The 57,671-nt window shown below is 44.0% G+C and carries 53 protein-coding genes and 2 pseudogenes (2 of these 55 only partly in view); 16 read left to right on the forward strand and 39 right to left on the reverse strand.

Annotated features, from left to right (window positions below; all coding sequences use genetic code 11):
- A protein-coding gene (locus tag HW560_RS01230; RefSeq protein ID WP_179261618.1) for a leucine-rich repeat domain-containing protein crosses the window boundary here: on the forward strand, positions 1–1,268 show its 3' portion. Its footprint begins 598 nt before the window's first position; only the last 1,268 of its 1,866 coding nucleotides appear in the window; its start codon lies beyond the left edge, outside the window; its stop codon occupies positions 1,266–1,268.
- Positions 1,269–1,437: 169 nt separating this feature from the next.
- Here the strand turns inward: HW560_RS01230 and HW560_RS01235 are convergent, their stop codons facing one another.
- On the reverse strand, positions 1,438–2,019 hold the full coding sequence (locus HW560_RS01235) for a TetR/AcrR family transcriptional regulator (RefSeq protein WP_179261620.1): 582 nt from the start codon (positions 2,017–2,019) through the stop codon (positions 1,438–1,440).
- Between the two features lie 122 nt (positions 2,020–2,141).
- Here HW560_RS01235 and HW560_RS01240 point away from each other — a divergent pair, with 122 nt between their 5' ends.
- Together HW560_RS01240 and HW560_RS01245 are read left to right on the forward strand one after the other, a co-directional pair.
- Entirely contained in the window at positions 2,142–3,071 is a 930-nt protein-coding gene (locus HW560_RS01240; protein WP_179261622.1) for a ketopantoate reductase family protein, read from the forward strand.
- 250 nt (positions 3,072–3,321) lie between these two features.
- Positions 3,322–3,432 (forward strand): annotated as a pseudogene (locus HW560_RS01245) (IS3 family transposase); the annotation flags it as partial.
- A 395-nt stretch (positions 3,433–3,827) separates the two neighbouring features.
- Here HW560_RS01245 and HW560_RS01250 read toward each other — a convergent pair.
- The 14 genes from HW560_RS01250 to HW560_RS01315 all read right to left on the reverse strand — a co-directional run bounded on the left by HW560_RS01250 (position 3,828) and on the right by HW560_RS01315 (position 17,894).
- The gene (locus tag HW560_RS01250) at positions 3,828–4,874 is read right to left on the reverse strand and encodes a hypothetical protein (RefSeq protein WP_179261624.1); all 1,047 of its coding nucleotides are present in this window, start codon (positions 4,872–4,874) and stop codon (positions 3,828–3,830) included.
- Between the two features lie 46 nt (positions 4,875–4,920).
- Positions 4,921–5,874: a class I SAM-dependent methyltransferase gene (locus HW560_RS01255; RefSeq protein ID WP_179261626.1), complete on the reverse strand. Its 954-nt coding sequence runs from the start codon at positions 5,872–5,874 to the stop codon at positions 4,921–4,923.
- A 2-nt stretch (positions 5,875–5,876) separates the two neighbouring features.
- Entirely contained in the window at positions 5,877–6,728 is an 852-nt protein-coding gene (locus HW560_RS01260; RefSeq protein ID WP_179261628.1) for an FkbM family methyltransferase, read from the reverse strand.
- 38 nt (positions 6,729–6,766) lie between these two features.
- Positions 6,767–7,579: an ABC transporter permease gene (locus tag HW560_RS01265; protein ID WP_179261630.1), complete on the reverse strand. Its 813-nt coding sequence runs from the start codon at positions 7,577–7,579 to the stop codon at positions 6,767–6,769.
- A gap of 4 nt (positions 7,580–7,583) precedes the next feature.
- Positions 7,584–8,393, reverse strand: a complete 810-nt coding sequence (locus HW560_RS01270) for an ABC transporter permease (RefSeq protein ID WP_179261632.1) — start codon at positions 8,391–8,393, stop codon at positions 7,584–7,586.
- Positions 8,390–9,361 (reverse strand): ABC transporter ATP-binding protein, encoded by a 972-nt coding sequence (locus HW560_RS01275; protein WP_373564989.1) that lies wholly within the window; start codon positions 9,359–9,361, stop codon positions 8,390–8,392. The genes HW560_RS01270 and HW560_RS01275 overlap by 4 nt, the downstream gene beginning before the upstream one ends.
- A 47-nt stretch (positions 9,362–9,408) precedes the next feature.
- Entirely contained in the window at positions 9,409–10,587 is a 1,179-nt protein-coding gene (locus HW560_RS01280; protein WP_179261636.1) for a radical SAM/SPASM domain-containing protein, read from the reverse strand.
- Between the two features lie 42 nt (positions 10,588–10,629).
- Positions 10,630–11,718, reverse strand: coding sequence for a radical SAM/SPASM domain-containing protein (locus tag HW560_RS01285; protein ID WP_179261638.1), 1,089 nt, complete (start codon positions 11,716–11,718; stop codon positions 10,630–10,632).
- 27 nt (positions 11,719–11,745) lie between these two features.
- Complete coding sequence (locus tag HW560_RS01290; protein ID WP_179261640.1) at positions 11,746–12,861, reverse strand: glycosyltransferase family protein; 1,116 nt, start codon at positions 12,859–12,861, stop codon at positions 11,746–11,748.
- A 44-nt stretch (positions 12,862–12,905) separates the two neighbouring features.
- Positions 12,906–14,264: an ATP-grasp domain-containing protein gene (locus tag HW560_RS01295; RefSeq protein WP_179261642.1), complete on the reverse strand. Its 1,359-nt coding sequence runs from the start codon at positions 14,262–14,264 to the stop codon at positions 12,906–12,908.
- Entirely contained in the window at positions 14,261–14,683 is a 423-nt protein-coding gene (locus tag HW560_RS33615; protein ID WP_257031586.1) for an acyl carrier protein, read from the reverse strand. Before HW560_RS33615 ends, HW560_RS01295 begins: the two co-directional genes overlap by 4 nt.
- A gap of 375 nt (positions 14,684–15,058) precedes the next feature.
- Positions 15,059–16,114: a hypothetical protein gene (locus HW560_RS01305; RefSeq protein WP_179261644.1), complete on the reverse strand. Its 1,056-nt coding sequence runs from the start codon at positions 16,112–16,114 to the stop codon at positions 15,059–15,061.
- Positions 16,115–16,164: 50 nt separating this feature from the next.
- Positions 16,165–17,658, reverse strand: coding sequence for a class I adenylate-forming enzyme family protein (locus HW560_RS01310; protein WP_179261646.1), 1,494 nt, complete (start codon positions 17,656–17,658; stop codon positions 16,165–16,167).
- On the reverse strand, positions 17,655–17,894 hold the full coding sequence (locus tag HW560_RS01315; RefSeq protein WP_179261648.1) for a phosphopantetheine-binding protein: 240 nt from the start codon (positions 17,892–17,894) through the stop codon (positions 17,655–17,657). The genes HW560_RS01310 and HW560_RS01315 overlap by 4 nt, the downstream gene beginning before the upstream one ends.
- A gap of 216 nt (positions 17,895–18,110) precedes the next feature.
- Here HW560_RS01315 and HW560_RS33620 point away from each other — a divergent pair.
- Together HW560_RS33620 and HW560_RS01320 are read left to right on the forward strand one after the other, a co-directional pair.
- Positions 18,111–18,264: pseudogene (locus HW560_RS33620) on the forward strand (IS256 family transposase); the annotation flags it as partial.
- Between the two features lie 315 nt (positions 18,265–18,579).
- Entirely contained in the window at positions 18,580–18,795 is a 216-nt protein-coding gene (locus tag HW560_RS01320; protein WP_179261650.1) for a hypothetical protein, read from the forward strand.
- Positions 18,796–19,358: 563 nt separating this feature from the next.
- Here the strand turns inward: HW560_RS01320 and HW560_RS33625 are convergent.
- Positions 19,359–19,814: a hypothetical protein gene (locus HW560_RS33625; RefSeq protein WP_257031589.1), complete on the reverse strand. Its 456-nt coding sequence runs from the start codon at positions 19,812–19,814 to the stop codon at positions 19,359–19,361.
- Positions 19,815–20,330: 516 nt separating this feature from the next.
- Here HW560_RS33625 and HW560_RS01330 point away from each other — a divergent pair.
- The 3 genes from HW560_RS01330 (at position 20,331) to HW560_RS34350 (ending at position 22,479) form a co-directional block, all read left to right on the forward strand.
- Positions 20,331–21,668 carry an MFS transporter gene (locus HW560_RS01330; protein WP_257031964.1) on the forward strand — a complete coding sequence of 446 codons (1,338 nt, stop codon included), beginning with the start codon at positions 20,331–20,333 and terminating at the stop codon, positions 21,666–21,668.
- A gap of 309 nt (positions 21,669–21,977) precedes the next feature.
- A complete protein-coding gene (locus HW560_RS01335; protein ID WP_179261361.1) occupies positions 21,978–22,340 on the forward strand; it encodes a hypothetical protein in 363 nt (120 codons plus the stop codon).
- The gene (locus tag HW560_RS34350) at positions 22,309–22,479 is read left to right on the forward strand and encodes a hypothetical protein (protein ID WP_221443869.1); all 171 of its coding nucleotides are present in this window, start codon (positions 22,309–22,311) and stop codon (positions 22,477–22,479) included. Before HW560_RS01335 ends, HW560_RS34350 begins: the two co-directional genes overlap by 32 nt.
- Positions 22,480–22,814: 335 nt before the next feature.
- On the opposite strand, the gene HW560_RS01345 is transcribed toward HW560_RS34350, so the two are convergent.
- The 11 genes from HW560_RS01345 to HW560_RS01390 all read right to left on the reverse strand — a co-directional run bounded on the left by HW560_RS01345 (position 22,815) and on the right by HW560_RS01390 (position 38,776).
- The gene (locus tag HW560_RS01345; RefSeq protein WP_179261656.1) at positions 22,815–23,597 is read right to left on the reverse strand and encodes a protein NO VEIN domain-containing protein; all 783 of its coding nucleotides are present in this window, start codon (positions 23,595–23,597) and stop codon (positions 22,815–22,817) included.
- Between the two features lie 141 nt (positions 23,598–23,738).
- Entirely contained in the window at positions 23,739–25,625 is a 1,887-nt protein-coding gene (gene drmB, locus HW560_RS01350) for a DUF1998 domain-containing protein (protein ID WP_179261658.1), read from the reverse strand.
- 1 nt (position 25,626) lies between these two features.
- Positions 25,627–29,124 carry a helicase-related protein gene (locus HW560_RS01355; RefSeq protein ID WP_179261661.1) on the reverse strand — a complete coding sequence of 1,166 codons (3,498 nt, stop codon included), beginning with the start codon at positions 29,122–29,124 and terminating at the stop codon, positions 25,627–25,629.
- Complete coding sequence (locus HW560_RS01360; RefSeq protein ID WP_179261663.1) at positions 29,118–30,644, reverse strand: DISARM anti-phage system protein DrmE domain-containing protein; 1,527 nt, start codon at positions 30,642–30,644, stop codon at positions 29,118–29,120. Before HW560_RS01360 ends, HW560_RS01355 begins: the two co-directional genes overlap by 7 nt.
- Positions 30,641–31,630, reverse strand: a complete 990-nt coding sequence (locus HW560_RS01365) for a hypothetical protein (RefSeq protein WP_179261665.1) — start codon at positions 31,628–31,630, stop codon at positions 30,641–30,643. The genes HW560_RS01360 and HW560_RS01365 overlap by 4 nt, the downstream gene beginning before the upstream one ends.
- A 108-nt stretch (positions 31,631–31,738) precedes the next feature.
- Positions 31,739–31,918 (reverse strand): DUF2188 domain-containing protein, encoded by a 180-nt coding sequence (locus HW560_RS34355; protein ID WP_373564973.1) that lies wholly within the window; start codon positions 31,916–31,918, stop codon positions 31,739–31,741.
- 98 nt (positions 31,919–32,016) lie between these two features.
- Positions 32,017–32,355 (reverse strand): hypothetical protein, encoded by a 339-nt coding sequence (locus HW560_RS01370; RefSeq protein ID WP_179261667.1) that lies wholly within the window; start codon positions 32,353–32,355, stop codon positions 32,017–32,019.
- Between the two features lie 316 nt (positions 32,356–32,671).
- Positions 32,672–33,394: a hypothetical protein gene (locus HW560_RS01375; RefSeq protein WP_179261669.1), complete on the reverse strand. Its 723-nt coding sequence runs from the start codon at positions 33,392–33,394 to the stop codon at positions 32,672–32,674.
- Entirely contained in the window at positions 33,391–35,127 is a 1,737-nt protein-coding gene (locus tag HW560_RS01380) for a DEAD/DEAH box helicase family protein (protein ID WP_179261671.1), read from the reverse strand. Before HW560_RS01380 ends, HW560_RS01375 begins: the two co-directional genes overlap by 4 nt.
- A complete protein-coding gene (locus tag HW560_RS01385) occupies positions 35,124–37,661 on the reverse strand; it encodes an ATP-binding protein (protein WP_179261673.1) in 2,538 nt (845 codons plus the stop codon). Before HW560_RS01385 ends, HW560_RS01380 begins: the two co-directional genes overlap by 4 nt.
- On the reverse strand, positions 37,658–38,776 hold the full coding sequence (locus HW560_RS01390; protein ID WP_179261675.1) for a DNA cytosine methyltransferase: 1,119 nt from the start codon (positions 38,774–38,776) through the stop codon (positions 37,658–37,660). The genes HW560_RS01385 and HW560_RS01390 overlap by 4 nt, the downstream gene beginning before the upstream one ends.
- A gap of 222 nt (positions 38,777–38,998) precedes the next feature.
- Here HW560_RS01390 and HW560_RS01395 point away from each other — a divergent pair, with 222 nt between their 5' ends.
- The 4 genes from HW560_RS01395 (at position 38,999) to HW560_RS01410 (ending at position 41,662) form a co-directional block, all read left to right on the forward strand.
- A complete protein-coding gene (locus tag HW560_RS01395; protein WP_179261676.1) occupies positions 38,999–39,409 on the forward strand; it encodes a DNA cytosine methyltransferase in 411 nt (136 codons plus the stop codon).
- A gap of 8 nt (positions 39,410–39,417) precedes the next feature.
- Positions 39,418–40,137 carry a DNA cytosine methyltransferase gene (locus HW560_RS01400; protein ID WP_257031965.1) on the forward strand — a complete coding sequence of 240 codons (720 nt, stop codon included), beginning with the start codon at positions 39,418–39,420 and terminating at the stop codon, positions 40,135–40,137.
- Between the two features lie 275 nt (positions 40,138–40,412).
- Positions 40,413–40,772 (forward strand): helix-turn-helix domain-containing protein, encoded by a 360-nt coding sequence (locus HW560_RS01405; protein WP_179261678.1) that lies wholly within the window; start codon positions 40,413–40,415, stop codon positions 40,770–40,772.
- On the forward strand, positions 40,772–41,662 hold the full coding sequence (locus HW560_RS01410; RefSeq protein ID WP_179261680.1) for a Cfr10I/Bse634I family restriction endonuclease: 891 nt from the start codon (positions 40,772–40,774) through the stop codon (positions 41,660–41,662). Before HW560_RS01405 ends, HW560_RS01410 begins: the two co-directional genes overlap by 1 nt.
- A 773-nt stretch (positions 41,663–42,435) precedes the next feature.
- On the opposite strand, the gene rlmD is transcribed toward HW560_RS01410, so the two are convergent.
- Both rlmD and HW560_RS01420 read right to left on the reverse strand, forming a co-directional pair.
- The gene (gene rlmD / locus HW560_RS01415) at positions 42,436–44,184 is read right to left on the reverse strand and encodes a 23S rRNA (uracil(1939)-C(5))-methyltransferase RlmD (protein ID WP_179265717.1); all 1,749 of its coding nucleotides are present in this window, start codon (positions 44,182–44,184) and stop codon (positions 42,436–42,438) included.
- Positions 44,185–44,292: 108 nt separating this feature from the next.
- Positions 44,293–45,174: a diacylglycerol kinase gene (locus HW560_RS01420; RefSeq protein ID WP_063568189.1), complete on the reverse strand. Its 882-nt coding sequence runs from the start codon at positions 45,172–45,174 to the stop codon at positions 44,293–44,295.
- A 616-nt stretch (positions 45,175–45,790) separates the two neighbouring features.
- Here HW560_RS01420 and HW560_RS01425 point away from each other — a divergent pair.
- On the forward strand, positions 45,791–46,507 hold the full coding sequence (locus HW560_RS01425) for an NPP1 family protein (protein ID WP_179261682.1): 717 nt from the start codon (positions 45,791–45,793) through the stop codon (positions 46,505–46,507).
- 66 nt (positions 46,508–46,573) lie between these two features.
- Here HW560_RS01425 and HW560_RS01430 read toward each other — a convergent pair whose 3' ends face one another.
- Positions 46,574–46,990, reverse strand: a complete 417-nt coding sequence (locus tag HW560_RS01430; RefSeq protein WP_179261684.1) for a DUF4395 domain-containing protein — start codon at positions 46,988–46,990, stop codon at positions 46,574–46,576.
- A gap of 89 nt (positions 46,991–47,079) precedes the next feature.
- Positions 47,080–48,003, reverse strand: coding sequence for a ketopantoate reductase family protein (locus HW560_RS01435; protein ID WP_179261686.1), 924 nt, complete (start codon positions 48,001–48,003; stop codon positions 47,080–47,082).
- A 168-nt stretch (positions 48,004–48,171) separates the two neighbouring features.
- Here HW560_RS01435 and HW560_RS01440 point away from each other — a divergent pair, with 168 nt between their 5' ends.
- Complete coding sequence (locus HW560_RS01440; protein ID WP_179261688.1) at positions 48,172–48,738, forward strand: TetR/AcrR family transcriptional regulator; 567 nt, start codon at positions 48,172–48,174, stop codon at positions 48,736–48,738.
- Here the strand turns inward: HW560_RS01440 and bioC are convergent.
- The 8 genes from bioC to HW560_RS01480 all read right to left on the reverse strand — a co-directional run bounded on the left by bioC (position 48,735) and on the right by HW560_RS01480 (position 56,060).
- Positions 48,735–49,598, reverse strand: coding sequence for a malonyl-ACP O-methyltransferase BioC (gene bioC, locus HW560_RS01445; protein ID WP_179261690.1), 864 nt, complete (start codon positions 49,596–49,598; stop codon positions 48,735–48,737). The two genes, HW560_RS01440 and bioC, sit on opposite strands and share 4 nt — an antisense overlap.
- On the reverse strand, positions 49,585–50,376 hold the full coding sequence (locus HW560_RS01450) for an alpha/beta hydrolase (protein WP_257031590.1): 792 nt from the start codon (positions 50,374–50,376) through the stop codon (positions 49,585–49,587). Before HW560_RS01450 ends, bioC begins: the two co-directional genes overlap by 14 nt.
- Positions 50,373–51,551 carry an 8-amino-7-oxononanoate synthase gene (gene bioF, locus HW560_RS01455; protein ID WP_179261692.1) on the reverse strand — a complete coding sequence of 393 codons (1,179 nt, stop codon included), beginning with the start codon at positions 51,549–51,551 and terminating at the stop codon, positions 50,373–50,375. Before bioF ends, HW560_RS01450 begins: the two co-directional genes overlap by 4 nt.
- A gap of 13 nt (positions 51,552–51,564) precedes the next feature.
- Entirely contained in the window at positions 51,565–52,563 is a 999-nt protein-coding gene (gene bioB / locus HW560_RS01460; RefSeq protein WP_257031591.1) for a biotin synthase BioB, read from the reverse strand.
- Between the two features lie 2 nt (positions 52,564–52,565).
- On the reverse strand, positions 52,566–53,300 hold the full coding sequence (bioD, locus tag HW560_RS01465; RefSeq protein ID WP_179261696.1) for a dethiobiotin synthase: 735 nt from the start codon (positions 53,298–53,300) through the stop codon (positions 52,566–52,568).
- Positions 53,297–54,655: an adenosylmethionine--8-amino-7-oxononanoate transaminase gene (gene bioA / locus HW560_RS01470; protein ID WP_179261698.1), complete on the reverse strand. Its 1,359-nt coding sequence runs from the start codon at positions 54,653–54,655 to the stop codon at positions 53,297–53,299. The genes bioD and bioA overlap by 4 nt, the downstream gene beginning before the upstream one ends.
- 332 nt (positions 54,656–54,987) lie before the next feature.
- A complete protein-coding gene (locus tag HW560_RS01475; RefSeq protein WP_179261700.1) occupies positions 54,988–55,767 on the reverse strand; it encodes a sirohydrochlorin chelatase in 780 nt (259 codons plus the stop codon).
- Between the two features lie 2 nt (positions 55,768–55,769).
- Positions 55,770–56,060 (reverse strand): YerC/YecD family TrpR-related protein, encoded by a 291-nt coding sequence (locus HW560_RS01480; protein WP_017690665.1) that lies wholly within the window; start codon positions 56,058–56,060, stop codon positions 55,770–55,772.
- 448 nt (positions 56,061–56,508) lie between these two features.
- On the opposite strand from HW560_RS01480, the gene HW560_RS01485 reads away from it, so the two are divergent.
- Both HW560_RS01485 and HW560_RS01490 read left to right on the forward strand, forming a co-directional pair.
- Positions 56,509–57,135, forward strand: a complete 627-nt coding sequence (locus HW560_RS01485) for a hypothetical protein (RefSeq protein WP_090904868.1) — start codon at positions 56,509–56,511, stop codon at positions 57,133–57,135.
- Between the two features lie 182 nt (positions 57,136–57,317).
- Positions 57,318–57,671, forward strand: the start of a protein-coding gene (locus HW560_RS01490; RefSeq protein WP_179261702.1) for a DNA alkylation repair protein. Its footprint extends 738 nt past the window's final position; 354 of the gene's 1,092 nt are visible here — the first part of the coding sequence; the start codon lies at positions 57,318–57,320; the stop codon falls past the right edge of the window.

The following is a 57,671-nucleotide window of genomic DNA, read 5'->3' on the forward strand; positions in this document are numbered from 1 at the left end:
AGACGGACCAAACCACTTTGGCCCATATGTCCGGATTAAAAAGTTATGGAGGCGCTTTTAACGAATCCTTTAGCAAATTTTCGGGCTACTTTGGCGACAAGACTAAGATTACGGAGCTTTCCACTCAGCTTCGCAGCAATCAGGAATTGGCCATGCTGCTGGAATTTCCTAATCTGAGCTCGTTATCCATTACCTATGTGGATGAATCCGTAACGGATTTCTTTCTATTGAACAAGCTGCCGCTCAAGTCCCTGTCGCTCACCTTTGTCGATGAACTCGGATGGTTGTCGTCCATGACCGGGCTGACCTCCCTGTCCATCAATTACAGTGAAGCCACAGACCTACAGCCGCTATACGCCTTGACCCAGCTTCAGGAGCTTCGGCTGTCCTTCTTAACGAATGTAAAGTCCATCGACTTTGTACAAAATATGCCTGCTCTACAAACGCTTGATCTCGAAAACGTAAACTTCTCAAGCCTGGAGCCCTTGGCCGGCAAAAACTCCATTACTACCTTACGTCTGGCTTCTCTAAGTCAACTTGGCTCGGTAAAGGCCATAAACAGTCTGCCCTCTCTGCGGGAATTAACGTTGTCCGGTTACTACGAGAATGCAGAAGCGCTGACATTACCTAATGTGGGGCGAGTGGAAATTCCAAGTTCCTTTCTCACCGGGCTAAAGGCCCCGACTACAACAAGTCTGACGCTTCGTGGTGGAAGCGGGGAATTGAACTTGGCTGCGCTGGGGAAATTCCCAAAACTGGAGCAACTATCGCTCTGGGAGATCGATGAAATAACCCGTCTTGGCGCCCTGGACGGCTTGTCCAGCCTAGAGGCCCTAAGCATTTACGACTCGTCACTGTTCAAGGAAAGCGCTGCCTTATTTCGTTTAAAACAGGTCAAATCTCTGATGTGCTCCGAGTGCAGGCTGAACTTTGAACAAAAGGCGGCCGCGGAAAACAGCGTGCTTGAACATTTGACCTTAGAGCAGCCATATTTCAGCATAAACAACACCTCTGTTACTGAAGTTGACCAGATGATGCCTTACTTTGCCAACATGTCCGCTCTACGTTCCTTCACTCTGCAAGACAGCAATTTAGCTTCTCTCGAATTTATGAGTCACTGGCAGGCCATAGAAGAGCTTCATCTCGAGAACAATGCCATTTCCAATATCGAGACCCTAAGCCAGCTGCCTAATCTGCAAAAGGTATATCTATCCGGTAATTCCGTACAAAATAAATCCGTGCTTGGTACGGGTGTGCACGTATATTAATTACCGGCTGGGATGATGGGGAGTTTTAGACTACTTTAATTAATGAACTCACTCCAGAATTACTCACAAATTAATGAATAGTATTAAAACAAAGACAAAAAGGGGTTCGAGAATTATGTATACATTCTCGAACCCCTTTTTTTTATGTTTAGGTTTCTAACCAACATCGCTACACTCCAGAGCGTTGCGGATTGACCGTGCTAAAGATATGATACGGTGTTATCCCCTTTGAAAATAGACTATCGATCAGCTTGATCAATTCCTCCGACGATAGATCTTTGTCTCTCTGTATCCAAAGACGAAACATAGATATTAATGTTGATATGTAAAACTCAATGATGTATGGTGCCAAGACATCATCTGTTGAAAAATCCATAATCAATCGCTCAAAGGGAATTTCTCTTTTCAAGCGTTCCACAAAATGAACAGAACCATAGTCGCCCAATACAGCTTTAAGAACTGTAATTTCCTCTGCATTTTCCAAGCATTGAAGTGCATCTTGGATAGTATGTGTAGAAAACTCTCTGCCTGCCATTTCCTCCTTGATCGATTTCAACATACGCTCTTCAACGCAGTCCAACAACTCATAGATATCTGTAAAGTATTGATAAAATGTACTCCGATTATATCCTGATTGGTTAGCAATCTCTTGAATGGATATCTTTTCGATTGGTTTTCGGCAATATAAATCACAGAATACATTTATAAATGTCTGCCTTGTTTTTTCCGTAATTTCAGGTTGCTTATTCATTGTTAACCTCCATTTTCTGTTGAATTGATTATACGACAGATATTAAAAATCTGATGGTTGATGACCAAATAGTGAATCTATACAATAACATTATACAACACGTTGTTGGATCATCAACAAAGATGAATATGGATATTAGGAGGCTATCGACCCAATACGCTTGGGCTTTAGAGAAGGCAGGGCATACCGTTGAGTTTTACGTTAGAAAAGGGAGAAAAGAAACGTTCGGAAGTCATATCGCGCTTGAAATGTGGGACGCACGAAGAGGAAAACAGTTCATCCAAGAAAGCTGGAAAATCAAGCTGCATGAGGAGATAAGCCCAAATTACGATCTCATTATTGCGAGTGTCAATACGGAGCAACTTCCCGAAGCAGCAAGAATACTTTCGACTACTGCTGGTAACACCCCGATCCTAATATTCAATAATATTTGGCAGGATTTAAAATCATCAATCTTGCCCCTGTCTATGAACAACGTTGTCTTTGGGTTCCCAGGAGCAGGAGGCGGCATTGAGGACAATAAGCTTAGGGGCGGCTTTTTAAAAATGATATTTCTGGAAAAACCACGGGTTGGCACGGAACAGATAAACAACAAGGTCAAAGAACTATTTGAAAGCGCCAATTTTAAAATCAATTGGATCAAGGATATGCAAAGCTGGCTATGGAATCACTATGCCATGAATGCGGCGATGGAGACCGAGGTGCTCAAACGGGAAAGTTTCCCAGCAATCTTGAATCACAGTGACTCATTCGCAAATGTCGGCAACAGTATGCGGGAAATGACCCCTGTACTTAAAGCAAGAGGCGCCAAGATGGACGCGATTACTCTACTGTTGACCAAGATTCCACCAGCACTTCTCGGCATGCTGTTTAACAAGGTTATTTTTGCAAAGGGCAGCTTACCACGACTTTTCATTGAATACAATAATAGTACATCCAGTTTTGCAGTACTTGAAGTTGTGAGAGAAGCCAAAAAGTTAGGTATACCTTTGCCACGTCTTACCTCGGCATTAGAAAACACTGAACAACACACAAGTATCGAAAACGGATAAACTGGAAAACTTGATATTGTTCAGACCAACATCAACTCTACTAATTATTATATAAACCATCATCCGATGAACGGAAGCCTCATCTTGCGCTGCGATGAATTAATTACTGTGGTTATAACAGATATAGCCCGAACTTTAGAAGCTTCGGGCTAGGTAGCTATTTAAACAGGTGCATGTAGCTCCAGAACACTATACCCTCATAAACATCGCCACTGACTCCACATGCTCCGTATGCGGGTAACGATCCTATTATCAGGGGTTCGACTACGTCAACTGGTTCAACCGGCATCGAATTCATGGATCACTAGGGTATTTGACGCCTGTTCAGTATCGCCAAGAAGCCTTAAAAAAAGTGGTCTGATTTAATGTTGACAATCTATTGGTGAAATTTCCAGGCGGATATAACAAGCCTTAACCTACATAAGAGACAGTATCTTTTTCACTGGGGGGGAAGAGCGGCAGTTGTCAGCCACTCCTAATCAAACCTATGGTCAAAAAAGAAGCGGGACATTACCCGCTCCGTTGCTGTATACACCAATACACCTCACTATTAGCTTTTTTAACCAACATCGCCACCAACTCCACATGACTAGCGTGCTGTTACAAAATCAAAACAAAAAAAAACAGCATCTCTGCCGTTTGTGTTTAAAGTGTTGATACAGACAGCGGTTACGGATTCTCTGTTCGCGGCGGTTTTCATACGATGAAAAGACACATGCACAGTATGCCTGTTGATGCGGCTCATTTCTAGCAATATTAGATGTGATTTTCCCTGAAAGCCTTTAACATTAAAAATAATTGATTATTAAAATGCACTTCATTCGTATATATTTTTGTAAATAAACCAATGCACTTGTCTATGATTTCCCCAGTGAACTTTTGGGACATGATGGCTTTATTCGAATAGATCCTTACTGTCTTCCAGTCATGAATAATTTGGTCCAATAACGGGTCAAGCGTATGTTTTGCATGGATATGATCAATGTTGTACTTATAGAGCGTATTTAACCTGTATTTCTCAGAACATTTTCTATAAATAGTACTGCTAAGTGTTTCTATAATCGTTTCATTTTTTATAATGAGCTCGTAATTTTCTGCGAGCAACAGTATATTATCCAAATTTTCTGTTATTTCATTTTGATACCTGCACATATTTTCTACGAATGTATTGATGGTTGTGTGTGCTGACTTCTTATTGTTCAGAATCTCATGGTTACCGAGGGGCACTAGCGCATATTCCCAAAAGTAATCTGGCATCTTTACGTGTTCCGAAGTCATGCATGACCATTTAAATTCTGAAAATGGCAGAGAATATTGTCTGTATTCTGTAATATCATCAACCGTATATATTTCCTCGTTCGTAAGATTGAAGCCATAGACAAAAACAGGGTGCAGTCCATGTTTTTTGTTATAGTAAAAGTCTCTCCCGCGTTGATAAAATAAATCAATAAATATGGAAATCGGATGACCACTAGAAATAGAGTTTATGATCTCATCTTGTAACGTATCTAGTGCAGGGGATTTTTTACGAATAGAGATCCCCATTTCTTCAAGGATCTGATCTCCCTCCTCAAGATCCAACACCTCTAACTTGAAATATCCTCTTGTTTGTATTTTTTGTTTATCAAATCTATAAATACTAATGACATTATTCAAAATCGGCAGCTCATCTTTTTTAAAATATCTGGCAAGCGTTAACAACAAATTGTAGTCGCAATTAAAATAAGGAAAATTATGATGAGGAAACATTTTTGTCATGCCGTCGAAGGGCTGAAAGGTGTCCAGGGAAATCATTTCTTCCATACAATATTTCTCCTATACTAAAAGTATTGTCGATATTACGGCTATATTACCTCTTAACAAGGTTCATCATACGGTATTGCCGCGTTCCAGCCTTCATCTCTTCATATTTCTTCGAGCCGGGCAATGCGATGAAATCATTAATATCTCCAATATTCGTGCTTGCTTTGGCGTTGCTCGCAATCCCTTGTGTGCCAGTACGCTGCTTCGCACTCTCATCACATGATAGAAGAACATTCGAAGTCACATCCTGATTACGGATTACAGACAGGCCTGCTTCCTCTAACAGCCTGACGTTCTGCGCTACCTGATCTCCCAGCATCAGCTCCGTATACAGAAATACACCGCCAACTCTCATTATCCGGTACACCTCTTCATAGAAGCGTGATCGGTTCGGATAGGCATGCGCGGATTCTATATTTAACACCACATCGAAGCTCTCGTCTGCAAACGGTATATTCTCCGCATCGCCGACGAGATACAAAGATTCACCCCCTCGGGATTTGGCATTGCAATAGGCAATATTCTCCGGGCAGATGTCGAGACCGACAATAGACAGCGGCTTGAAATATTTAGACAGAGCTGCTATGTTCCCTCCCCTGCCGCATCCGATGTCGATCACCTGCCGCTCCCGAATCGCCGTCCTGCCCACTGTCTCAAGCAGCAGCTTGACTGAGTTTCTATTCCATGCATCGCCCGGCTCGATCACCGCATGTTGCTCATTCCCGTCCGGGACGTAACCATAATTTAAGAAGGTGGCGAATCGGCCTATACCGGACAGCGCAAGGGAGTGCGAAATCTCGCTATAATCCCGAATTTCAGCCTCTTTCCGGTTCCAATCGGAAGGGTGAGCAACCTGCTCACGCCGGTCGAGCATCGATACATAACGCTCATCTTTCGTATATACCGCATCGCAGCTGCAGCATTGCAGCAATGCCTCCGACTGGACCAGCACGCCCTTGCAGCTGGAGCATACCAACCTTGCATGCAGATGCTGTAGCATGATTATCCCCCAGCCGAAATATGCATTTGATTCAATGCATACACATTGTAGTAATTGGGTATATTCAAGTCTTCGTAGTAATCGATCAAGACATGGAAGCCGTTGGTTCGGAAGATGTTCTCGAGCCTGCTGATCTGTTCTCCGTCCAGTCCGTGTACCTCCATAACAATTTGCCTGATTTTGCCCCAATCCTCCGGCTCTATGCCTTCCAGGACCTCAAATTCACTTTTTTCCACGTCGATTTTGAGCAGATCAATGGTGTTCAGATCGTAATAGCGGATCATTTCAGAGATCGTAGTTAGCTTGCATCGATGGATTTGTTCATTCAGAAGCTTCGGCGACATAAGTTGATCCACAAACCGGTTTAGCATGCGCGGGTCGTCGAAATGATCCCGGTAATGGTTGATTAACCCGTATCGGAGATCTTGATCGTGGTTCTCCCGGAATTTGATCTGCACAGAATCCGTGGACATCGTAGGAAAATAGGCAAACTCCGCTTCCTTGATCTCATTGGAAAGCCCGACGTTAACCGTTGTTACGCGAGGCAGCGAGCTCGTATTCATCTTCAAGAGCTTAAACGTCGGAGGCAGTGGCTCAAAGGCATATACCCTGCAGTTGCTCTTGCTGCTGACATACAGGGTGAACATGCCGATATTAGCCCCGACGTCCATGACCGTGCCATGATCCGGGAGCGTAATCCCGTGCTTGAAATACATCTCCTTCTGGAAAATCTCGTTGTAGAGGAACTCGGTCTCGCCTTCGTTGTTTTGATAGATTTCGATCCCGTTGTGCAGCTGCTTCTTGGCAGTGGCCTCTGTCTGCGGCGAAAAGCTCTTGTACTCCATCCCGCTCATTCGATTCACCCTCTCAACCATTTGTTTTTGGCATTTCTCTAACTGCTGGCGCTCTCATAGTGTCTGACGGCCAGCTTCCAGAACAGCCTGACCACTAGAAGCGATATCACAGGAGCTGCAAAAATCCATATCCCAAGGAAGAAGTCCAAGCGGTCGATCAAATAAACCGACGGCATGTTGGTGATAAACAAGATAGGCACGACATACAGCCCCATCCTCTGCAGCCATTTGGGGTATATGTACATCGGCATATTGTTCAAATCCCAACATTTGTCCAGAATGTCGAAGATCGAACCGGACTTCACCGTCCAGAAAGCAAGAATTTGCGGAAGCAGAAGCACCGAGTACATCACGATCGTGCTGCTCAAGATCACGCCGATATATCCCGCCAAGTGGATGAAGCTTGGCTCGATGCCAAGCCGCCGCCAAGCCAGTACGATCATCGTGATCCCGGCGATCAGGTTCGGAATCGGAAACGCGTAGTTAACGTTCCGGAATGAAATCATGAACTGCAGCGATAGCGGCTTCGTCATATACAAGTCCAGCGTTCCGTTGCGGATATGGCCGGCGAATCTATAAAAGTTATCCATAAACAATCCTGTATAGATTGCGATCATAATCGTATAGGTCCCGGTGAAGATCATCATCTGATCAGGAGAAATGCCATTAATTTCGATCCCCAGCCGGAAAACGAAGATGATATAGATCAGCTTGGAAAACAGAAATACGGTCTCCATGATCAAACCGGAGTAGAAATTCGCTTTGTATTCCATATAACCGACCAAACTGTTCTTTGCGAAAATAAAAAACATGCGTACGTGCTTCCGAATCTCACTCAAGCGGATACTCACAGATCTAACCTCCAACCGCTACATATTTCTTCATCCCGGAATCCCAGGACAACTTGGAAATGACCAAAAGCACAATTACCCAAACCGCCTGTACGAGGAGCCCGCTCACGATCTCATGAACCGCCAAGCTCCCGATGATGATCTTAACCGGGAAGAATACGACATACTGGAACGGTAAATAGCTGGAGATTGTGGCAAACGTATCCCCGAAAATATTAAGCGGAAAGATGGCGCCGCTGAGCAGATAGACGCCTTGGTTGAACGCGATATACACGCCCCAAACCTCAGTAATGATGAACGCGAGCGCACTAATCGAATAAAAAAGCAGAAAGTTGATGAGCATTCCGAACAGAATACTGACCAGGAACATAACGATCTGCCCCACTCTAAGCGGAAACTCCCAAATCTGAGTAAACACGGTCATCAATATGACGAATAAGACAAGGACGACCCCGGTCTGAACCGTTTTCTCACCGAAGAAATTGCATATCCGATAGCTGAAATAATGAATGGGCTGAGCGATAAATTTGCTTAGTCCGCCCGTCTTGATATCATTCGCAATCTCCCCTTCGAAGCCGGCAGAAACCAGCTTGGAGACGACGCCGGACAACACGGAATAAATGATGATCTGTGAATACGTATAGCCGTTAATAATCTCTTGGGGCGAGCTGCGGAACACGGCTGTCCAGAGGAAGCATTGGACGAGTATGATAAAGCCGCCGCTGATAATACTCATCAGGAAATCGGTCCGGTACTCCATCGCATTCTGAAGCGCAAGGATGTACGTCCTTTTATACTTCTGCAAGGCTTTCATGTCTGTACCACATCTTTCTGATATAAGCTTTCAATGCCTCGCTCGACAGGTATATCTTCAACTGTGAAATCGAGGATCGGGAACCGGTCCAGTATCATTTTCGAAAGCCGCTGGAGGTCATGCTTATTGATTTCCATGACGACATTCATGCCGTCATGTTGAGTTATAGTGCCATAGTCGCTTAGCGCTTGCCTCGGTACTTCGTCCGTAAATTGCAGCTTGATAATCTTTTTGGCATGGAACAGCTCGTTCACACGCCGAAGATCGCCGTCGTATACGATCTTCCCTTGATTGATGATGATCGTTCGTTTGCATAGATCCTCAATATCCGCCATGTAGTGGCTTGTCAGAATGACCGTTGCCTTCGTCTGCTGGTTATAATACTTCAGGAACTCCCGAATGCGCTTCTGCGAAATCAGATCGAGTCCGATTGTAGGCTCATCCAGGAAAATCACCTTGGGCCGGTGGATGAGGGACGCAATAAGCTCCATCTTCATCCGTTCCCCCAGCGAGAGTCTCCGCACCTGAATATTTAGCAGTTCTTTAACGTCAAGCATCTCCGTAAGCTCATCCAGGACAAGGTTGTAGGGCTTATCCTCGACCTCATAAATGCATTTGTTCAGGTACAACGATTCGTTCGCCGGCAAATCCCACCACAACTGCGATTTCTGCCCCATCACGATCGAGAACTGCATCTTGAATTCTTTTTTTCGCTCCCAAGGGACATAGCCTAATACCGTCGCTTGCCCGCTTGTCGGATACAAGATGCCGGACAGCATCTTAAGCGTAGTCGTTTTGCCTGAACCGTTCGGGCCTAAAAATCCGACCATCTCACCCTGCTCGATTACAAGAGATATTTCGCTAACCGCTTCTTTGATCAGTGATTTCCGCTTCACTAAATTTTTGAGCGATTTTTTGAGCCCCAGTTCTTTCTCGTAATACTTGAAGCTTTTGGATAACCCCTCCATCTGGATAATACTCACTTGCGCACCTCATTTATGTGAATTTAGAATCGTTATACACCATGCAAATGCAAGACACTGCACTTGGAACATGCCGGTGTCAGTCTTTCATCCATCATTTCCCTTATCCTTCTGTAGGTCATGCTATGCCATAATTCCTGTACGGACGTATCATGTAATTTGCCGATCTCGAACTCCTTGAAAAATTTGCATGCGATAATTGTTCCATCGGGCGTAATATCCATCCGATTCGAGAGAGCCAGGCACTTCTTGTTCATCGTGCCGTTACCTCTCACCTCTTTGCCAAGCACGAAATCTTCGATCTGGTCATGATCCAGATTCGGCTGGTAGCGTAAACGCATTTTCCAGACCCGATTATTCACCCGGTCCAACTCGCTCATCAAAGCAGGGATACGCTCCGGATCGAGCTTGTAGTTAAAGGCGTGCCAGCTTCGTTCGCCCTTGTGCTCGCTCGCCGGAAGGAAGTCGAACTTCTGGTCAAAGTAATCGTCCATTCCCTGCGTGCATTCGTCCGAGATGTACCACGGGAAGCAGACCATGACCATATCTACACCGACGTCCTCCAGAAAGTCCAGCAGATCGTAAAGCCTGTCAGTCATACCATCGTTAACGACGGTATGGATCGTAATTTTGCCCCTGAATCGGTTTTCTTTGCGCAGCTCGACTAGCATCCGAATAGCATCTATCGCCTTGTTGAATACCCCTTTGCCGCGAAGCGCATCATTCTCTTCTTCGAATCCATCAAGCGCAATGAGCAGCTCCAGGTTGTCGGAGATTCTCAGCAAGGCGTCCAGCTTTCGCTCGATCAGCACCGCGTTCGTGCAGATCGTCGTCTCACGGGGATGGGCTTCAAGCAAATCGGCCAAACGGTCGAAATGGCTGTATACGAGCGGCTCGCCGCCCCAGATATAGAGTCTCGACTTGGCTGGTTCCGTCTCGAGGATCAGCTTCTCCAGCAGCCCGTAGTCGAGCTGTTCGCGCTGCTGCTCCGGTGTCATGAAGTGATGGTAGCCGGTGTCGTTCCATTGATAGCAATGTTTGCAGCGCAAGTTGCATTGGTTTGTCAGTTTAATCCCGACCGACTCTGGCAGCGGTGTCGCGTAACCCGCTGTTTTCTCCATGTTCCGCTTGGTTTCCACCGTATTCTTGATAGTACGTTTCAATATTTGCAGATCCTTTGCGGAATGCTTAATCTCAGATTTCGGATTCATATCAACACACCCTTCTTAAACGTAATAGGTCATTCACATGAATCAGTAGATATAATACCTTGAACAAGCCGTACAAATCGGAAGCATATTTTTTTTCATATACGCACGATACTCTTTGTAATTGTCACTGCGCCAGATATCCAGCAAATTCGCTTCGTTCACGTTGCCGAAGGTCAAATCATAGAAAGCATGGCAGGGCGAAACGTCGCCCCTTGCCGTAATCTCCGCATAAGTCCATGGAAGGGAGCAGCGTTTTCGTTTATCTGCCATCTGATGGAATTGTCCCGAGAAATAGTTGTGCAAATTCTGTTCATCTATCGTCTTCGGATAGGTGATCACATGGATACGGTTTTTCAGGCAATAATCTTTAACATTATTGAGCTGTCTCGTCAATTCGGGAATATCGATCTGGCTGAACGAACCGATGTCTTGCCAGACCATCCCCTTGGCATACGGAGCTTCATACACGCCGAATTCCTCACGAAGAACCTCCACATATTGGGCATACTGCTCTTCCGTGGCATAGAGCTGCACTTCCATGCTGATATGGTCCAACATCGACAAGTCGATATACTTAAAGAAAAATTCCTCGACGTACATATAGTTCAAGGGCGTAATGATAAAGGAAACACCCATCTTCGGAAATTGCTTGCCTTTGCTTTGCCGGAGCTCATAGAGCTTCTCGATCCCTTTGATTACTTTCTTGAATACGCCTTTGCCCCTCTGCCTGTCGTTGATTTCCTCAGGTCCGTCGAGCGACACCCAGATCTTATTGGGCGGAGTCTCGACTAGCATCTCGGCATGCTTCTCAAGCAGTGTGCCGTTCGTGGGGAAGTCCGCTATGCTTCCATAATGATTGATCATGGCGAGAATGTCGCTCAGCCAAGGGTACATCAGCGGCTCGCCGCCGAAGAAATCGTAATACGGCTTGCCGGGGCTGCACTCGGCGATGATCTTTTTGATCAGCTCCGGGTCCAGCTGCGCTAATGTTTTTTTGCTTTTGTAGGGTCCTTCGAGTCCCCATTCATAACACATTTTGCATCGCAAATTGCACTCCTCTAGCAGCTGCAAGACGATCCATCTCGGATAGCTTACCGTATCCTTGGCAACACTCAATTGATTTAAGCTCATCGCATAACCCCCTCTGCCATTGAAATCTTACCTCTTCGTTAACGCAACCCTTGAACAATAGTGATCCACATAATTCGTCCGTTCACCGGGTCTGTTCTGGATCGCTTGATGCATCTCCTTAAGGATATCTACAGAAAAATCCATCTCTCGCCACTTCTCGTAGCGTATTCCGAACCCAAGCGACTCCCACAATTCCAGATTGCTAAGCTCATGACTGCCGAACGGCTCCAGAAGAATAAGAGGGGTTTCGGAGGCAAGCGAGTCGATCAATGTGCCCGCTCCAGGCTTGGCCACGATAGCCATCGCCTCAGAAGCGACGTCAAATAACCAATGATGATCAGCCTCAGCGGTGTATGAATTCGTATCTTCTCCCGCTATTTCAATATATGGCGGAAATTCGTGCAGGCCGTTCGCGCTCTTCACCCATGAACACCATTCCGGATCGTTCATCCAATATCGGTGATCGGGATCGGGCTTCGCTTCCTTCCAGTCGTAAGCTACAATATCAAGCCCATAGTTATGGCCGGCAAGCTCTGGAATTGTACTTTGATAAGTGCCCATCCCCCAGCCGCCGCCATGAACAACAAGCCGCCGCTTCCTTGATTCGAAGGGCAGTGACGTACCAGGAAGAACCGAGATTTCGCATAGAATCGCCATCTTATCGGTGTCATAGAGACAAGCATTGTAATAATGCTCGTCATACAAGGGATGAAACTTCTTCAGGCTCTTCCAGGACGGGGCCAGATCTGAATCGACGTAGAGCAGGTCTACATGAATTGGATTCGGCAGCATCTTCTCCCTATACCAATCCAGAATATAGACCCAGTGTCCGGATAGCGATATGAATTCGTAGCGTTCTTCCGCTTTCCACGCCTCCAGCAATCGCTCGACCTGGGCGTAATCTATACTACCCCGGATATCCATCGGCATTCGGGCCGAAAAATTGGCAAGTGCGAAATTATTGTGGTACGCCGTCCTGCTGTCTGCTATATGCTCCCTCTTGTCATGCTCCAAATAGCTTTCGAACACGAGCACTTCCGTCGCAATATCTCTTTTCCCGAAATCGCTTGCAGCTAACAGGCCGGGAATATAGAACCCCAGACCGAAACCCGAGCATAGAATCGTTACTTTCCGCTCCCCCATAAACTCTCTTCCTCCATCCATGGTTTCAAGCACTTCGGAATGCATCAGCGGGCGATCTTGAAGGATAGCGACAACAGAACCTCCTTAAGCTTCGCGGATAATCGTTCGTTATCCCCTGTCCCCTCGATCAGCGAATAATACAATCTGCCCTTCACCTGCTTATTCCGGATCCCCTTGCACTCGCTGACGACCTTGTTAATAAAGAGCGTATTCGCGCTTAACGGTAGTATGCCAAACCCTTGATTAGGCTTATATAGAACACCCTCGCGGTCCAGCGATTCCAGCAATTGATCGAATGATACATCACCTGCAAACTGTAACGTCGCATGTGTCATGCTCCCGGCCGTATCGTGCTTCTCGAGATACCGGTCAACGTAATGCTTGATCAGACTCATCGATCTTCTTGCATTGACCTCAACAATCGGAACGATGCGGCCGTCTCTTAGCAGCATTGAATCAACGCATACGTCGCCGTGATAACCCGACTGGTAAAGCTCGCGGGCCGCCAGCTTCATTACATCAAAGTACTCCGCTTCGTGCAGCATATGAAGCAGCCTGTCATCGGCTGTATAGGTGCCTTGGTAAGCGAAATTGTGATTGACCAATTGCTGTACAGAGATATGCCGGTACGTACCGTCCTGATCGATGTGGAATTGGCAAGAGAAATCCAGCTCCTTGAGGAGGAACGGCTCAATAATAAACCGAACCGTTCTTCCCTTTCTGCACTGATCGGCGAGATAGGATGTGACCCGCTGCAGAATCGCTTCCGACTCGATTAGCAAATTCCCCTTTCCAGATACTCCAAACTCATCTTTGATCAGGAAGGGGCCTTGTTTTAGCAGAGCCAGGCCGCTTGACAGCAGTTCTTCGTGGGAATAGACCGTCTGGCTGTCACACTGAAGCTCAAGGCGACGGTTCAATTCGGTTGAATACAGCTTAGAGTTGACCGTCTGAACCGTCTCAACAGCTGGACAATCCTGTTCCAGACCGAAACGCGCAGCAGCACGGTCCGCCCCCGGAATGACCGCAAAGGGCGACAACCGGGCGCCGTTCAGCCATTCTGGATCCATGTCACCCACATGATCAGTTGAGGTGAGCAGGTCGAATATATTGGCGGTTTTGCCTGCGCTTCCTCCATCAGGACTCTCAAGATCGGTTGAATTGGACAGAAATTGGAATCCGATCTCATGCAAATACGCTTTATGAGAAGCGTTCATTCGATAACGGGTAATGAGCTTATCCTGCGCCCCGCAAAATGGGAAGAGCAGCTCATCCATGGCCATCACGACATTCTCCATTGCAGGATCGTGAAACGACGGCAGTTTGGCTTGATTAGGGTCGCGCCAGAAGCGTTCCGCATCAAACGTCCCGATAATGAGCTCGAACTTGCGTCTATCGTTCATGCAGATGCCGTCTTCTGCAGCTCCGAGATATAATTGCAGAAGACTGTAACCGATTCCATGCAATCGAAGTCGAATTGTTCGAAATCAATTTCAATGCCGAATCGCTCCTCCACCTTCAATAAGAAAGTAATTAGCTGTAAAGAGTCCAATCCCCCGTCTTCCATGATGCTGGAATGACCGTTCAAGCTGATTGCCAGCTGGGCATCGTCCTTGACTTCGCTTATCATCGCTATGATCTGTTCTTGCATAGGTACCTCCCGTTTAATGGATATATTGACTTGGTAATAATGGATCGTTCTAGCGAGTGCATCATGCAAACTGATCGCCGGTTCCCAGTCCATGATCGTCCTTGAAATGGTTGTATCCCGATTCCCCAAATGGACTGGCTGTTCATACGTGGTGCCCAGAAGTCTTATCATCCCTTCCAGCAAATCGTCGATATACTGAAAGCTTCTCGTCTGTCTGTTAAATATGGTTCTATGCATGAATCACAAGATGTCGGGTCAAATACCAGGAGAGATTCTTGAGGTGAGTGGATTCGCTGTGGTTGTGCCGGAAAAAAGCGCTTGAAGCAATGCGGATCGTTGAAAGACAAGAAAGCAATAGGCTGTCAGCAAACGGAATTTTTAAGACAAGAGCAACGGTCTAGCTTACTCAATACGCTGTATCGCAACGATTATAATCCCGGCATCACTCCCTCCAAAAAATGCCCTGATCACCACGGGCTCCGGGCTAAGGCTTCTATTCGATACAAGAAGAGATATCCACAACTGACATCATCTGCTCCCTCAACATTACTGAATGCCTACCTTCTTCAGCCATCCTTCAAGGAATATGGATTCTTCATTTTCTATATTCGTAATCAGCGTTTGTAAGCTTTCGGAAATACTCGTATCCCTTGTCAAATTATATTTAATCGCTACATTCACAAGTATCTTAGCCTTAAGTTCAATGGCTGTGAATTCATCTATATGCTCTTGATTTAATTTATTTAAATGCCGATTATCGTACAAGTACTTGAATCTTAGCGTCATTATCTTCTTATGATCATAAAGTAAATGAAAGGGTCTTATATCAAGCATAGCCTTATGTTCCGATGTCTCTTTCGCATAATTTAATAGAGTTGTGTATATTTGCATGCCGAAGTCAAGATTATCCCTGTCGCCCCCGTAGTTGAACATCTCCCAATACTCCGGCGTTTTGTTAGTGAAATAATTTCTTATAGAATTCACTAGGGTATCTGCACTGAATTTATCCTGATATTGATCATTGAATGTATACAGATAAACCATTTCTCTAAGGTAATCATGATTCGTTGTTAGATGATTCGTGTCGAACGCAAGATTGAAATCATTAAATGATATCTCAGCCTGACTATACAAGCCGTTCTTGAAAAAATCGGAAACATACAATATCTCTCTATCCAAATCATAGCCGTAAACAAATATGTCATGATGCAATTGAAGTTTATTGTAGCGATCGCTTAGAGGCACGTAGAAATAATTGATCATGGTGTGGACATAGTTATTAGCATTAATATTTTCTACAATAAAATGAATAACAGAGTCCCATTTAGTTGTTACAGTATCTCTATGTATCTTTTGAGTAGTAATCCATTTGCACGTATCCGAAGGCCGCAGCTCATAAGTCACAGGGAAATAAAAATCTCCCCAATGATGATTATAATCTTTGTTAATAAATAATTGGATATAATTGCTAAATATCCATGGGTGTGCGCACTCGTAATGGGTAAGTATGGACAAGAGATGAGCATGTTGCGTATAGGTTGTAATCATCGGATAACTGACCGGCAATATTTTTCTCCTTAACGTTTGAGTTGAATTCTTCAACCTTTCGTTCACCCCTGGTTATTTTGGTTAAATGGCTTAAGGATTCCGAATCAGTATATCTCATTTAGCAATAAGCGCTTCGTGCTTGCCCTGTCCAGTTTTCCTGTTTTTGTTTTTGGAATGTCATCTATAATCCTCCATTGTCTAGGCACTTTATACGATGACAAATGCAAGTTGCAATGTCGTGTCAGTGCATCTATATCCATCGGGTATTCATTAAAAACTTTCAGAAATGCGATGGGAACTTCACCTAACAGATCATCGTGTATACCAACAACCATGACCTCCTCCACTTCTTTCAAGCCGTACAAAAATTCCTCAATTTCTTCCGGATAGATATTGATACCGCCGGATATAATGATATTCTTCTTTCGGCCTGTGAGTATAAGACACCCTGATTCATTCCAATATCCCAAATCTCCTGTCTTTAACCAACCCTCAACAATGGTTGCGTTCGTTAACTCCGGGTTTTTGTAATAACCGAGCATCACATTCGGGCCCTTGACCCAAATTTCTCCGATAGCTGCTCCTTCTACCTCATTCTCTTCTTCGTCAACAAGACGAATAGAAACGTCATTTATGGGTGATCCACAGGATAAGCAGCGCTCTCCCCGTTCCATCATGCTCACCCGCGGAGAAGCTTCGGTCAATCCATAGGTTTGAATAATGTCCGCGTGAGGAAATACAGCCTGAAGATGGTCTACTAATTTCGCGGGAATCGCCGCACCGCTAATTACAATAAATTCAATGGAATCAAAGGCACTCCATTTCTTTGTCTGATGGAAATCGGAAACAAAGTGCATCAACTGCGTAGGCACCGCTGAGAATGCCGTGACCGCCTTATTCTGAAACAGTTTAAACGCTGTGCGCGGCAGCAAGGGCAAGCTGACAAGTTTAATTCGGGCTCCATATAGCATGCAAGAAATCAATTGCGTGACAATCGTAGAACTGAAATGAACGGGCATCGTTACAAGAAACGAATCCTGATCCGTATACCCCACCTTTTCGCCATGTGCCAACGCATTCGTTAATACATTCCAATGGGATAACATCACGATTTTAGATTTTCCGGTTGTGCCCGATGTAGGAAGGAGAATCGCACATTGATTGGGATCGGACTGATTTGTTAACGAGATCGATTCGAACGAAGGCATTGCTTCTTGCGATAAATCCTGAGCGGTAACCCAAGGAATGTCGCAATTTAAATGCGCAGGCTGTGCATATTTGCTGATAACCAATTTGGCGTCACTGGCATTTAAAATATTTTCGATTTCAGTATTGGATGCCGAATAAGGAACCGGTACTAACACATAACCGCAGAATTGAATGCCCAGCGCCGCAAAAATGAACAAGGGCTCATTATTTGTGTATAGTGCAAGATGACTTCCGGACTCAAGCTCAAAATTCTTGTGGATATATAGAGCAATCAAGTAAGCTTCTGTCATCACCTCTGCGTAAGTCCATTGCTGCTTTAGATCTTCAAGGATAATATGATCTTGGCGATCAGAGGCCTCCAGAAATAGACGCTGAATGATAGTCATCATAGCGTTTTCTCAGTCAAATAATTAAGGATTAATCCAGCCGTGGAGAACTTCTCAAATAACAGATCTTCATCAGGGATCGAGATGTTAAACTTCGATTCCATTGAAACAATAAGCTTGATGAAGCCTACTGAGTCGATCCCTTGGTCCAACAAACGGGTATCGTGGTCTTGCGGATATTCAATGTCCAGCTCAGTAAAAATTTCATCTCTCAAGATAGATTCTATTGATTTAGACATCATGTTTCCCCCGTTAGATAATCTTTAGAAAAAGGCTGATTAAAGAGGATCGTATAAGTGATGAGCAAATGAAAGTGATTGTGAAGAAGAATAAGTTCATAACGATGGACAAGGTGAATTTGCACTGAAAGAGTTGTTTGCAGAGATGCTGCAATTCATGCTGGAGGCGGAGTATGACACGATGCAGGACATAAAAAGCTTGACGAGAAGAGTACAACGATGGAAATAATCGAGGGTTACCATCGTCAACATCGCAAAGCCTAAAGAAAAAAGCATTTTCCCAAGCAATGAAGCTTTGCTGAAAATGCTTTACAAAACTAAGAGGAATGTCACTCGTAAATGGACAGGGCGTGCACAAAACTGGGACTAATTTCACCCCGTCACCTCTCCATTTTCTTCCTCGACGTGATCGAACTATATTGCGTAAAGTTTTGCTTGGAGAGCGTTTACACTAGTAGATTTACAGCACCAAGCGCCTGATATATTTAATATAATTCCATATATGCCAATTGTCAACAATCTCAAAAAAGCCCGTTGATGCCCTCTGGAATTTCATTCGTCATCTGGCTGTTTATCTCATTTGCGATTGTACGCCCAATACAATAAACATTGTCAGAATGCTTCATAGCTACAATGTCGAAGTGTTTTCGTCTAGGTACTCCAAGCAAGAGGTGCAAAGCTTGAAATGATTTCTCACCTGCTAACCGAAATTCCACCGGTACTTCTCGGCACACGTTTTAACAAGGTTATTTTTTCAAAGGACAGCCTACCCAGAATTTTCATGGAATACAACAACAGCAAACCAGGTTTTGCGATATTTGAAGTTGTGAGAGAAGCCAAAAAGTCAGGCATACCTTTACCACGTCTTACTACAGCACTTGATAACATTGAACAACATTAAAGTTATTGAAAGCTGAAAAAATCGACAACTTGATATTGTTCAGACTTCAACTCTACTAATGATTATATAAAACGATTCTCCCTCCGACGAACGGAAGCCTCATCTTACGCTGCGCTGAATTAATTACTGTGGTTATAACAAAAATAGCCCTAGCTTTAGAAGCTTCGGGCTATATAGCTATTTATTAAAGCAGGTAAATGCCAGCGCAAAACACTAGACCCTTACCAATATCGCCACTGACTTTACATGTAACGTGTTGATACTTAAAACAAATTACAGGAATAGCACTTGCTCAATCAGGGGCGACTGACAGAAGCCGTCCTTATTTTCTAACCGATAGTATCAGTTCATTGCTGAACAATCGTTCTGATGTGACAATAAAACTAATGTCATACTTATGACCAATCAGTAACTAGGGGTTCATAAATGCCTAAAAATTAACGTATATGTATAAAACATACCTTTGCTGACACAGGGAGCAACTACTAAACTGACATTTGAACGCCTTCATGCTTCTAAACCACTAAAAACTTCATTATACAAAAATCCCCACCCTCAACAGTTTACTTCCTCTTAGCAGGTCTCCATTTGAAACCACAGTTCATACAGCCGTTAACAATTTCACTTCTTCCAACAAACCCGACTAAGATACTCACAGGTAAGGATACAAAAATTGAAATCCCGCAAATAACACCGATGATAGTTAATAGACTTTCGAAAGCTTCACTTCCGGTGCTACTTACACCACTTCCTTTACTACTTACACCACTTCCGACTTGAACATTCATATTGTAATAAAAAGCCCACATCGTAAATCCCAACACTAATACGAGAGGAAGTAACCACATCCATCCCATTGTTTTAAACATGTTTGCGAAACTGTACCCTCTTTTGTTGGCTACTACTTGCTGTGACTTGCATTTGCGGCATGCAACAGCATTAACTTTATTTGCAGTGTTCAATTGACTCCCTGTTCCTTCTACTTGTCCGACTGTTCTGTTTACTTGGGGGCTAGCCACCCTAGATTTCCCCCTAGCAGGGGCGGACGTTGTCCTGTTGGGCTGATTGACTGATGGTCTAGTAGTACGTTGCATTTCTTTTGACTCCTCCTGATGATCTTTTGTAGGTACTTAGAACTATTCGGCAAAACTTTCCAAAAACCTCTATACAGCCTTCCTAGATGTTAGGCATAAATCAATGACCTTATTGTAGAACAAACACCCCGCAATATTGGGTATACGTTCTTCTGCAACATAGGCATTTCCATAGCATAGCGCGAACTATATCGTCCGTTACATCTTCGAAAGAAACCGAGAGCTCGCTACGCTCAAAGTATTAAGCTAACCTGCTACTAAAATGAAAAATGTCTCGTATCGCTATGATCGAATCACTAAAAGGGTTGGAATAGCTATCCCAACTTTGAGGGATTGAAGAGTGATTGCGTATATCTCTATAATTCAGATATTGGATTAAAGATAATCTAGATAGCGGCAGGGGTGCCGAAAAGGAGGGTGCATATGAATAACCAAACAGCAATGGCTCCGAAACGGCAAAAAAGCCGCTCTGACAGAGTAGATGAATACGTAAAATCGCCGGAGAAGCAGAAGAAGCTGTATAAAAAAACGTTATGGCTTGTTGTTGTCTCACAAATATTCGGAGGAGCGGGGCTGGCTGCCGGGCTTACTGTTGGAGCGCTGCTTGCGCAGGACATGCTAGGCAGCGACAGCCTTTCCGGTCTTCCCGCAGCTTTGTTTACGCTAGGCTCTGCGGCGGCGGCGCTGATCGTGGGAAGGTTGTCACAGCGATTTGGACGCAGAGTCGGGCTGGCTGCCGGATTTATAGCGGGTGGAGCTGGAGCAACTGGCGTTGTGTTTGCCGCGCTTTGGGATCAAATAGCGCTGCTATTTGTGTCACTGTTGATTTATGGAGCGGGCACGGCAACCAATCTGCAAGCCCGGTACGCGGGTACGGACCTGGCGCTGCCGAATCAGCGGGCCAAAGCAATCAGTACAGCGCTGGTGTTTACGACGATTGGCGCGGTGGCAGGTCCCAATCTGGTAGAGCCGACTGGTCACATGGCGACCTCCATCGGTCTTCCTGCTTTGTCGGGGCCGTTTATTCTAGCGGCAGTTGCCTATTTGATAGCAGGCCTGGTACTGCTGCTGTTTCTTCGTCCTGATCCGTTTATCGTTGCCAAAGCGATTGACGAAGAGGAAATATTGAATAAAGGGTCGCAGGTGAAAGACGGCAAAAGTCTTCAGGGGAAGGGAGACGCAAGCCGCCCGGAGAGCTCTCATAACCGAAAAGGACTTATTGTGGGAGCAACGGTTATGGTGCTTACCCAAATCGTAATGGTGGGTATCATGGTCATGACGCCCGTTCATATGAAGCAGCATGGCCATGAGCTTGGAGATGCAGGTCTGGTGATTGGCATCCATATCGCATTCATGTATTTGCCTTCCCTGCTGACTGGCGTGCTGGTGGATAAGCTTGGCCGTACCTTTATGTCCTATGCATCAGGAGTAACGCTGCTGCTGGCAGGTTTGACCGCGGCTTTTGCACCAGGCGAATCCATGGGCTTACTTATTGTAGCGTTGGCACTTCTCGGCCTAGGCTGGAACTTTGGCCTGATTAGCGGAACGGCGGCCATTATCGACTCCACAACGCCGAAGGTTCGCGCGAAGACACAAGGCACGGTTGACGTTCTGATTGCACTGGCCGGCGCGTCCGGCGGCGCTTTGTCAGGCATGGTTATGGCTGGCGTTGGCTACTCCATGCTTTCCCTTGCCGGAGGATTGATGTCCTTGCTGCTTATTCCAGTGGTGGCCTGGTCATGGAGGAAAAATTCAACCTCTCATTCTGAAAAGGGGTAAATGCTTTGTCATCCTTTTACAGAGCCGGCTGTAATGCCCTAATTGCTCAAGCTTCTCAGTACCCGGCCCATGCTTATCAAACCGTATTCCAGCTAGCAACGCAGTTCGAATGAAAATGCCAATGGCTCTAGATAATACTCTTGCACTTTATTAATCACAGACCACGTAAATGCCTGGGTTGGAGAACCGCTCACGCCCCTTTTCAGAGGAACTGTCGCACTTAGCTTGACAATCCGTCATTTACAAATACGCTTTCTATGGTGATTGTGGACGTGGAATGCATTATAAGAAGAACTTTAAGGGATATGTTTGGGGTACTATAACAAGCCAGGTAAAAACGGGAGAGTAAAGTGTAGTGACCATCTCGTACGTGAAGCAGATTTAAAATTAGCTATTATCGAGGATATTCGAACGCTCGCATCCAATCTCTCAAATGCTACAATTTATAAAAAACTTGAAAATCAGCTACAGAAAATCAATTGGCAAAATGAAAAACAAATAAGTTCGGTAGAAAGTGAATTTGACAAGTTGAAAACTCGAAAGAAAAAAGCACGAGACAAAAATCTGGATGGCAACATGACAGATTTTGGCGTTCAGCGAATTAAAACAGCTCCTCGGAGAATTTTTGTCCTTCAGGGAGTTGACTCCAGAGATTTTGCACCGACTAATTAATCGAATTGAGATTAAAGCAAACGAGAGTCCGAGAATCTTTTACAGATTCTCGAACCCTTCTGCTTATTCTTTAATCCTCACTATCATCGCAACGCTCTCCACATGCACCGTATGCGGGATCATGTGGGAGTTGGTTTGAATCTGTATCAGTTGGCTAAAAGCCTTGATATATAGAGTGTTCTTGAAACGCAGACTATTCTTTTTGTTTGGATTTTAATAGCTGTTGACGTTGTTCGTCAACAAGTAGTCAACAACTATTGTTGAATATCGATTTATTAAATCACGCAATAGGATGAGATCAAGGGGCGAGTTTAATTAGGTTCTCTGAAACCCATTTTAGTTTAAAATCATTCCTTATTAGCACTTACGGCTTCATCCTTTTCACTTCCGAATGATCCGAAGCGTTTAGCACAGTCGGCAAGGTATTGCCTAAGCCCTGGCCAAACGCTCTCCATCCGACTTCTATGAATTTTATTATAATTGCTCCTTACTGATTGCCCAATTTATAGAAATAGTTGTATACACATTTTTTTTCGCTACTAGTTTTTCATAAGGGTTTTGAATTAATTTAATATTGGGTATGCCATCCAGGTTACTTACCAATACTAAAATATACCTTTCCCCCAATTCTTTTGCCACAATCCACTCTTTATCCGTAAATACTACTCCCCCAATTATAGCCGATAGCCCTTTAACCTCAAAGACAAAAGGAAGGGATGAGTCCAGTTCAAAGTCAAAACCACAGCCATCATTTCTTCTATCTTTTAGCCCCCCTCCAAATCCGTCAATTTTATTCTTAAGGAATGACTCATAAAAAAATTCTTCCGCTCTTTTACCCGTTATGCCTCTTGTACTAAATTTTCGAGTAGCGTGCTTTGTTTCATCATCTTCCTGTATTGTATCAATATATACTTGAATGTTTTTATCTAATTCAGTAGTCCGATTCAACGTACTATAAGATAAAATGTCTTTTACTATCCCCAATAATGCTGACTCACTCAATTCCTCATATTTCTCCAAAACTTCAAGACGGCTTGGCCTCAGTTCTCTTTGATACCACCCTCTTCTATTATTAGGATGAAAGGGATCGAATTCATCTCTCATATTCTTAATCGTATTAGGTTTAACACTTAGTTTAAAACCAATGTCTTCAAAAGCGGCTGTGAAATTTGAGTATCCAAGATTCTCTAAAGCTATCTCATTGTACTTTGAAAGAAAGTAAGCAACAATTAAAGCTAACTTATGATTATCCAGCATTACGAACACCTCTTTTTTCTTACTTTATCAACACAGAATAAGAAAATTTTTAATATATAAGCTACCAATGCTTACTAATACCAAATATTAAGACCCGAACGTGACGAAATGAGTCATTCGGGTCATTACAAAAAGAAGTTCTTATGAAAAATACCCTATCTGTTGAGAACCTGGCAAACCGACGGTCAGTCCCCTGTCTAGAAACCGGTTGAATTCTTCACATGCTGTTTCCGGCACAAGAGAGCAGCTATGGCAGGCGGCCAAGTTACAAGAATCAGGTCCTTGTGGCCCAATTTCGGAACAAATAGGATCTGAAGAACACCAACCTGCATTTATTAATGATTTTTGAATTACCTTCTCTAGATAGCCCGGCTTCCCCATTCGAACCAGTCCACCCATCGTTCCATCTGAATCACCTGCTGCGGTGTATATCAATATACCGTACATAGGATTGGCTTCGTCATCGGATATGTACAATCGTTCTCTTAGTGAAGAAGAGCTATACCCGCATTCGAAAGTAAGCTGATTCATCAGAAGATGAGCAAAAGTATGAGCCATTACAAACCTAGGTGTAATTTGCTTTTCCCGAGTACGCCGATTCACGAGCAAATTTCTATAACGTTCTGCTAATGGTTGAAGTCTGGAGACCACGTCGGCCTTGTCCTCCCACGTGTTTAATAGATCAGGATTGAATTTCAAGAAAATTCCTTCACCGTATACAACATAAGCGGGTAGCCAATTATCTGAGGACTCATCTGGTACACTCCGCCACATCTGATATTTCAATTGCTGAACGTCTGTAGGCCGATCATTAAAAACCCGGTTAAAACCCGCAAGCACCCGCGTTTCTTTTAATTTTTCTACCAGAAATACATCAGAAAAATATTTTTCCATATCAAACAGATTACTGTCATACTGTGCAAGTGGAATCCACCGGATTTTAAGATCATCTTGATCCGAAGTTTCACTTAATACACTATACTCTTCTAGACGCAGAACTCTTTCTAAATCTGTACCGCCAGCCCCTTCGTTTTCTTCAATTTCAATAGTCGCACGTTGCTCCAAGCTCAAAATCGCGCGCTTTATTTCAGCATCAGAATATGTTTCCAGCTCAATCCGAAACTGTGCACGGAGCTCATCCACTGTTTCTTCTTCACTTAAGTTACCCCGTTTTGAAAGATTCAGAATACGCACATATTGAGGCGATTGAAATAATTCAATCAATGTTTTGATTTGTCGACTTACTTCACCTGGTATATAAATCGCACTTCGGACTTGAGCGAAATAAACATTTGAAGCACTGCGGAGAGATCCCCTAAGATGGCATCTGCATGTTTCGCCATCCTCAGTACCAAGCCAGGGCCTTTTTCCCTGGCAGTAAAACACATTTCCGCCACCAACTAACTCTTTACTAAGTTCCGTGCTTCCATCCGGATGTGCGCTGGTTATTTTATTGAGCATACGGGGTTCTACTCCACACCCGCATTTTACTTGCATCGTCGTCAGCGCACCGCCGCCGGTACTTACCAGCTTCATCGTGGCAGTACAAGATGGATTTGCTGAACGATGTACCCATTCACGCCACGGGAAATCTTGAATATGCCCGTTTTCGCATATTGCTATAAAGGGTACTTGCACCATAAACTTTTTGATGTTGTTAGCCTTACAAGTTGAGCATTCTTCCCTCGACTTAGTTGTAAGCTCCGTCTTTTTCATATCTCCGCAAAATGTGCAATAATGCCATTGTGGAAACCTTAAAAAGGGAACGGTCAAAAATTTATTATTCTCGCCTGCGCCTTTATAGCGGAAATCTGGTGGTAACCGAAAATGGTCTACCCCAAGCAAGCGTTCTAAACGCCACTCTTTGATTTTGTACTGTGATAGATCCACCCGCTCCGAAGATCCGTTTTTGTCCTTATACCAATGATCAAGTCCTCCACAAATAGCTGAGATTCCACTTTTCGATATAGACATTGCTCCGGTACCAAATGGGGCTATCATTTGTGCTCTGCGTATCGGATATACCATACTATTCCAAATCCTCCAGTTCTTCAAGTTTATACAACACGGATATATCCCCCCGACATTGGGCATCAACGTTCCTTAATGACATCGGCGTTGCCAAGGAGAGCCTGGTTGAACGCTCATCAGCATACTCTCCGGCGACTCGTAAGAGCGGATAGTCACCACCCTCGGCTGTTCCAGACCACTCAGAGGGATTTAGTTTCATCCAATGTGCAAGTCTTTTTTCAAAAACACGCTTAACGTTTTCCAATTCCTCAGGATCCGTGCGCTTCACACGCCGCACTAATATTTCCTCAAGTTGGTTCAGGATATCCTGTGGCAATGGCCGCGGCGTATCAACTTCAACGGCATCACCGATTTGACGCACATAACCTACCATCACAGCATGGAGTAAGCGGTCAATGACAGCCGGAGAAAAAGGTGTAACACTAGTCGGTTCTACCTGGGCATATAGTTTTTCATGATAACTCCTGAACTTTTCATAGTGCGAGCGGTCACGCGGCTTTGATGCGCTGTATAATGTCACGACTAACCCTGGCCTTTCGAACCAGCGACGGCCCACGCGACCGGTAACCTGGATGTATTGGCTGGTTGTCTTCGGCTGTCCTATAACGGCCATTAATGAAAGACGGTCAATATCTATACCCACCTCAATAATGTTCGAGGCAAGACATACATCAATAGCCGTTCCACGCTTCACATCGGTTTTTAATTCACCAATAGCAGCAGAAATTTCATCGCTGGTTAAACGGGATGTTAATTCCTTAATCCGGTTTAATCGGCGTAACTTGTCATAACCAATACCTTCCCTATTTTTGACCACTTTTAGGTGGTTTGGAATGTCTGATTGCAATAGGGTGACAGTCGTACCTAATTCCCGTAGACTATTAAAAAATATTAGTAATGTCCACCATGGATCCCGCTCCCCTTCACCCATTTCAAAAGGTTTTTGCAGAAGAGCTGTTAAAGATCTCACTTGAAGTGTTTGCATAGATCCCAGACCTGGTGTGTTAATACCAATATACTTTCTCCCCGGCATTAATTTACCTTCTGTGTCAGTAGCATTTTGGGCGAAAAACGAATCATCCGCTTCAAGCCCTGGTGATGGAAACAGCCGAGTATTCTCCCTAGCGTAAACATCCTTAACTTGTCTCTTGAATCTTCGTATTGTTGCCGTAGAACATACAAGCTTAGGGCGGACAGGCTCTTGTGCACGATAATCCGTGCACAACTCTTCAATTAAAACTTCAAACAAACCGGTCATAGAACCCAGTGGACCTGAAATTAAATGTAATTCGTCTTGAATAATTAAACCCGGGGGAGAACAAAAACGCTCCCCGTCCGCACCAATACCAAACATCGCACGAGGCACGGAATTCCAGGCTAGCAGTGCAAATTTATCTACCGTTCCAATGACTAAAGTTGGTCTTTTGGAGTAGATATCTTCGTCCACTACATAGACAGGAAGTTCCTGGTTGAATATACAATCACGATCTGGACAGTGAATCATCACATTACCAGAAGATATTTTGTATCCATTAATATTGAATCCCAAGCCTTTTCTCTTACCGCGACCACTTCTTAGTCCGGATTCAGTTTTCCGGTTATCTGGTATTTTCCCCATTTGCGCTCCACACCAAGGGCAAGAGCGAACCAAAAACGGATTGTCCTCACTCGTTCCATTCTTCAAAGCTTTTAAATCAGCTAATGCGCCTTTGTGTGTGTTTGGTGTTGTATCTGATCCCAACCATATTCCTATTGAAAATGACTCGTCTCCCAAATCTATCTCATGTAGCTTTCGAATATATTCCATTGAACAAATAAGCCTCGATGCTCTTTGAAATTGATCCGCAGTTAACAAGCGTAATGTATAACGCATAAGTACTTGGACACCTGTATCATAGGGGTCTCGTAGACGACGTAAGAACATAGAGTAGGCAGCTAAACCTAAATAGGCTTCTGTTTTACCTCCACCAGTAGGGAAAAAGATGAGTTCAACAGTTTCGCGTTCGTTAGAAAAGAAATTGGCAGTGGATTCAATTGACATCAACATAAAAGCAATCTGAAACGCACGCCATTTACCTTTATCTGTGCCAATGACATCAGGATTTGTATAAGGCTTACTAAAAAGAACACCACTCTCAGTTACTTCTGATTCCCGAACGACTGTACCAGTTATCTGCTGGAGCAGCATGGCATAATTCGCCAGTTGAAAAGCCTTTAACGCTTCTAAATTATTCTTAAGATAATTAAGTCCTTGTTCCATCCTGTCTGCGCATTCACTACAAAGAAGCAGGTTTCTTTCCGCCACTTCTTGTAGGTGTTTATCCAACTTCGGAATCGTTAATCTCTTCTTCTCGATCCATTCCCTATACAAATTTACTATTTCTTCTAATTCATTGAAGCCATGATCGCTGCTTGAATCGAGACCTGCCAATGTCCTCATGGAAACTTCAATATCGGAACCGTCCCCTCGCTTAATTGCAGGTGTCATACTCTTTGTTTCATAGCTAGGGAGAAACTCGGTTCTTACGCTTTCCACTTTATCACCGGTCATATCCCAATCTGCAGAACAGCCATGTCCCACAGCGTATGTCTTCATCGAGCGATATAATAAGGCAAGTGATTGTTCCTCTTCATCAGCATCTGTTGGTTCTACAGCCTCCGGATAAGGCAGAATGCCTACGCTTTGATCTGCTTGATTTAACGGAAAAATATCTGCTGTAAATTGTGACTGGAATAAACTGACACTATCAACTGATGTATTACCTCCAAATTCGGAACGATTAACCAAGCTTACAGTAATTAGACGGCTACCATCTTCAATTGGCCTCGACAGAATCTGCACCTGCAAGTTTAGACCGTCTGTATTGTCGGCCTCAATTACCCGGCCTGTTAACAACACATGTCTTTCCGTATTTAACTCTTCAGCTGAACATGTGACTTTCATACTTACAGGTGATCGAACCCACCACTTTCTTTCCCTTTTATCCCCTTCTATCCTCGCTTTAAAAGAATTATAACGTCCACCGGTTACAAATATTCTGAGCTCCGATTCAGGATTAAGGATAGCACGAAAACTTACTGCCATACTGCTTTGTTGATAGTCATTTGCTGATGAAATATCCAATTCGGAATCTTCATCATTTTTGTTGGAACTATTTCGCGATTCAATTTCCTCAATTTCTCTCGTATTGACAAGCTGGATAGCATCCGAATCTGCCGGGTCTAACTGATGATCTTCACTTTCATCACGACCGATACCGTAAGGGTAAAGAATTGCAGCCCCGTATCGTCTGCTGGGTTGCTCATGTAAAATCTCCTCTCCCGTCTCCTTATTTCTGTATGGCCTGTAATATTCTTCTTTACTTTTAAATAACACATCCGTCTGGCAACTAATTGACATACTGTTGTCTGAAACAGCAGGCCCGATAAATTCCCGCCTCAATGCCTCAAAAAGCTGATCCCTGTTTTTCATATTTTTCTGCAGTTCGGTTAACATAATTCTGACACCTCTTTCATGTTTAAAAGTGTACGAGTTCTATGTTCATCAACATAAAAATCATTTGTGCCGATATACTCCACTTTAAAAGCAGTAAAGCTCGCATCCTCGGCTCCTGGCAGAGGGAAGATAATAGTACGCTCCAGTTCCAATTTAGAAAGGTCCGCTTTGTTTACAACGTTTAGTAACTGCTGCCTAATGGTAGCACCAGCCTGTAGATGACCTCTCGCCAGAATTTCTGCTTCCCTCCATAGATCCTTTTCACGATCGTTATATTTTAAGATTTTAATAATTGATGAAAAATCTTGACGGTCCCTTGGTTTAATACTGTCCAGAGACATCCAATTACGTAAATTCATATGATTTGCCTTTGATGAACCATTTTTACGTAAGGCACGAATAACACGGTCATATCCATACTTATAGACAAGTTTCTGAAGCCCCTTTTTCCATTCAACGTGTCTTTCACGCATTGATACCGCTTTCTCACCCAATATTTGATCCGCAATATTTTGAATCACGTCCCGCTCTGTCCCTGTTCTAATGAGTATGTAGCATTCCGTATCCAGTTGCTGTACAGGCAACCGTATAACTTTTTCTTCTTGGTTAAAAGTAAGGACCCAAATGTTACCAATAGTATGCTTTTCAAAAAAAATATACTTACCGCCTGCTAATGCTACTAGTGTAGCTGGTACTTGACTTTGCTCTTTAGGTTTACCGGATCTTCTATAAATAGATTGTTCTAATGCCATATAGTTTGTCTGAACGTTTTCGATGATTATTTTATCGGCCGCCTTGAAATGCCCTTTTTGTTCAGTGACTGTACATCCATCATACAATGATGATACTCTGCTGTTCTCCCCACTGAAATGGTGGCTATTACTATTTTTCCAAGGTTGCCATTCATAAGCAACACTATCAATTAAACGAGCACGAGGCGAATTATACAAATACTCGGGATACCAATGAGGTGCGCCAAAAATAATTAAGTGTTCAAAAATTGCGCCATGCTTCAAAGCCAATGGGCTGACTACAGTTATAGAAGCAGATAGCGATTCCTGTATCATCCGGTTAACTAAGTCTAAGTTGTTTGCAACCTTAATGACTAATCCGGTGTTTCTTCCGGCTTGTACCTGCCTGCTAATAAAATCTAAACCCGGTTTTTCATTTGATTCAACAACTGCAATACCAGCTTCCACTAATCTAATAGCTGATTCTTTCAAATCAGGAAACATTAAGCCACATTTTCTCGCGAGATTCTTTAGCTTGATTTGGTCAAATTGATCCTGTGAATTTGAAAAAGGTAGGACGCTTGCCGTCACGTAAAAGCGAAATCTCCTTAAATCACTAACGAAATCACGAATAAATTCATCTTCTCTAGCTTCCTCATTTAAAATGCGTTCAAACTTCGATAGCATGCTGGAAAAAGCGGATAAGGAATTGGACGTAACCTCATGAAAATTCAGCATGTATCTTTGTGACAAATCAAACACCCGGTTCATATGTTCAAGTTTGTTCATCGCTTTTCCTTCCAATATAAAATTTCAATACCTTTAGGTAACTTAGATAGCTCTGGCCTTGTCACGTTCAAAAAATCGTTATTCTCCAGAAACCTATTGTTTAATTCATCCACCGCTAGTTGATATTGTGTTTCAGATCGGTCGAGAAGAACAATAGAATCATAGTCATGAAAATTATGGTGGCAACTCAAATAACTGACCGCATTACAATATATAATTACAGTTGCTGGTTGCAGTACTACATCAATTTTCCTTGACTGTGAAGCAACGACCTCGGATTGATATATATCCGTTATTCCCAGAAACTGTCTAATTTTTAGTATTTCGTTAAGGCAGCCGGAGATATATCTGCTTTCAGTTAAGGTTGCAAACTGGTAATCATTTGTTTCAGCCAACAAAGCTTCCTTATTCCCCACAAAGCATATCTTAGGATCGGAAAAACGGAACATCGGCGTATTTCCCGCGTTATCAAATAGTGCTGCTAAGAATTGGGACTCAATTGCTTCTGTTCTTCCAACCTGATTATTGGGTATTTGTAGCTGTTGATTATTACTTATACTAATATCAAATGCGCGTGATTGTGGTATAAAGTCCACTAAACCACCTGCCTCGGGATTTTGGGTCTGAATCTTTAGCCGTTTTTCACCATAAATAATTTCTGTACCTAAAAAAGTTGCTATCTTTTGTCGGCCGCCATCCCTAAAGCGAACCAGCGTGCCTTCATGTAACTGGGTCAGAGCCGAAAAATGGTTAAAAAGCAATCTATCATAGGGAATCGACTCAATAATGCCTGCTATTACACCAATCCCTAATAACGTCGGGAGAAAGTATGCTGCAGGGGCAGAAATACACATAACTGACTTTCTTCTTTCCTCAGTGTGCTCTGAGAAATAATAGCCACTATTTATAAAAAAGTTAAACCAGTCAGGAACCGGTGCCCAAACATTATTATCATTATAGAAAAAAATTTTGTTATGGATTGACATTGATTATCATCCTTTAGTTCTTTATGCCTAACTTTTTTACATGTTAAAATTCGACATTTTAATCGAGTTTCCTGCTGCGCCAATATTTAACAGTAGCTTCGCTAATATTCAACCACGCGGCGGAAATGGATTATTTACCATAACTATTTTTATCTCTGTTTTGATCGTTTCAGAATTCTGATTTCTTGCAATTTGGACTGCCTTGTTAATAGCAGCTGCTTGGTTATCCGTTCTAGCGGTTGCACGGGCATTGCTTGCACGAGCTTTTTCAACTCCATGTGTTTTCAATTTTTTTTGAAAACCATTTTTTAAAAAAAGAGCCGCTTCAGGACTCTTTTAAAAAAGACTTCGGTACACGTATTACCTCCCGCCTTTTTCCATTAAAATTAGGCGGAGATTACAAAGCTCAGATAGTTGCCTACTGGATACTCATCAGACAGATCTCTCGCTGTAATTTTTTTCCTCTCATATACTATATCTAATATCTCTTTCAGGGCTTTCCCTAAATGTCCGAGAAGTATATGACCGTGATTTTTCTTAGCAACAATGCAGTCTTTTAGTCCTTCCAATGAGCTCCCAATATTGTATGCATGATCATATTCTAAATTCAAATTGTCCTTGAAGAGGTACTTATCATGAGTCTTATGATTTATCCTCATCCATAGAACAACCTTTAAGATGATTTCATCAACACCTGAAACATTAATTCCATAGACCTCACTCATATTGTAAAAGACCACTCTGCAGCTAGGTCATTATTCTGGAGTTTAAACACTGCAATGACGGACTCAAAAAATTGCATTTGTTGTATTCTCACTTAAAAGCTGTATGCATTCCATAATTCCCACTCTCTTTTTTATTTCGATTTTGTACTTGAAATCGGAAGCCATCTCATTTGACTTAGACCAACTTTAACAAGATGACTTGCGCTATGTGATTTATAAATTTTAGCACATTCGTGAGTCCAATCATGTACATCATTGACCGTGTCGAAACTTCCTATGAGTTTTAGCATACTTTTTCACATCCGAAGGTTTATTCTCAATAACTTTTGGTTAAGCATACCATCAGATTCAGCCCATTTACATGCTGAATTGAGTAGTTTTTGTCATTAATCGTTATTACACTTCCCGTCCCAGAAATAGTGTTCCCCTTCACAACTACATATGTTCCTGTTTCAACGGGTCCAAGTATGCTGTTCCTTGACACTATAATAAATCTCACATTGTCCTGAATTTGTTCGTACACTCCAGGCGACAATGGCTTTAACGGCACTCCTGTCATATCCTCATAAGCGACTGCAGCAGATTTAATATCGTCCGTAAGGACTACCACTTCACATGCAATTTTGTCAATGGTCTGCAACTTTTGCTTTAATTCTTCCGCATCCATCTCATCCATTTTATAAAGCGTTCCATAATCATGCGTCGGTTCTTTCATCAATGCGAGATGCTTTTTACCGTTCATAAAAAACCACTCAATGTATGGCAAGTTTGCCATTACGGTTTCCGGCTGATTTCTGCTTGAGCCAGATCCCCCAAGAACACTATCTACGTGTGTAGCTGGCGTAGAACATAACTTATCCCATATTTTCTTCAGTTCGCTAAAAGGCCTTGTTTTTGCCTTGCCTGCATAAGTAACCAATTCAATCCTCTTAGCTTCCCTGTCTATCCCAGTAAGAGTTATGTTGGCACCCGGTTTAATACTTTCTAACTCCAAACCAACCATCTTCTCGATATCATTAATTACTTCATCAAATGTCATTTTCGTCCTCCTGGCAATTCCGGTGGAAATTTTAGTAGGCTTGTATCCTCGCCTGCCCCTTCAACAGCAGCCACATCTTCAATCCATTGCCTCATGAATGATTCGGTCTGCGGGTCCTCCCCGCCAGCTTTTCTGAAAGTAACTTTATGCGGCAAACTGATTCTGACCGGGTTACCCGGAGCGGGTCCATCTTCAAAGAGACCATCTTTTAAATCAATACCTGCCGCGAATCTGCGTATGTCAGATACGAAGTCGAGAACAATAACCTTTTCCTTGTCTTTCGACAATCTTAAACCTCTGCCTAACTGCTGGATAAATATTCTGCGGCTATGGGTTACTCTCTGAAACACAATAATGTTTACATCAGGTACATCAACGCCTTCATTCAGTATATCAACGGCGCATAATACATCAATCGCCCCGTCTTGAAAATCACAAAGTATACGGTTACGTTCTGCCGGGCCCATCGAACGTCCTGTAGAGGTTTGCGAATATATTGCTGACGCGTTACAAAAACCAAGTGAGTTAATCCTGTCCCTCATAGTTGCGGCGTGGTCTATCGTGCCACAGAAAACTATAGCCCGCGGTTTACGCTGTTCTTGCCAAACCCTCTTCAGCTCAAAGACGACAGCATCGTCCCATTCAGTAATAAATAGTGTTCTATTTATCTGCCGCGGTGAAAAATTCTTCCCTTTTAATTGGCCTAAAGCTTCCCAATTTATATTATCTGTATACATCCTGTAGTCAACATTTGATAAAAAGCCATTACGCAAACCGGTAACAATGTCTACACGAACTAGAGGCTCACCAAAATAATTCGAAAGGTCAACATCATCTGGACGCCAAGGTGTTGCTGTTAGCCCGAGAAGAAAAGGGCCATTTTCCGAGCCAGCCATGGTATCATCTAAAACAGCATTATACATCTGCCCGCCCACATGATGACATTCATCTATAATAATAAGATCAAAATGCGGCAGTTCTTTTCCCCGCTGAACATAATCAGCAACAGTATTTAAACACGCGAAAACCGCACTACTTTGTTTAAGCCGTTCTTCTCCAGGCTGCTCATACCCATTCCATACTGCTGTTTCCTGTTCCTTAGATAAAAATGACCAGAAAGCCTTCTCTATCTGGTAAACAAGTTCATTCGTATGAGCTATCACAAGAATCCTTACCGGAGAAACAGCATTAATCCGTTTAACCGTTTCGCATGCGACGAATGTTTTTCCAAGACCCGTAGCCATCACGACAAGAGCTTTTTTTTTCCCTTCGTTAAAAGCTTGGATCGTTGAACGGATTGTCTGTTCCTGATATTCCCGCGGAACTCTGTCAAGTACGGGCATCTCTGGAAGTTTCTCTGCCTTTGTGACAAGAGCCTTTGTATCCCACAACTGAAGCGGGATTCCTCTACTCATGAGAGCTCTCTGGTGCTCTTTTAACTTTTCATCAAACCCATTTAAAGCTACAATAACTGGGACTTGAGCCCTGTATATTCTCATGGCCTCCAGCGTCTGGTCCGCAACATCGACACCGACCTTGTTCTTCCAATGTTTCATTTGAAACAGCCATCGCTTACCGGCCCGATGTGCAAGAACATCCGCCCCTCGGTCACCAGACTGTCCAACAAGTCTTATACCTTCAAAACCCTCATGGGCTAGTAAGCGCGAGACCACCCGTTCAAATGCCTGCCACGTACCGAACCTCAGGTTTGTATCACTGATAAAAACGCTCACTTCATCACCTTTTGCTGTAGGAAATCCAAAGACAACCTTGTTTTTTGTCCAATGCTTGCCTCAGAGAAACGGTATTTTATATAATTTGCTATATCATTTAAACAGTTCAGATAAATGTTCCGGATTCTTATTTGTGCCTGTTGCAAAATATTCCCTGTTAGTTCTGCGGAACTGGAATAAGAAACATCCCATATTCCACCATCAAAGAAAATGTGTGGATACCTTTTGAATATATCAGTTATTCCATCCTCATCAATATATAATAAAAACGCGCCACTTTCCTTCATATCCCCGAGCTGACTGATATCAGCGCTTTGATTAAGCATGTTATCAACCATAGCTTTCTTCTGCCCTTCGGGCATTTCATTAAAAATATCAACGGCCATTTCCTTTAGGAGTTCCGGAAGCTTCTCCTTTAATTGGGCAAAGAATCCGTTGATCTCTTCTCTTATTTTCTCAGGGCTATCCTCTAACTTATCCGACCATCTGCTATTCAATATCTGCCATTCAATATTAGAAAGCGTATGTTGACCCTGATATTGTTTTCCGGAGAGTCTTCGGTTCATATCGTAGATGTAAAGTGCTACCTCTGCGGCTATCATTTGCTCTGGACGGATTCGGAAAGACTTATATACTTTGTGCGTCTTATCAAGATATATATCGATTTCTTCCCCTTTAAAAGCAATAAGAGGGACCCCTTCTTGTTGCTGATTAGCCTTAATCGATAGCTGTGTTATATACACATTTACATTCACAGGGGAACTATATGTGCCATCAGCTAACATAATAGAACATCCCGGTATGGAAAGATCATCTGATTTATTAGCATTCTTAGAAAGGAACTCTTTTGAAAGTGTATTCTCGGAACCTTTTTCTTCATTACAGGATGTACAGTTTTTTTCTGCTGCCCTGTTTTTCATACCGCAAACCTGGCATGTCCATGGTTCTTCGACTTTTGGATGCTGTGACATTCCGCATTCTGGACAAGAGTGTGCGGATTTCGGTATTTCGTTTTCACATTCCGGATTGATACATGGCTTACCTATTAATACAAAACCACATACGGCACACGTATCATGTTCTTTAAGATTTTGTGCACTGCAGGCTGGGCACTCTGCAAGTTCCTCAAGCGGAGGGGAATCAGCCTGTTCCACGAGCTTCCACCATTCTGAATCATCATAATACCCTGGGAGTTTCACAAGAAATTTTTGATAATATTCTTTTTCAACATCTCTAGATATCCTCTTTGATTCATTCGCTTCCTTATCCCAATACCCCATATACAAATCAGATTTTCCAGGTTTTCTTACTCTGCGGAAACCTTGAAACAATTTATAAATATAACTTTCATTTTGACCTGCACCAGGCTGAGTTGGCTGTAAGGAACTGTCACCTCTTAAATACGAAATAGCACGTTGCCATTCAGGACTGCTTCGCTGAAAATCCTGCTTGAGAAAATCTACAGGAACATGATTGAGATGTACTTCACCTACTATCCTCCCATACGGCCCATCAATAGGGTAATCTTTAATCGTTTTTTTAAATTCGTCAACAAATTCAAAAAAAGCTGTCTTTTCAGCTATTCGGATTGCTCGTCCATTCCGGATCAGATCAATTCCGTACTCCGTACTGTCGTCAAACCTCTGAATACCAACCCAGCCTTTGACTCTTTCCTCAACACTTCGAATGCTTGAAGATTTGCAAGCAGGACATTCAATTAGTCCGGTCGGTACTAGAGCTGTACAGTTACCGCATCTCCTCTGCACTCCTATAATATGGTCAAAATCATATCTTGCCTGAATCTGACCGTGCCCTTTTCGCTCAACATATCTATTGGAATCCCAAACGCAATGCTCAAATGCTTCACACGGCTCTCCATTCACCAATATTCTAATTTCACGTTTAGATAACACTGAAGCATACCGTCGGCCAATCTCAGAACGGACCTTAGGAAGCCCGTATTGAATCAGGCGTTTGACAAATTGACTGTTTGCATTCCCCTCAGGCCACCAATGGCTTATTTCAATAACAGTCCCATAATTGACTTCTCTAGGTTTATCAACGATATTAACAGGAAGCTGATAATTTTTGGATTGATTAATATTATCCAGATCAATAATAACCTCTATTGCCTTCTTCTCATCCTTCCGAGCTGTCAGTAGCCGGGTTACTCTACCTAATTTACCTGTAGAAATATTAAACCCCATACCAAATAATCCGAGACTGTCGTAAGGGTTATTACCAGAGAATCCCGCCTTTATTGATTTCTCAGCCATTTCAGCCGTCATGCCTGGCCCATTGTCACGAATACGTACTATTCCTGCATTTTTATTGAGATCTGAATTTCTTGGCAATTCAATTGAGATTAATGGATTATCTATTTTTACACCTATAAGTTTAGCAGCCTGAAATGAATCTATCGCATTATCGATCAATTCACATAACGCATCTAAAGGAAGCATTGGTGTGTGAGTTAAAGCTATCAGCACTTTTGGATCCGGTGTAAAATCAAAAAACAACCCTGGCTGTATCATATAGGTTCCCCCTCTATCATTTTCCTTATTGCTACCGCCATTGCATGTGCCAGCTTCACTGGCACGCCGTTACCGATTGTTTTGAACTTATAAGTTAGTGGCATTTCCGGCGGTAAAACATAGTCATCCGGAACACTCTGAATTCTTAGTGCTTCCCTGACAGTAAGCCTCCTTGGTTGTGTCGGATGCAAGTGAACCTCATTATGACCGTATGCCGCAGTAGGGCTATATCGCCAACGATGCAGCCGTTTAAAACTTTTTCGGGAAACATCCCCTTCATGAATAACATAATACTTATCACTTAATGGCCTTAATCCTTCAAGACCGTTTGGCAATAAAGCTATCTCATCCAGATTACATATTATTGGACCCACCATTAATTCTTCTGGAATATCAGAGGGTTTCTCGGGATTGAATCCAAAAGGGTTTTCCCGCGGCCAAGTAAACCGCTGTTTCGCTCCCGCAAAACGGTGGTCCTCCGGCCATTGAAACCAGTTATAGTCCTTGGGGATATTCCTTACACCAAGTTTCTTTTTTAGCCACTTCTTTTTCAGCCCCACCATAAACACGCGTTCCCTGTCTTGTGGCACACCGAAATCGAGCGCATTCAATATGCGTACATCTGTCAAATAGTGTTCTGAAAACTGCATTCTCAGACTATCGAAAAACTCACGATGTTTTGCAGTTTTAAAAAGCCCTTTTACATTTTCAAATAAAAAAAAGGATGGCTGAAGATCCATTATTTTATCAACGTACACCTTTGAGAGGGTTCCATTTTCTCCAGTCCGTCCCTTATTTTTTCCGCCTACCGAAAAGTCAGGACATGGAGGCCCTCCAATAATCCCGAATGTTTCAGGAATTTGGGTATTATGAAAGGCCTCTTTGGCGATTTGATTAGGACCTATCTCAACTATTGAAGAACAGTTAGTGATTTTATGAGGCTGCACCCTCATGGAACTAAGTCCATATTCAAACCCCTTCACAAACTGACGATCATATTCGTTAGACCAAATCGTTTGAAATCCTGCTTGCATAAAACCGATATCTAGAAATCCTGCACCAGTAAAAAAGGATAAGATAGGTATCGGTATTGTATTGATATAAAAATTGTTCATTTCAATACATCCTTTCACACTCGCCACACAAGTCAAGTATTCTTAAATTGTACCGTACGGAAAAATTTAAAAGGGAGATTTTAACTTGAATCATACTACATATTATACCTAAAATCCTCCAGGGAACATATATTCGTTTTTTCCTGAAAGTTTATTGAATATCCTTCGATAATCGGTGATAATAGAAAATAGCATTCAAGATAGAGGAGACTTATTAAAATAATGACCTATCCCGTTATTTCGCTTTTTTCTGGTGCAGGCTTTCTCGATTTAGGCTTTACCGAGACGCATGCTTTTTCTATTATTTGGGGAACAGAATTAATAAAACAATTTGCTCAGTCAAATAACTACAACATGAGGCAGCGTTATGGACATCCTGATAGAATTATCACAGGTGACGTTACTCAAATTGATCCTATAAAAGACATTCCCAAAGGTGCAGTTGGAATCATTGGGGGGCCCCCATGTCAAGACTATTCAATTGGAAATGCTAATAGTCCTGGGGTTGAGGGAGATAGAGGGAAGCTTGTCTGGGACTTCTTAGATAAAATTGAGAAACTGAAGCCAGACTTTTTTTTGTTTGAGAACGTTGAAGCCTTATACAAAACAAAAAACATCGAATTCAGGCTTTAAATCCTCTCATTGATAAATTTGAGGAGCTTGGCTATGAAGTACAATTTAAGGTGCTTAATACGCTTAACTATGGAATTCCGCAAGATCGGTCAAGAGTATTTATTGTAGGATTTAGGAAATACATTCCTATTACTTTAAGACAGCGGGGCTTTGAAACTTTTAAATGGCCTGCTCCGGTCTATCAGGATCCTAAAAAATCATTTGAATGGCCTGATACATGGGAGATCGGGACTGAAGTTAGTGAAGCTGACTACATTGCTAATCTCGCACCCGATCAATACCAACTAACCATTCATTCGGTTATAGGAAACCAAAACGAATTATTACAATTGCCAAATCATGTTTCATTTAATCCCTACTCTCAACGATTTTTCACCGTACTTGAAGGTGACGTTAAGAGGAAATCATTCAAACGCCTACACCGCTTCAGATATAGCCCAACCGTAGCATATGGTAATAATGAGGTACATCTTCACCCTACTCTACCGCGGCGCTTAACCGTGCGTGAAGCACTTCGGCTCCAATCTGTCCCTGACTGGTATCATTTTGAGGAAGATATACCGCTAGATAAGATGTTTAAGATGATAAGCAACGGAGTAGCCTATAAACTTGCAAATTTATTAGCGGAAGAGATTAGAACAGTTCTAGATAACTACAACATTGCGGTTCAGGAACGCACAGAAAAGATAAGATTAACAAATGAAACTATTAACAAAAATTCTGTATAACATCCCTAGAAGAGCAGTTCGCATAATATGCGAACTGCTCTTTTTCTATTAAATTTGTAAAAAAATTGAGAGAAACTGTCTGATACGTTAATAAAGCTTGTTAGGATCCTCCTTAATAGTATCACCGTTTTTCAAAGTGTTATTATACATGATTTTAAAAACAACAAGTTATCTGGCACATCTCTTAAAATGAATTTATTTTTCTTTTTTTATAGGAAATAATGATTCATTTTTCACCGTCCTCTTTGCAGATATACTCCAATTAAGGAGGTGACATGGTGAATCTAAATTTAAAAGAGGTGGGTAAGCGGATTAGACTCGTGAGAAAGAGCCGTTATAGGACAGCGAAGGCTTTTTCCGAGTTTTTAGGCTTGTCTGAGCGTCACATTCATAATATTGAATCTGGAAAAAACCTGCCTAGTTTCGAAATCTTAGCTCAAATCACAAATGAGTTTCATGTAACAATTGATTTCATTTTATTTGGTCAAAAAAGAGGGTTAGTGTACGAAGAAAATTGGGATGCCTTACTAAATACATTTAACAGTCTGAGTCCAGATGGACGGCAAACTTTATTTCACATCGCTAAAGAACTACTAAGATTGGAAAACAAAATAACAGGAGGTAACTCAGAATAGTGGAATTTGACTATTTGAAAAGCTATAGCGTTGAACTGTACGGTACGGAAAATAACCAAAAAACACGGATAAAACCCTCTATAGCTCTAGCTGAGGTATATGGAGATAACCTCCCGACAGGAACTATTAAAGAAAACCTCGACAAACTTGAAATGCACACAAAGAATGCAGCATTGGCACAAAACATGATGGTTCCTAATTCACAAGCTTTCTCAAATACCCGGGGATTCTGGTTTGAAGTTTTCATAGCTGTCCATGCTTGGAATTACCGTATTAGACACAATCTAGATGACGTGTTGATCGTTAAAATGCCCAACGTTAGCTCATTTGATTTCCGTAGAATTTTTGAAGAAAAAACAGATAGAATGCTAAAACAACTGGAAATATCGTTACTTAAAAACAATGTGCGGTTGATCACTTCAAATCCAGATTTATTAATAGTAGAACAAGAAGACCTAATATTGGATGAACATAACATACCCATATCCTGTCTTGGTACTCAAAATATTATGGATGCCGTTAATTTATATAAGATCCTCGAAAATAAGTGTCGTTGGAATAGCCTGAAAGCAGGAATAGGGGTCAAAACATCTTTACGTCCTGATAGAAGGCTCCAAGTCGTACACGAAGGCAACATTCTAAAATCATTATTTGCTCATTTGAAGATGCGTCACTGGAACCGGGAGGCAAACTTTAAATATTATGGTGCTTCTAGTGAGATTATAAGTGGTGCTGATGATGATGCCTTACAAACAGCAGCAACCCATACTATTGTTAATGTAGATTCCTTGCCTGAGAGAGCAGTGGATGGTCTTTACTCCCTCCTTACTTTTGATGACATAGAAAAAATGCTTAATACGATCTTAAAAACAAAAGCCCCCCATCAATAGAGACGGGAGACTCTAAAGAATAACGCTAAAATAATTTTAAACAATTCGCCGTCATTTAATAAGGAGCATTGAAATTGAATTCACTATTAATGCTCCTTTTCTAAAAGCTCAGTTTTTAGATTATGTTCAAGAAAATCAGCCAATTTTCGAGATCATTCGTGCGTTGACCACCGTACATAGTGCAACGTGGGAACAGCATTTGCCTTGATATAGGAAAAGGCGGAAGCGTGAGGCGGACCTCAGAAGCGAGTGTATCAAATCGGTGTCTACGACACGTTTCGAGGATGGGGTGTTTATTCTACGAGTCGGGTCCGCTCATAAGCATCGCTATCTTGTATCGCTGTACAAAAGAAATTTGCCTATATAGGCTGTATTATCATTTTGAACGCAAAAAGCAACAGCAAGGTCCCTTCAGTGATAAAATACCTGAGGAATAAGATCACGAACAAGTTTATGTAAACCGTAATGGGCATTCAACCTTTGCATTTTAGTTAATTTTCATCTGTAACACCCTTTCATCTTAATCGTCATAAATTAGGAACTATTCTTTCAAGTACTAGAATCAACCACGCTGTTAATATATTTCTGTACTAGTAACCGGAAACCTCTGGATAAATCCTTTTTATTTCTTAATATAAAAACACCTGAATGCAACTCCAGGTGTCCTTGACTAGCGTGTCTATTTTTTCGTCACCAATCAGCCAACTCTAGTATTTTTACGCTTCAGTTTCATTTCATCTGTATTACCCCACACCCACTCCATCACTGCATTCTTAGCCCTCTGTACCATTCCGCACCAACATCGCCACCGACTCAACATGCACCGTGTGCGGGAACATATCCACCGGCGTTACCTCAACCGTCCGATATCCGCCATCCTCCAGCACGCGCAAATCACGTGCCAATGTACTCGGATTACAGCTTACATACACCACACGCTCCGGCTTCATTTCCAGGATTGTATCCAGCAAGCGCGGATCGCAACCCTTCCGCGGCGGATCGACAACGATGACATCAGCTTCAATGCCTTGTTCTTTCCAACGCGGAATAACATCCTCGGAGGCACCGACTTCAAACTTGACGTTCTTCATGTCGTTCAACATCGCATTGCTGCGAGCGTCTTCGATGGCTTCGGGCACGATCTCCACCCCGTACACCTGATCCGCATGCTGCGCAAGGAAAAGAGAAATCGTACCGATGCCGCAATAGGCATCAATGACAGTCTCTTTGCCACTCAACCCTGCGTACTCCACCGTTTTCCCGTACAGTACTTCCGTCTGCACCGGATTCACCTGGTAGAACGAACGCGCAGAGATGGCAAACTGTACATCCCCGATATAATCATAGATCACGTCACGACCCCACAGGACGCGGGTTTCATCGCCGAAGATAACGTTGGTCTGCTTCTTGTTCACATTCTGGCAGATGCTCGCCACATGCGGGATCGCTTCACGAATACTGCCAATCCATTCATCCTTGTATGGGATGTCCCGACCATTGGTGACCAGAACGAGCATCATCTCGCCCGTACGGAACGCCTTCTTCACAACCACATGGCGCAGCAGGCCGCGGCCGGTCTCTTCGTTGTACGCACTAATGCCGAGATGGCTACCTAGCTCCTTGACCTTGGCGACCACTTCATCGTTGTGCTCATGCTGAATGAGGCAAGTATCCATGTCGATGATCCGATGGCTTCCTTTGGCGTAAAAACCACCCACCAAGCCGCCCTCGGCTGCACCGATAGGCACCTGTGCCTTGTTGCGATAGCGCCACGGCTCGTCCATACCCATGGTAGGCAGCACACGAATGCCTTGCGCAGCAGCTTCTTCGTTCATGACACCTTCCAGCCGAAGACGAATACGATTGCTGCCGTTCACTTGTTCTTCGGAAATAGCTGGTTCAGCTGCCTGATCCGCATTCTTTTCGCCTGTATCCTCCACCAACACATTCAACTTCCCAATCCGCTGCAAATTATCCACCACCAGCTGGCGTTTCCACGCAAGCTGTCCGGCGTAACTCATATGCTGAATCTGGCATCCGCCGCATTGATCATAGATCGGGCAAGGCGCGGATACACGATCCGGGCTTGCCTTCACAATCTCCAGCAGTTTGGCGTAGCCGTACTGCTTTTTGGTTTTCATCACGCGCACACGCACAGTTTCACCGGGAAGCGCACCCTGCACAAAGAGCGTGTATCCATTGGCACGGCCGACACCTTCACCGTCATGGTTCATGCCAATGATATCGATGACGGTTTCTTCATTTTTACTAACGGGCAGCCCTTCGATTGGTGCAGATTCACGCGCTCTCTCCTTTGGACGAACGGCAGAAAGAGATGCGCCTTGTGGCCGCACCTCTTTTCCTTGCTGACGTGTAGATGGACGAGATGTTTGACTTGGCTGACGGGACACTGAAGCATTCCCTTGCCCCTGAGAGGCAGCCGAATTCCGGCGGTTTTTTCCACGACCGCTGCGGTTCGTATTAGACAACGTACATTCACTTCTTTCTTCATATATGTTCATCCCTTGTACAAGGGAGATTCCATTCATTTTCAGGCACCCTGAGATTATACGTGATCCCAATGCCCACGGCAACAGGAAATCACATTTCCTCCCCGATCCATACTATGCTTAACGATACAACATCAGGTGATGGCGCAAGTTCTTGAATGTCGCAGGCAATGTACCGCCCAGCTCACCATCCAGGTTCAACTGCACATAGCCCGGAGACGTTACTTCCATATAATCCGTTTGGAAATGAACGACCTTCTTGTCATTCAGATGTTCACCACGCAGCGCTAGGGTTACGAGGCGAATCATGTCAGCCAGATTACATTTGCGCACACCAATCACATCGAACAGACCATCATCTATGGTCGCACCCGGAGCCAGCTTCTCGAAGCCCCCGACGGAGTTCGTATTGGCAATGAGGAACAGCATGAATTCATCATGAATTTCTTCCTGACCCGCGGCACGGATAACCAGTTCCTGCGGAGACAGGCTAGCCATTTTCTCAATACCCTTCATATAGTAGGCCAGTTGCCCGATCATCGTTTTCAGACGGCTTGGCACCTCATAGGTCAGTTCGGTTAACGAACCTCCGCCCGCAATATTGATAAAATATTTATCATTCGCCTTGCCCAGATCGAGCGGACGAAGCTGCTGGTTAATGACCAGATCCACGTAATCTTCCCACTGTCTCGGAATACCGAGCGCACGCGCAAAATCATTGGTCGTTCCCAAAGGAAATACACCCAGCGGAGGACGATTCTCCCGCTCGGCCATACCGTTAATGACTTCATACAATGTACCGTCGCCGCCAGCGGCAATAATCATGTCATATCCGCGTTCAATCGCCAGCTCCGCTTCCCGGGTTGCATCTCCTTCACCCGTTGTTGCGTGACACGAGGCTTCGATACCACCTTGATCCAAACGCTGCAAAATATCAGCCAGACGTTTCTTCATTTCTTCCCGGCCTGAGGTCGGATTATATATCAAGCGAGCTTTTTTCATCTCATACGCCACCTATTCCACATTATCCATGAGTCTGAACGACCTCATTTTCTTACTATCTGAGAGTGATCGCAGTCGGCATCATTTTACACAATGACTCACGTCCGTTAATCCTGCCCCAACACTTTTCTCTACTTATATATATGCATAAGGAATTCCGTCTCATTCCAAAGCCTTTATGTACTATCATATCATCAAATGTGAAGATGTCCTAGCCTGTGATACATAAGTAATTATTTTCATATATACTATAGTGAAATTTTACATCTGGATAACAATAACGATAAACCCTCAAGAATTACCTCATTCCAGCAATGACAACATACTTTCTGTTCACTTCCGAGCTTGCCTATCCTTTACAAAATAAACCTCTGGCACTCCTCTTGAATCTAATCCTATGGATTTTCTGTAAATTATAACCATCCATCACCATTCTGCCCGCTTGGGCCGGAAATAGTCTTATACTCTTTCAAATCATGAGAACTACATATCCTCCAAAAAATTTACAAAATCCAGAACAAGATGACAAATAAAATGAAACCTTTTCCAATATAGTCTTAGTGCGTCCTGCATCCTCAACACATTCCAATACCATATCCATGAAGGAGATCACCGAATGAAAAAACTCGTTTTATTGCTCATGATATCGATCTTAGCCTGTTTTCCCTTTATTACAGCCGTTGAAGCCGCAGTCATTAACCATGATCAGGTTGTCGGATTCCAGGAACTAACTCCCGTCACAGTCACGCAAATAACAGCCAAGCGTTTCCAACCCTACTTAAAAGTCTACCATGGATGTGTTCCATTCCCCGCTGTGGATCAACAGGGCAATACCAATGCAGGCTTGCAAACCTCAGGTTCACCTAATGGAAATTGCAGCTCAAGCACAGGCCAAGTGTACTCCCGTTCGGCATGGCATAATGGCGTATGGGCTATTATGTACGCATGGTACTTCCCGAAAGACTCCCCTTCCTCCGGCCTCGGCCATCGTCATGACTGGGAAGGTATCGTTGTATGGGTAGACAATCCCGCAGCACCAAATCCTCAAATTCTCTCCATCGCCTATTCAGGACATGGGCAGTTCACGAATGTTGCACCAAGTAACACGAACCTGAACGGTACGAATCCTTTGATTAGTTACAACAGTACCTGGCCTCTAAACCATGAGCTTGGTGTTACTGGAACCGTCGGTGGAATGCAGCCTTTGATCGGTTGGGATGATCTGACGTCTGCGGCCCGCAATGCGCTGAATACAACCGATTTTGGCAGTGCCAATGTTCCGTTGAACGATAGTAATTTTACGAACAATTTAAACAAGGCCTGGTTCAGGTAAAAAAGTAAAATCCCCTTCAAGTAGACACAGAACTTGGAGGGGATTGTTTTTGCAATCACATATAGTTTAAAAGCCAATCTTTCTGCCAGCACAGAGCTGTTTATACCAAAAATATACGGTGCAGCCCACACAGTAACCGAGCAATGCGGCACTTGCAGCCAGGAGAAGCATCGACGAGAAAATATAGCCCGCTACCTGCCAGCCAAGACCGAATGAGACAAGTGCCAACGTGAGAAACAATACGGCCAGAACATTGTTGAAGCGTTGCAGTTCCACTGCCTGTGTCTCTGACCCTTTTCCCGTTAACACAGCCTTCCCAATCTGTACAAACAGATTAAGCTTGCCTCCGGATGCCAGGCCGACAACTTGGATGATCCATAACGCTCCCAGAATTAACGGCTGGTTGAACAGAAATGACAGGACGACAAATAGCACAATCCCGATCTGATTCGCTTTGACATAGCGCATAGGTACTTCCCGCATCTGCATATCACCTTATCCCCATTTTATTAGTTGGTTTAATTGTAGTCTGTAAATGAAGTAAGAGCAATAGGAAGTTGCTTTGATCATGCTTATAAGATGGAATAGTCCCTTTTCAAGATCTCCCAATGCGGTGTTGGTACACCTGTGGCCTTTTTCCAATCAGTAAATGCATGATCTAACGCCTCGATCTCCCCAAAAGAACCCGCAACCAGTTTATAGATCGGAAGCATACTATATAATTTCAATAGAAGGTAAAACATCCGTTGATGCTTGCGAATCAGTTTAGCCTGCATCTCCGGTATAATCGTTATACCCATAGCCTCAAGCACGCGAAAGCCCTCATCCATCGCCCCAATCATATGCTGGAGTTGCTTTCTGTTCCCGTCCAACCTGATCATCTCACGCTTCTCATTAAAGCTCACTGCATTAAGCATCAGAATGGGCACAATATGGCTTTTCAGCCAGGCATCAATATCATCCAGGTAATTCAACTTGTATTTCGTCTTCTCAAAAGCTTGATCCAGTATGGATTTAAAGGCAATCTCGCTATCCAGCCCACCAATCACCATTTGCCCGCTTGCTCCACCAATGGATAACATCCGGTCTTCTTGCCGCCGCCCGCCGCTGATATGAAAACCAAATGCGACTTTCTTTTCCACTCTGCTGTTTTCCTCCAAAAAGAGTTGCATGCTTCGTGCATCTGCATTGTTACCGACAATCACCACATTCCTGCTCTGATTGGCCGCCAAAATAGGCAGCACTGATGGAAAATCGTTATATTTCATAACCACAAAAATAAGATCATAGTGATCATTCTCTTCCAACGTTCTTGTTACCCGCACCGGGTCAACGGTCGTTCTAAACTGGAACACATGACGAATGACGATGCCATCCCTCTCCAGTTCCTCTGCCCGCTTCCCTCTAGCCAGAATGGTGACGTCATTTCCCCCACGTACCAGAACCTGCGCCAACTGACTGCCCAAGACGCCTGCACCATACACTAATATGTTCATTAGTTATCCCTCTATTTCAAAATTTTATAGATATTCGTTGCTTTATCAACATTTGTTGATAAAATAAGAGTAACAAAGCATCTGCAGCGCTTCAATCGCTAAAATATCCGTTTTTGTTGAATAATCAACGAATGAACCCATATTGTTGAAAACATCAAAGGAGGAGCCATGGACAGACGAGTTGTCAAGACAAGAAAAGCCATAACCGAGGCCTTGATCGGGCTGTTGAAAGAGCAGGATTTTGAGCAAATTACGATTAATGACATTGCTGATCGGGCCGATGTGAACCGCGGTACCGTCTATTTGCACTACACGGACAAGTTCGATCTGCTGGATCAAAGCATTGAGACGTATTTGCAGCAGCTGGTGGAGAGCTGTATGGTGGAGAGCCCTACCACGCCCATGACTGTCAAGGAGGCATTGCTCCGAACCTTCCGTTACCTGGAGCAGCACGCCCCCGTGTATACCACGCTATTAACCCAAAAAGGCATTCCCGCCTTCCGGAATCGGATGATGACGCTCCTGGTTCAGGGGGTCGAAGAGCAGGTTGATGCGTGTGGCATTCACAAAGGGATTAACCGGGAAATCACTGTACAATTTCTGGCCTGTGCCTCCGCAGGCCTGCTGGAATGGTGGATCATGAATTCCATGCCTTATCCAGCCGAACAGATTGTTGAAGAACTGATGTCTTTGCTGGAGCTTCATCTGATTGTTCCTTCTCAGGTAAAGGGTTAATAAGGAGCTACGGATTGAATGAGTAGAAGATCGTACGTCGCTGCGACGCCTCCCTGTATGCTGAACTTATCCTCGTACTCCTTATACATGTTGGTGAACAATCGCCGCAAGCTGTACCCGGATACCGTTGCTGCTTCTGAAGTGCTGGCTCCCATTCCTTTAACTGTATAAAGAAAATCTCTCGCGGAAGCATACTTTTCCATATGCATCGAACGCTCACAACGGAAACCAGAATACCCGGATTCCTGAAGCATGATCTCCCATTGAGCAGGTGCATGAAACGAAAGTCCATGTCGCTGTGGTTCCATCCCGTTGGCATGATAAACTTTATCAAATGCCTCATGCATCTCACGAAATGTATCAGGCCCGAAGGTCGTAAATATGAGCACACCCCCTGGGCGCAGCATTCGCCGCAGGTGACCCAGTGTTTCCTTCGGCGAACTTAGCCATTGAAAACAGGCGTTGGAGACGATGATATCCACTGAGCACTCCGGAGCATTTACGGCCCACATTTCGATATCTGCTTGTAGAAAACGTAAATTATCCATTTTGCAATTTGCAGTACCTGGATGCTCTGCTGATCGGAACCGTTTTGAAGCCACTTCAATCATCTCGGATGCAATATCAAGTGCAGTAATATTGGCATTAGGCCATTCATTCACCAGAATTTGAGTCAAAGCCCCCGTGCCACAACCGATTTCGAGAATGCTTGGATCACTTAAGAACCTTCTGTTCCTCCATTCAGCGAGGGATCTTGCTAGCTGCTCAGCCATAGAACGCTGAATATGAGCATGTGCATCATAAGAAGTGGCACTACGATTAAATTGGCGTTGAACCGCACGGCTTCTACCAATGGTCATGCCACCATCTCCTCCATTCATCAGCAATGTGTACTTCCTTTCCCAAAAAAGGTGCATGTCCGCAGGCGGTTAATGTAATTAACTTGGCATGGGGTAATTGATTCATAAGCTCCAATCCAGCACCATAAGGACATATCTTATCCTCGGTGCCGTGAAAAATAAGAACAGGACAATCTATACTCGGCAGTTGAGACAAACCATTCTCGGTTCGCAACAATTGAAGACCTGCCAGTAATGCTTGGGTTGTCCAGCTACCCGTATGGGGCAGACGTTCAGCAAGACCCGCCTCCCATTCTTGCTCCGTAAACATCACCTTTCGAAAATTCGTTTCAACTGCATGTCGATCCCTTAAGATCCCTTTGATCATCTGCCTAACATATGCATCTGCCAAGCCGCGGTCAAACTCTTCTTTTGAACGGGTAAAACGAGCCGTTGCACCGAACAGCACAAGGCCATCTGCGTAACCTTTAGCCGCTAGTCTGAGCGCCAGTAAACCTCCAAGCGACCAACCTGATATTAGATGTGGACCTTGGGAAACTCTCTCCCTGAAAGCTGTTCCTTCAATATCTAACATGTCCCTAACTGCTGTTTCAGTTAAACACAGCATTTCCTCTGGAGAATCCGCAGCACTATAATCTACAGACATATGACGAAAATCAGGCAATAACAGGCGAAGACGGTCAAACACAGCATCAGGCATGCTCCATCCCGTTAACCATAATATAGTTCCACTTTTCTCTTGCTCAATTTGTAGCGGATTATTATTCAAGGCACTCATGAGGTCAGCACTCCTAACTGCAGTCCGATTTTACAGATTTGTACGCTGGCATCATTCAGTTCCTTAGAGGTATGGTCGGCTGATAAAGAGAAGCGAATTCGGGCCGTGCCATCAGGAACGGTAGGCGGTCGGATGGCAATCCCAGCAATACCACCTGCTTCAAGTGCCTCACTGAAACGAAGAGCCCCTTCGTTATCACCGACAATGATCGGCACAATAGGGGAATCCCCGGTCCCAACGTGAAATCCGGCATCCCTAAGCGAAGAACGAAATAATTGACTTGCCAAGTAGAGGCGTTCGCGGCGCCAATGATCCGCTTTTACCAAAGTTAACGCTGTTGAAATACCAGCTACGAGAGAAGGCGGCAATGCCGTTGAATAGATAAGTGGTCTTGCTTTGTTGATGAGAAAGCGGATTAATGTTCGGCTGCCACAGACATAAGCTCCATATAAACCGAATGATTTGCTAAACGTCCCCATATGCACATCCACATCATGATGCAGACCAAGCTTAAAGCACAGTCCTTCACCCAGTTTCCCGTAGATGCCCCCACTGTGCGCCTCATCCACCATCAGCATGGCCCCGTATTCTTGTTTGAGCGCAACGAGCTCTTTCAAGTGTGCTTGATCACCATCCATTGAAAAGACGGCATCCGTGACAATCAGCTTACGCCGTTTATCCCGATGTTTGTTCAATAATAGCTTCAGATGCTCCATATCATTATGCCGATACCGGGCATGTTCCGCGCGGCTCAGCACAATACCGTCCACGATGCTGGCATGGTTTAATTGATCACTAAAAACCACATCACCTCGGCCCACGAGTGCACGAATGACACCAGAATTAGCCATATAACCATTTGCAAAAACAAGCGCAGCTTCACTATGCTGCCAAGTGGCCAGCGCTTCTTCCAGACGGCCATAAGGCGGTCGATTCCCAGTAACAAGACGAGATGCGCCTGAGCCTCCTCCTTCGGTAAGAAGCGCCGCGCGAATTGTATCGATGATAGCGGGATGTTGTGCAAGTCCCAGGTAGTCATTGGAGGCCAGGTTGAGGAGCACTCGGTCCCCCCTCCACGTATACCCAGGACAATCTGGAACCGCGGCACTATCACGCAGGTAACGTTCATTGGAGGCATCAGCCAATAACGCAAGTTCTTTTTCCATCCAATTCATAGTCCGTACCGCCTTATAGTGCATTTAACTCAATCTCAAAACCCAGATCTTCAATCATTTGATGATCATTTGATATTTCCTGACCTGCTGTCGTTAAATAATCACCTACAAAGAGTGAATTAGCAGCATACAGTGACAAAGGTTGCAATGTACGGAGGTTAATCTCGCGTCCACCCGCAACACGAATCTCTTTAGATGGACAGATGAGCCGAAATAGTGCCAGTACCTTAAGCGCCTTCATAGCCGGAGTGCGTCCTGCTCCTTCCAGAGGGGTCCCCGGTATTGCATTCAGGAAATTAATCGGAATTGAATCCGCATCAAGCTTACGGAGCGCGAAAGCCATCTCAACAATTTCCTGATTACTCTCACCCATACCAATAATGACACCGGAACAGGGAGACATGCCGTATGCTTTTACCTTTTCCACGGTTTCAATTCGCTGGTCATAGGTATGCGTTGTGGTTATCGATGGATAATTGGCCTTACTTGTGTTCAAGTTGTGATTATATCGGTGCACGCCTGCTTCAGCCAAACGTTCTGCTTGATCGTCCTTCAAGATTCCTAGACAAGCACAGATTTTAAGTGGCATCGTTTCACGGATTTCTTTTACCGCCTCAACCACTTGATCCAGCTCTTTATTCGTGGGACCTTTGCCTGAAGCTACAATGCAATAGGTTCCTGCTTTACGCGCCATAGCTTCATGTGCTCCTGCAAGCAACGTTTCTTTGTCGAGCAAGCTGTATTTCTGGATGGGAGCGGTGGATACGATGGATTGTGAGCAATAGCCGCAGTCTTCGGGACAATAGCCGCTTTTGGCGTTGATAATCATATTCAGCTTCACTTTTTTGCCGTAAAAATATTGCCTCACTTGGAAAGCCGCTTGCATCAGCGGCAATACCTCATCGTCGCTTGCTTCAAGCACGGCAAGTCCCTCTTCCATTGTTAAACATTCGCCATTCAACGATCGATTCGCAAGCGACGACCATTCTAGATTAGTTACCGTTGTTTTCAACTTCATTCCTCCTCCATGGATTGAACTGTTAATGCCTGTCTGATCGGTGTTAACTGGATCGTCTCTCGAATGACCTGGATCAACAATTCTGTATTTATTTCGTCCATTAAGCGAGGAAAACGTCCAAGAAAGGGGATGCCGCAATAACGTTCAATCAGCTCCGCGTTTGTTGTGATGCTGGAGTCGTTATAAATCTCGTCAGATTCACCATCGTTCAGAATAAAACCTACGATCTTAATCCCATGCTGCTGCAGGTATGACACTGTAAGAAGTGTATGATTAATCGTACCTAAACCTGTCCGTGCAACGATCAGGGCCGGTGTCCGTAGCTTCGAGATCAAATCCACCACAAAAGAGTCTTCGGTCAGAGGGACAGCGACACCGCCTGCTCCTTCAATGAGTACCGATTCGTATCGATCTGCCAGCGGCTGACCCGCACTGATTATTTCCTGTAGCGTAATTTCCACCTCATCCTGCTTGGCAGCTAGCATCGGGGTCAGTGGAGCTTGGAACGTAAATGGCGCCACATGCTCGGCACGCTCATCAATTCCGGTGTATTGCAACAGGCGTTCTGCATCGGTTTCTCCACTGCCAAGAAGTGCACCGGATTGCACAGGCTTCCAGACGCCTATATTCCGCTTTTCAGCACGAAGCGCAGCAACAAGAGCCCCTGTAACGATTGTTTTTCCAACCCCTGTGTCCGTACCAGTTACAAATAATCCGGGAAATACATTCATGATTTCGAACCACCTTCGGTAACGTCAACAATGGATTGCATCAAGATATCAATCATTGCTTCAAGCTCAGCTTCTGTGCTAGCGAGAGGAGGCATGAACACAACAACATTGCCAAGGGGTCTCGTAAGCATGCCAAGCTCTCTGGCCCGCTCCGTTACCCGAACACCAATTCGTTCGGCCCAATCGTACGGTTCCCGAGTTGCTTTATCCCGTACAAGCTCAATTCCTAACATCAGTCCCTTTTGCCTGATATCCCCGACGTGCGGAGAACCTTTAAGTACTGAGAGCTTCTGCTCGACAAAAGCCGCCTTTGCTCTTACACCTTCCACCAGGTTGCGCTCTTCAAATCGTTTCAAGTTAGCCAAAGCAACAGCGCAGCCGAGCGGGTTACCTGTGAAGGAATGACCGTGGAAAAATGTTTTTTGCTCTTCATAATCGGCATAAAATGCGCTGTACACCTCATCTGTTGCCAGTGTCGCAGCCACAGGTAAGTAGCCGCCTGTAAGGCCTTTGCCTATCACCATCAAGTCAGGTGACACTTCTTCGAGATCACAAGCAAACATTGCACCTGTTCTACCGAAACCTGTCGCCACCTCATCGGCGATGAATAGTATGTCATATGTAAGGCAAAGTGCTGCCATCTCGCGGAGACAGCCCTCTGGCATAATCAGGATGCCGCTAGCTCCTTGCACAATCGGCTCCACGATAATAGCCGCGATTTCATCTGCACTCGTTTCAAGTACATTACGTAATGCGGTTAACGTAGCTTCCATGGCTTCCCGCTCGCCATCCTCATATCGATAGACGTAAGGATATGGAATGACATGAGTAGGAAACAGCATGGGACGGAACACATCGTGGTACAACGGAATTGCACCGACACTCACCGCACCAATCGTATCTCCGTGATAGGCTTGATTCATCGTGATAAACTTCGTTTTACCAGTTTCTCCTCGATTCTTCCAGTATTGAAACGCCATTTTCACTGCGATCTCGACACCAGTTGCTCCCGAATCGGAATAAAATACTTTATTTAATCCCTCTGGGGAAATCTCTACTAGTTTCTCAGCAAGTTCAATAGCTGGCACATTAGCCATTCCGAGTAACGTAGAATGTGCAACACGTTCCAACTGATCCGTTATGGCCTGGTTCAGCTCGGGTATGTTATGTCCGTGAACATTAAGCCAAACCGAGGAGAAGCCATCATAATAAGCACGTCCCTGGACGTCATAGAGCATGACGCCTTCGCCTCGTTCAATGATGAGAGGATCAGAGTTATTGTAATCTTTCATTTGCGTAAAAGGGTTCCATAAATGAGCCTTATTTTTGGCTGCAAGCCGTTCATAATGTGTCACAAGATATCACCTTCCGTAAGAGCATTTCAATTGTTAACCAAAAATATTATTTAGGTTAACAATTGAATGTTGACATCTTATCAGACAAAAACTTTCCTGTAAAGAGAATCATTTCAGAGTTAGAATCCTCTGTCTTCACTCTGTCTGCATGGATTGAACTCGAAGTTTCCCCTCGTAGAGGGTTTGCCTAATACAAAAAAACACGCCTGCTTCGGCGTGTTTGGTCTAAATTACATACAAAAACAAAAAAAACGGCATCTCTGCCGTTTGGTGTTTAAGCTATTGTTAGAGAGAACGGAAATAATCGCTAGCAGCGACCTGCTTTCCCTATCCTAAACCTTAACCTCATTACATCTTTCCAGTAAACGTTGAATTTGGCGCTCCAGCCACGTCCCTAATAGCGGATGTGGAAGCAGCGTCTCACCACTATACGCGTAATCCAGCTCCTTCAGTCGGCTCGGAATCACTTTCATAGTGAAATAACCGGCACTCAAAAACAACGGCGCCACAATAACCCGGCTCCCCCGCTCTTCACTCCAGTATTTCGCCTTGCTGTACACACTGTCCGGATTTAGCAGCGCATAATCGGTATGAGCAACACCGCTGACTTCCTGCACCCGCTGTGCGAGTGAAGAAATACCCGCTTCCCAGCGCTGACGGAATCCATCGTGAATACTCCCATGTCCGACTAGCAGAATCGTCTCCTGTTCTGGCTGCTGCGACAGGGCCTTTACCTTGTCCCAGACCATGACCGCAATATCCGGGTCGTTATCCACAGGATAGCCGAAGTGGACTTGTGCTTTCACCTCAAAGGGTTCCAGATCCGTCTCACGCTCCGGAGCGTCTTTGGCACCGATGGCATACTCAATCTCATCCACATGTGTACTACCGGACGATACAAACAGAGGTACGACCAATATATCAGTTACGCCCTGTGCTTCCAGTCGGTTGATACCGTCCTGGATCAGGCGTCCTTCCACCAGTTCAAGAAACCCGGCTTCAACGGGCAATGATTCAGGCAGATTCAACCGGGAGACCGCGTCATCGACGGATTCTACCCAGGTCTTCTCCTGAGAACCGTGACTAATGATGAGTACACCCGGTTTCTTCATCCTTATCGTCCCAGGCGTTCCAGCGTCATTTTATAACCGTCATTACCGTAGTTCAGGCAGCGTTTTACACGAGAGATCGTGGCTGTGCTTGCACCTGTCTCCGCTTCAATCTGGTTATAAGTATTTCCTTTGCCAAGCATACGTGCTACTTCCAGCCGCTGGGACATGGATTGAATCTCGTTTACCGTGCAGAGGTCATCAAAAAACACATAACACTCTTCAATATCTTTCAGAGTCAAAATAGCCTCAAATAATTGTTCAATGCTTTTATCATTTAGCTTTTTCAGCTGCATTTCATCATCATCCCCTAGCGGTTACTGTGTACCTTCATTGTACCCAGCCTGAGTTGGTATTTCAAGCGTTAACGATTTCACGCACTACAGAATAAAAATACATGTTACCGCTTTCATATAGCATAAATGTCCTCCGTGCGCGCACAATCCTCCTCTTTCTTACGATTTTCCCTCTTTTTCCGTGTATATTTCCTATTAATTATGTAGGAATTATCAAATTTAAAATGTGACAATTTTGTGTCGGAAAAATATAATTCCACTGTGAAGCTGGCATCCTCTCTGCGCCCAAATCCGCAAATATCCCGTTTTACGGGATACTCGCCTACGCCGTCTCTCCGCTAATGACATACAGTATAGCAAAAGGGAGTTCCGACTCGGTCTGTTATGCACGTCCAGCAGCTGAAGGAACGCAATTCCGAAATCCAACATAGAAGGAACGTGATAGTTCATGCCACAGCATTATTATCACCGCCAGCCTGCTCCACGGCAGCGTCCGTCTTCCCATACGCAACGGCAGGCCCATTCTTCTGCCTATATGCCGCCACGGGCATTGAATGAAGCTCAGGTTCAACCCATGTATCCTGGAGTAGAGCCTTACTACCCTCAATTCCAAGAGGTTGAAGCATCCGGACTTGTACCTTATAGTCCAGGTGGCCCGGGGGGACCTGGTGGAAACTTTTTCGGCGGGGGAGCTCCTGTTGCTCCCCCTGTTCCGGTGGAAGCGCCTGCGTCTTCCTCAGGCTTTTCCCTGGCCAACATCGGGGAACTGAAAGGAATGATCGACCGTTTTGGTGGAATTGATGGCATCATGAACGGAATCGGCAAAATGCAAAAGGTCGTTGGTGGCTTCCAGCAGATGGCACCCATGATGAAACTGGTGATGGGGATTCTGCCTTTTGGAAAAGGAAAAAAGAGCAGCAGTCTTGCGGATAAAGATTATGAAGAGTATTCGCCACCTCGCTCACGCAAACGTCGTAAAAAAACGACCTCTGCTCCTCGCAAACGGAACACGAGTAGTAAAACGGGCCGGAATAAATCCAATTCCACCAAACGTCGTCCCAAAAAAAGCAAATAACTCTAAAATTTTTCCCAGGTGCCCTCTTACATAAGGGGGTGCCTTAATCCACTTCCATCTATTCTCCCCATCAATTCACTCATTCTTTAATATAAGAGAATTTTCCTAACCATTTTTTAAGAACCTATGTTCTTATTCCCGTAAATTGAGGTATACTGAGTTATAGATAAAGGAGGCGGATTATGGAACTGTTCAAAGACAAATATACTCCCGCATTAATCGACCGGACAGGGGAATGGTTACACCAATTCTACCCCAAGTTGGACAAACAGCAATTTCGTGAACTTGTATTTGCCGAAGGCTGGGGAGAGCTGGAATTCAAAGCTCGTATCCGCCGCATTACGTCGGCATTGACCGAAGTTCTCCCTGACAACTATGAAGAGGCATTACACGTGATTGAGCAGGCCGCACCGCATATGCGAGGGGTCGAGTATCTGTTCGTTCCCGATTTTATTGAAGTCAACGGACTTGCGCCGGAAAACTACGAACTATCCATGAAATACTTGACCCTCTTCACACCTTATTCCAGTTCCGAG

This window comes from Paenibacillus sp. E222 (assembly GCF_013401555.1).
Classification (GTDB): Bacteria; Bacillota; Bacilli; order Paenibacillales; family Paenibacillaceae; genus Paenibacillus.

Bases quoted from the DNA above. Each gene is read 5' to 3' on its own strand.
- HW560_RS01235 (WP_179261620.1), bottom strand. From the start codon at position 2,019: ATGAATAAGCAACCTGAAATTACGGAAAAAACAAGGCAGACATTTATA.
- HW560_RS01240 (WP_179261622.1), top strand. From the start codon at position 2,142: ATGAATATGGATATTAGGAGGCTATCGACCCAATACGCTTGGGCTTTA.
- HW560_RS01250 (WP_179261624.1), bottom strand. From the start codon at position 4,874: ATGGAAGAAATGATTTCCCTGGACACCTTTCAGCCCTTCGACGGCATG.
- HW560_RS01255 (WP_179261626.1), bottom strand. From the start codon at position 5,874: ATGCTACAGCATCTGCATGCAAGGTTGGTATGCTCCAGCTGCAAGGGC.
- HW560_RS01260 (WP_179261628.1), bottom strand. From the start codon at position 6,728: ATGAGCGGGATGGAGTACAAGAGCTTTTCGCCGCAGACAGAGGCCACT.
- HW560_RS01270 (WP_179261632.1), bottom strand. From the start codon at position 8,393: ATGAAAGCCTTGCAGAAGTATAAAAGGACGTACATCCTTGCGCTTCAG.
- HW560_RS01275 (WP_373564989.1), bottom strand. From the start codon at position 9,361: ATGGAGGGGTTATCCAAAAGCTTCAAGTATTACGAGAAAGAACTGGGG.
- HW560_RS01280 (WP_179261636.1), bottom strand. From the start codon at position 10,587: ATGAATCCGAAATCTGAGATTAAGCATTCCGCAAAGGATCTGCAAATA.
- HW560_RS01285 (WP_179261638.1), bottom strand. From the start codon at position 11,718: ATGAGCTTAAATCAATTGAGTGTTGCCAAGGATACGGTAAGCTATCCG.
- HW560_RS01290 (WP_179261640.1), bottom strand. From the start codon at position 12,861: ATGGGGGAGCGGAAAGTAACGATTCTATGCTCGGGTTTCGGTCTGGGG.
- HW560_RS01295 (WP_179261642.1), bottom strand. From the start codon at position 14,264: ATGAACGATAGACGCAAGTTCGAGCTCATTATCGGGACGTTTGATGCG.
- HW560_RS33615 (WP_257031586.1), bottom strand. From the start codon at position 14,683: ATGATAAGACTTCTGGGCACCACGTATGAACAGCCAGTCCATTTGGGG.
- HW560_RS01310 (WP_179261646.1), bottom strand. From the start codon at position 17,658: ATGATGACTATCATTCAGCGTCTATTTCTGGAGGCCTCTGATCGCCAA.
- HW560_RS01315 (WP_179261648.1), bottom strand. From the start codon at position 17,894: ATGTCTAAATCAATAGAATCTATCTTGAGAGATGAAATTTTTACTGAG.
- HW560_RS01320 (WP_179261650.1), top strand. From the start codon at position 18,580: ATGATTTCTCACCTGCTAACCGAAATTCCACCGGTACTTCTCGGCACA.
- HW560_RS01330 (WP_257031964.1), top strand. From the start codon at position 20,331: ATGGCTCCGAAACGGCAAAAAAGCCGCTCTGACAGAGTAGATGAATAC.
- HW560_RS01345 (WP_179261656.1), bottom strand. From the start codon at position 23,597: ATGCTGGATAATCATAAGTTAGCTTTAATTGTTGCTTACTTTCTTTCA.
- drmB (WP_179261658.1), bottom strand. From the start codon at position 25,625: ATGGTATATCCGATACGCAGAGCACAAATGATAGCCCCATTTGGTACC.
- HW560_RS01355 (WP_179261661.1), bottom strand. From the start codon at position 29,124: ATGTTAACCGAACTGCAGAAAAATATGAAAAACAGGGATCAGCTTTTT.
- HW560_RS01360 (WP_179261663.1), bottom strand. From the start codon at position 30,644: ATGAACAAACTTGAACATATGAACCGGGTGTTTGATTTGTCACAAAGA.
- HW560_RS01365 (WP_179261665.1), bottom strand. From the start codon at position 31,630: ATGTCAATCCATAACAAAATTTTTTTCTATAATGATAATAATGTTTGG.
- HW560_RS01370 (WP_179261667.1), bottom strand. From the start codon at position 32,355: ATGAGTGAGGTCTATGGAATTAATGTTTCAGGTGTTGATGAAATCATC.
- HW560_RS01375 (WP_179261669.1), bottom strand. From the start codon at position 33,394: ATGACATTTGATGAAGTAATTAATGATATCGAGAAGATGGTTGGTTTG.
- HW560_RS01385 (WP_179261673.1), bottom strand. From the start codon at position 37,661: ATGATACAGCCAGGGTTGTTTTTTGATTTTACACCGGATCCAAAAGTG.
- HW560_RS01390 (WP_179261675.1), bottom strand. From the start codon at position 38,776: ATGAACAATTTTTATATCAATACAATACCGATACCTATCTTATCCTTT.
- HW560_RS01395 (WP_179261676.1), top strand. From the start codon at position 38,999: ATGACCTATCCCGTTATTTCGCTTTTTTCTGGTGCAGGCTTTCTCGAT.
- HW560_RS01405 (WP_179261678.1), top strand. From the start codon at position 40,413: ATGGTGAATCTAAATTTAAAAGAGGTGGGTAAGCGGATTAGACTCGTG.
- rlmD (WP_179265717.1), bottom strand. From the start codon at position 44,184: ATGAACATATATGAAGAAAGAAGTGAATGTACGTTGTCTAATACGAAC.
- HW560_RS01420 (WP_063568189.1), bottom strand. From the start codon at position 45,174: ATGAAAAAAGCTCGCTTGATATATAATCCGACCTCAGGCCGGGAAGAA.
- HW560_RS01425 (WP_179261682.1), top strand. From the start codon at position 45,791: ATGAAAAAACTCGTTTTATTGCTCATGATATCGATCTTAGCCTGTTTT.
- HW560_RS01430 (WP_179261684.1), bottom strand. From the start codon at position 46,990: ATGCGGGAAGTACCTATGCGCTATGTCAAAGCGAATCAGATCGGGATT.
- HW560_RS01435 (WP_179261686.1), bottom strand. From the start codon at position 48,003: ATGAACATATTAGTGTATGGTGCAGGCGTCTTGGGCAGTCAGTTGGCG.
- HW560_RS01440 (WP_179261688.1), top strand. From the start codon at position 48,172: ATGGACAGACGAGTTGTCAAGACAAGAAAAGCCATAACCGAGGCCTTG.
- bioC (WP_179261690.1), bottom strand. From the start codon at position 49,598: ATGACCATTGGTAGAAGCCGTGCGGTTCAACGCCAATTTAATCGTAGT.
- HW560_RS01450 (WP_257031590.1), bottom strand. From the start codon at position 50,376: ATGAGTGCCTTGAATAATAATCCGCTACAAATTGAGCAAGAGAAAAGT.
- bioF (WP_179261692.1), bottom strand. From the start codon at position 51,551: ATGAATTGGATGGAAAAAGAACTTGCGTTATTGGCTGATGCCTCCAAT.
- bioD (WP_179261696.1), bottom strand. From the start codon at position 53,300: ATGAATGTATTTCCCGGATTATTTGTAACTGGTACGGACACAGGGGTT.
- HW560_RS01475 (WP_179261700.1), bottom strand. From the start codon at position 55,767: ATGAAGAAACCGGGTGTACTCATCATTAGTCACGGTTCTCAGGAGAAG.
- HW560_RS01480 (WP_017690665.1), bottom strand. From the start codon at position 56,060: ATGCAGCTGAAAAAGCTAAATGATAAAAGCATTGAACAATTATTTGAG.
- HW560_RS01485 (WP_090904868.1), top strand. From the start codon at position 56,509: ATGCCACAGCATTATTATCACCGCCAGCCTGCTCCACGGCAGCGTCCG.